Origin of the sequence: Nostoc sp. (assembly GCF_036916735.1) — a bacterium.
In the GTDB taxonomy this organism is placed as follows: domain Bacteria; phylum Cyanobacteriota; class Cyanobacteriia; order Cyanobacteriales; family Nostocaceae; genus Nostoc.
On the sequence record NZ_JBALFV010000120.1, the window covers coordinates 1 to 56,088 of the forward strand.

General features: G+C 41.4%; 54 protein-coding genes and 1 pseudogene. 29 read left to right on the forward strand and 26 right to left on the reverse strand.

The features are described from left to right. Window positions 1-333: hypothetical protein (locus V7L20_RS29130; protein ID WP_334747418.1), on the forward strand; the 333-nt coding region annotated here is incomplete at its 5' end. Between the two features lie 594 nt (window positions 334-927). Here V7L20_RS29130 and V7L20_RS29135 read toward each other — a convergent pair. Further along, complete coding sequence (locus V7L20_RS29135; protein WP_334747419.1) at window positions 928-2,274, reverse strand: NAD(P)/FAD-dependent oxidoreductase; 1,347 nt, start codon at window positions 2,272-2,274, stop codon at window positions 928-930. Window positions 2,275-3,078: 804 nt separating this feature from the next. On the opposite strand from V7L20_RS29135, the gene cysE reads away from it, so the two are divergent. From cysE to V7L20_RS29170, 7 genes are all read left to right on the forward strand, one after another. Continuing rightward, window positions 3,079-3,819: a serine O-acetyltransferase gene (gene cysE, locus V7L20_RS29140; protein WP_334747420.1), complete on the forward strand. Its 741-nt coding sequence runs from the start codon at window positions 3,079-3,081 to the stop codon at window positions 3,817-3,819. Window positions 3,820-3,864: 45 nt separating this feature from the next. Beyond that, on the forward strand, window positions 3,865-4,110 hold the full coding sequence (locus V7L20_RS29145; protein WP_334747421.1) for an Asr1405/Asl0597 family protein: 246 nt from the start codon (window positions 3,865-3,867) through the stop codon (window positions 4,108-4,110). Window positions 4,111-4,382: 272 nt separating this feature from the next. Continuing rightward, window positions 4,383-4,580 (forward strand): DUF2949 domain-containing protein, encoded by a 198-nt coding sequence (locus tag V7L20_RS29150; RefSeq protein ID WP_334747422.1) that lies wholly within the window; start codon window positions 4,383-4,385, stop codon window positions 4,578-4,580. 371 nt (window positions 4,581-4,951) lie between these two features. Then, window positions 4,952-6,085, forward strand: coding sequence for a homocitrate synthase (gene nifV, locus V7L20_RS29155; protein WP_334747423.1), 1,134 nt, complete (start codon window positions 4,952-4,954; stop codon window positions 6,083-6,085). Continuing rightward, on the forward strand, window positions 6,072-6,359 hold the full coding sequence (locus tag V7L20_RS29160; RefSeq protein ID WP_094327372.1) for a nitrogen fixation protein NifZ: 288 nt from the start codon (window positions 6,072-6,074) through the stop codon (window positions 6,357-6,359). The genes nifV and V7L20_RS29160 overlap by 14 nt, the downstream gene beginning before the upstream one ends. Further along, on the forward strand, window positions 6,334-6,537 hold the full coding sequence (gene nifT / locus V7L20_RS29165; RefSeq protein ID WP_069070440.1) for a putative nitrogen fixation protein NifT: 204 nt from the start codon (window positions 6,334-6,336) through the stop codon (window positions 6,535-6,537). Before V7L20_RS29160 ends, nifT begins: the two co-directional genes overlap by 26 nt. A gap of 109 nt (window positions 6,538-6,646) precedes the next feature. After that, window positions 6,647-7,195: a (2Fe-2S) ferredoxin domain-containing protein gene (locus tag V7L20_RS29170; protein ID WP_334747424.1), complete on the forward strand. Its 549-nt coding sequence runs from the start codon at window positions 6,647-6,649 to the stop codon at window positions 7,193-7,195. An 85-nt stretch (window positions 7,196-7,280) separates the two neighbouring features. Here the strand turns inward: V7L20_RS29170 and V7L20_RS29175 are convergent, their stop codons facing one another. After that, window positions 7,281-7,955, reverse strand: coding sequence for an O-methyltransferase (locus V7L20_RS29175; protein ID WP_334747425.1), 675 nt, complete (start codon window positions 7,953-7,955; stop codon window positions 7,281-7,283). Between the two features lie 334 nt (window positions 7,956-8,289). Between V7L20_RS29175 and V7L20_RS29180 the strand changes: the two genes are divergently transcribed. After that, complete coding sequence (locus V7L20_RS29180) at window positions 8,290-9,174, forward strand: NAD(P)-dependent oxidoreductase (RefSeq protein WP_334747426.1); 885 nt, start codon at window positions 8,290-8,292, stop codon at window positions 9,172-9,174. A gap of 503 nt (window positions 9,175-9,677) precedes the next feature. On the opposite strand, the gene V7L20_RS29185 is transcribed toward V7L20_RS29180, so the two are convergent. Then, complete coding sequence (locus V7L20_RS29185; RefSeq protein WP_334747465.1) at window positions 9,678-11,060, reverse strand: 1-acyl-sn-glycerol-3-phosphate acyltransferase; 1,383 nt, start codon at window positions 11,058-11,060, stop codon at window positions 9,678-9,680. A 637-nt stretch (window positions 11,061-11,697) separates the two neighbouring features. Between V7L20_RS29185 and V7L20_RS29190 the strand changes: the two genes are divergently transcribed. Both V7L20_RS29190 and V7L20_RS29195 read left to right on the forward strand, forming a co-directional pair. Then, window positions 11,698-13,512: a proline--tRNA ligase gene (locus V7L20_RS29190; protein WP_334747427.1), complete on the forward strand. Its 1,815-nt coding sequence runs from the start codon at window positions 11,698-11,700 to the stop codon at window positions 13,510-13,512. 314 nt (window positions 13,513-13,826) lie between these two features. After that, window positions 13,827-14,456, forward strand: a complete 630-nt coding sequence (locus V7L20_RS29195; protein WP_334747428.1) for a GerMN domain-containing protein — start codon at window positions 13,827-13,829, stop codon at window positions 14,454-14,456. 96 nt (window positions 14,457-14,552) lie between these two features. Here the strand turns inward: V7L20_RS29195 and V7L20_RS29200 are convergent, their stop codons facing one another. The 3 genes from V7L20_RS29200 to efp form a co-directional block, all read right to left on the reverse strand. Next, window positions 14,553-14,900: an ArsR/SmtB family transcription factor gene (locus V7L20_RS29200; RefSeq protein WP_334747429.1), complete on the reverse strand. Its 348-nt coding sequence runs from the start codon at window positions 14,898-14,900 to the stop codon at window positions 14,553-14,555. 75 nt (window positions 14,901-14,975) lie between these two features. After that, complete coding sequence (gene accB, locus V7L20_RS29205) at window positions 14,976-15,533, reverse strand: acetyl-CoA carboxylase biotin carboxyl carrier protein (RefSeq protein WP_334747430.1); 558 nt, start codon at window positions 15,531-15,533, stop codon at window positions 14,976-14,978. Between the two features lie 108 nt (window positions 15,534-15,641). Continuing rightward, entirely contained in the window at window positions 15,642-16,199 is a 558-nt protein-coding gene (gene efp / locus V7L20_RS29210) for an elongation factor P (RefSeq protein ID WP_109012189.1), read from the reverse strand. Between the two features lie 248 nt (window positions 16,200-16,447). Between efp and V7L20_RS29215 the strand changes: the two genes are divergently transcribed. Next, window positions 16,448-17,554 (forward strand): peptidylprolyl isomerase, encoded by a 1,107-nt coding sequence (locus tag V7L20_RS29215; RefSeq protein ID WP_334747431.1) that lies wholly within the window; start codon window positions 16,448-16,450, stop codon window positions 17,552-17,554. Window positions 17,555-17,657: 103 nt separating this feature from the next. Here V7L20_RS29215 and V7L20_RS29220 read toward each other — a convergent pair whose 3' ends face one another. Further along, on the reverse strand, window positions 17,658-18,245 hold the full coding sequence (locus V7L20_RS29220) for a Uma2 family endonuclease (protein ID WP_334747432.1): 588 nt from the start codon (window positions 18,243-18,245) through the stop codon (window positions 17,658-17,660). Between the two features lie 89 nt (window positions 18,246-18,334). On the opposite strand from V7L20_RS29220, the gene thiL reads away from it, so the two are divergent. Beyond that, window positions 18,335-19,402, forward strand: a complete 1,068-nt coding sequence (gene thiL / locus V7L20_RS29225; RefSeq protein WP_334747433.1) for a thiamine-phosphate kinase — start codon at window positions 18,335-18,337, stop codon at window positions 19,400-19,402. 62 nt (window positions 19,403-19,464) lie between these two features. Here the strand turns inward: thiL and V7L20_RS29230 are convergent, their stop codons facing one another. Together V7L20_RS29230 and nadD are read right to left on the reverse strand one after the other, a co-directional pair. After that, window positions 19,465-20,478: a type I glyceraldehyde-3-phosphate dehydrogenase gene (locus tag V7L20_RS29230; protein WP_334747434.1), complete on the reverse strand. Its 1,014-nt coding sequence runs from the start codon at window positions 20,476-20,478 to the stop codon at window positions 19,465-19,467. 116 nt (window positions 20,479-20,594) lie between these two features. After that, entirely contained in the window at window positions 20,595-21,221 is a 627-nt protein-coding gene (gene nadD, locus V7L20_RS29235; protein ID WP_334747435.1) for a nicotinate (nicotinamide) nucleotide adenylyltransferase, read from the reverse strand. A 402-nt stretch (window positions 21,222-21,623) separates the two neighbouring features. Between nadD and murC the strand changes: the two genes are divergently transcribed. From murC to V7L20_RS29255, 4 genes are all read left to right on the forward strand, one after another. Next, a complete protein-coding gene (gene murC, locus V7L20_RS29240) occupies window positions 21,624-23,087 on the forward strand; it encodes a UDP-N-acetylmuramate--L-alanine ligase (protein ID WP_334747436.1) in 1,464 nt (487 codons plus the stop codon). 121 nt (window positions 23,088-23,208) lie between these two features. Then, on the forward strand, window positions 23,209-24,234 hold the full coding sequence (gene murB / locus V7L20_RS29245; protein ID WP_334747437.1) for a UDP-N-acetylmuramate dehydrogenase: 1,026 nt from the start codon (window positions 23,209-23,211) through the stop codon (window positions 24,232-24,234). A 233-nt stretch (window positions 24,235-24,467) separates the two neighbouring features. Beyond that, window positions 24,468-24,815: a YbaB/EbfC family nucleoid-associated protein gene (locus tag V7L20_RS29250; RefSeq protein WP_100900466.1), complete on the forward strand. Its 348-nt coding sequence runs from the start codon at window positions 24,468-24,470 to the stop codon at window positions 24,813-24,815. 55 nt (window positions 24,816-24,870) lie between these two features. After that, window positions 24,871-25,341 (forward strand): low molecular weight protein-tyrosine-phosphatase, encoded by a 471-nt coding sequence (locus tag V7L20_RS29255; RefSeq protein WP_334747438.1) that lies wholly within the window; start codon window positions 24,871-24,873, stop codon window positions 25,339-25,341. A gap of 192 nt (window positions 25,342-25,533) precedes the next feature. Here V7L20_RS29255 and V7L20_RS29260 read toward each other — a convergent pair whose 3' ends face one another. After that, entirely contained in the window at window positions 25,534-26,217 is a 684-nt protein-coding gene (locus tag V7L20_RS29260; RefSeq protein WP_334747439.1) for a response regulator transcription factor, read from the reverse strand. Between the two features lie 815 nt (window positions 26,218-27,032). On the opposite strand from V7L20_RS29260, the gene smpB reads away from it, so the two are divergent. Beyond that, a complete protein-coding gene (gene smpB / locus V7L20_RS29265) occupies window positions 27,033-27,500 on the forward strand; it encodes an SsrA-binding protein SmpB (RefSeq protein ID WP_109012199.1) in 468 nt (155 codons plus the stop codon). Between the two features lie 399 nt (window positions 27,501-27,899). Beyond that, entirely contained in the window at window positions 27,900-28,007 is a 108-nt protein-coding gene (locus tag V7L20_RS29270) for a hypothetical protein (protein ID WP_334747440.1), read from the forward strand. A gap of 152 nt (window positions 28,008-28,159) precedes the next feature. Here the strand turns inward: V7L20_RS29270 and V7L20_RS29275 are convergent, their stop codons facing one another. Further along, a complete protein-coding gene (locus tag V7L20_RS29275; protein WP_334747441.1) occupies window positions 28,160-29,578 on the reverse strand; it encodes an IctB family putative bicarbonate transporter in 1,419 nt (472 codons plus the stop codon). A 269-nt stretch (window positions 29,579-29,847) separates the two neighbouring features. Next, on the reverse strand, window positions 29,848-31,401 hold the full coding sequence (locus V7L20_RS29280) for a GAF domain-containing sensor histidine kinase (RefSeq protein ID WP_334747442.1): 1,554 nt from the start codon (window positions 31,399-31,401) through the stop codon (window positions 29,848-29,850). 550 nt (window positions 31,402-31,951) lie between these two features. Between V7L20_RS29280 and V7L20_RS29285 the strand changes: the two genes are divergently transcribed. Together V7L20_RS29285 and crtB are read left to right on the forward strand one after the other, a co-directional pair. Next, window positions 31,952-33,127 (forward strand): DegT/DnrJ/EryC1/StrS family aminotransferase, encoded by a 1,176-nt coding sequence (locus V7L20_RS29285; protein ID WP_334747443.1) that lies wholly within the window; start codon window positions 31,952-31,954, stop codon window positions 33,125-33,127. Between the two features lie 131 nt (window positions 33,128-33,258). After that, entirely contained in the window at window positions 33,259-34,149 is an 891-nt protein-coding gene (gene crtB / locus V7L20_RS29290; RefSeq protein WP_334747444.1) for a cyanoexosortase B, read from the forward strand. Between the two features lie 416 nt (window positions 34,150-34,565). Here the strand turns inward: crtB and V7L20_RS29295 are convergent, their stop codons facing one another. Then, window positions 34,566-35,180, reverse strand: a complete 615-nt coding sequence (locus tag V7L20_RS29295; protein WP_334747445.1) for a tetratricopeptide repeat protein — start codon at window positions 35,178-35,180, stop codon at window positions 34,566-34,568. 121 nt (window positions 35,181-35,301) lie between these two features. Here V7L20_RS29295 and V7L20_RS29300 point away from each other — a divergent pair, with 121 nt between their 5' ends. The 3 genes from V7L20_RS29300 (at window position 35,302) to V7L20_RS29310 (ending at window position 37,609) form a co-directional block, all read left to right on the forward strand. Continuing rightward, a complete protein-coding gene (locus V7L20_RS29300) occupies window positions 35,302-35,781 on the forward strand; it encodes an MEKHLA domain-containing protein (protein WP_334747446.1) in 480 nt (159 codons plus the stop codon). A gap of 212 nt (window positions 35,782-35,993) precedes the next feature. Continuing rightward, complete coding sequence (locus tag V7L20_RS29305) at window positions 35,994-36,710, forward strand: rhomboid family intramembrane serine protease (RefSeq protein ID WP_334747447.1); 717 nt, start codon at window positions 35,994-35,996, stop codon at window positions 36,708-36,710. A 227-nt stretch (window positions 36,711-36,937) separates the two neighbouring features. Then, the gene (locus V7L20_RS29310) at window positions 36,938-37,609 is read left to right on the forward strand and encodes a rhomboid family intramembrane serine protease (RefSeq protein ID WP_334747448.1); all 672 of its coding nucleotides are present in this window, start codon (window positions 36,938-36,940) and stop codon (window positions 37,607-37,609) included. A 158-nt stretch (window positions 37,610-37,767) separates the two neighbouring features. Here the strand turns inward: V7L20_RS29310 and V7L20_RS29315 are convergent, their stop codons facing one another. The 3 genes from V7L20_RS29315 to V7L20_RS29325 all read right to left on the reverse strand — a co-directional run bounded on the left by V7L20_RS29315 (window position 37,768) and on the right by V7L20_RS29325 (window position 42,356). Next, window positions 37,768-39,942 (reverse strand): GumC family protein, encoded by a 2,175-nt coding sequence (locus V7L20_RS29315; protein ID WP_334747449.1) that lies wholly within the window; start codon window positions 39,940-39,942, stop codon window positions 37,768-37,770. 124 nt (window positions 39,943-40,066) lie between these two features. Beyond that, window positions 40,067-41,395 carry a polysaccharide biosynthesis/export family protein gene (locus V7L20_RS29320; protein WP_442943655.1) on the reverse strand — a complete coding sequence of 443 codons (1,329 nt, stop codon included), beginning with the start codon at window positions 41,393-41,395 and terminating at the stop codon, window positions 40,067-40,069. Between the two features lie 238 nt (window positions 41,396-41,633). Beyond that, a complete protein-coding gene (locus V7L20_RS29325; RefSeq protein WP_334747451.1) occupies window positions 41,634-42,356 on the reverse strand; it encodes a cyanoexosortase B system-associated protein in 723 nt (240 codons plus the stop codon). A 174-nt stretch (window positions 42,357-42,530) separates the two neighbouring features. Here V7L20_RS29325 and V7L20_RS29330 point away from each other — a divergent pair. The 4 genes and pseudogenes from V7L20_RS29330 to V7L20_RS29345 all read left to right on the forward strand — a co-directional run. Then, a pseudogene (locus V7L20_RS29330) lies at window positions 42,531-42,659 on the forward strand (ISNCY-like element ISAtsp9 family transposase); the annotation flags it as partial. A 312-nt stretch (window positions 42,660-42,971) separates the two neighbouring features. Further along, window positions 42,972-44,042, forward strand: coding sequence for an LOG family protein (locus V7L20_RS29335; RefSeq protein WP_334747452.1), 1,071 nt, complete (start codon window positions 42,972-42,974; stop codon window positions 44,040-44,042). A gap of 447 nt (window positions 44,043-44,489) precedes the next feature. Continuing rightward, the gene (locus tag V7L20_RS29340; protein ID WP_334747453.1) at window positions 44,490-45,812 is read left to right on the forward strand and encodes a D-alanyl-D-alanine carboxypeptidase; all 1,323 of its coding nucleotides are present in this window, start codon (window positions 44,490-44,492) and stop codon (window positions 45,810-45,812) included. 267 nt (window positions 45,813-46,079) lie between these two features. Continuing rightward, entirely contained in the window at window positions 46,080-47,297 is a 1,218-nt protein-coding gene (locus V7L20_RS29345; protein ID WP_334747454.1) for an HhoA/HhoB/HtrA family serine endopeptidase, read from the forward strand. A gap of 149 nt (window positions 47,298-47,446) precedes the next feature. On the opposite strand, the gene V7L20_RS29350 is transcribed toward V7L20_RS29345, so the two are convergent. From V7L20_RS29350 to V7L20_RS29385, 8 genes are all read right to left on the reverse strand, one after another. After that, the gene (locus V7L20_RS29350) at window positions 47,447-47,623 is read right to left on the reverse strand and encodes a hypothetical protein (RefSeq protein WP_334747455.1); all 177 of its coding nucleotides are present in this window, start codon (window positions 47,621-47,623) and stop codon (window positions 47,447-47,449) included. 279 nt (window positions 47,624-47,902) lie between these two features. Next, on the reverse strand, window positions 47,903-48,805 hold the full coding sequence (locus V7L20_RS29355) for an MBL fold metallo-hydrolase (RefSeq protein WP_334747456.1): 903 nt from the start codon (window positions 48,803-48,805) through the stop codon (window positions 47,903-47,905). An 11-nt stretch (window positions 48,806-48,816) separates the two neighbouring features. Continuing rightward, window positions 48,817-49,200 (reverse strand): aspartate 1-decarboxylase, encoded by a 384-nt coding sequence (gene panD, locus V7L20_RS29360; RefSeq protein WP_334747457.1) that lies wholly within the window; start codon window positions 49,198-49,200, stop codon window positions 48,817-48,819. Between the two features lie 161 nt (window positions 49,201-49,361). Then, entirely contained in the window at window positions 49,362-49,874 is a 513-nt protein-coding gene (locus tag V7L20_RS29365; RefSeq protein ID WP_100901064.1) for an inorganic diphosphatase, read from the reverse strand. Window positions 49,875-49,976: 102 nt separating this feature from the next. Beyond that, window positions 49,977-50,210, reverse strand: coding sequence for a hypothetical protein (locus tag V7L20_RS29370; RefSeq protein WP_334747458.1), 234 nt, complete (start codon window positions 50,208-50,210; stop codon window positions 49,977-49,979). Between the two features lie 270 nt (window positions 50,211-50,480). After that, a complete protein-coding gene (locus V7L20_RS29375; protein ID WP_334747459.1) occupies window positions 50,481-50,669 on the reverse strand; it encodes a hypothetical protein in 189 nt (62 codons plus the stop codon). A 1,059-nt stretch (window positions 50,670-51,728) separates the two neighbouring features. After that, window positions 51,729-52,700 (reverse strand): DUF362 domain-containing protein, encoded by a 972-nt coding sequence (locus V7L20_RS29380; protein ID WP_334747460.1) that lies wholly within the window; start codon window positions 52,698-52,700, stop codon window positions 51,729-51,731. A gap of 133 nt (window positions 52,701-52,833) precedes the next feature. Next, complete coding sequence (locus V7L20_RS29385; protein WP_334747461.1) at window positions 52,834-54,255, reverse strand: aspartate ammonia-lyase; 1,422 nt, start codon at window positions 54,253-54,255, stop codon at window positions 52,834-52,836. A gap of 130 nt (window positions 54,256-54,385) precedes the next feature. Here V7L20_RS29385 and pgsA point away from each other — a divergent pair, with 130 nt between their 5' ends. After that, entirely contained in the window at window positions 54,386-54,904 is a 519-nt protein-coding gene (pgsA, locus tag V7L20_RS29390; RefSeq protein WP_334747462.1) for a CDP-diacylglycerol--glycerol-3-phosphate 3-phosphatidyltransferase, read from the forward strand. A gap of 71 nt (window positions 54,905-54,975) precedes the next feature. Here pgsA and V7L20_RS29395 read toward each other — a convergent pair whose 3' ends face one another. Both V7L20_RS29395 and V7L20_RS29400 read right to left on the reverse strand, forming a co-directional pair. Beyond that, the gene (locus V7L20_RS29395; protein ID WP_334747463.1) at window positions 54,976-55,620 is read right to left on the reverse strand and encodes a L,D-transpeptidase; all 645 of its coding nucleotides are present in this window, start codon (window positions 55,618-55,620) and stop codon (window positions 54,976-54,978) included. 174 nt (window positions 55,621-55,794) lie between these two features. Continuing rightward, window positions 55,795-56,088, reverse strand: a 294-nt coding sequence (locus V7L20_RS29400; RefSeq protein ID WP_334747464.1) for a hypothetical protein, incomplete at its 5' end; no start/stop codon positions are given.

Here is a 56,088-nt window from a genome sequence, read left to right on the forward strand (position 1 = left end):
AATCCACCTTTGAACTGCGTTAACGAGTATTTGAACCGGATGAATCCACCTTTGAACTGCGTTAACGAGTATTTGAACCGGATGAATCCACCTTTTATCTCCGTTAACGAGTATTTGAACCGGATGAATCCACCTTTTATCTCCGTTAACGAGTATTTGAACCGGATGAATCCACCTTTGAACTCCGTTAACGAGTATTTGAACTCCATTAATCACAGGACTTATGCACAGATAACGGAAAAACGTAGACACGAAGTGGCTTCCTGGAGGGTATCACAGAGTACACAGAGAAGCCAGTGCGCCCTTGCGGTTTCCCGACTTGTTCGCTTTTAGCGTTCCCGCAGGGTAGTAACTGGCGCGACACGGAGAAATCAGAGTTTGAGAGGTTTTTTGCGTAAGTCCTAAATGAGTCTCGAAAATCGAAATGTTCAGCCTTGGCGAAGGTCATTCGCGCACCAGCAAGCGTTTTGCTATCTCAGCTATATTTGATTTTGTTGATTTCTAGCCAGTTGCAGAGCGGGAACTGAACTCTGGTGAGCGCTGTATCAATTATGTAGAGCGTTTCTACAGCACTCACTCAACAACTGGCATAGCTGGGACACCAGAAGCAGGAAGTTTTACCTTATCCCTCGTACAACTTCTTCGCTGTCCCGTTGTGTTGATATCTCCATTTAAACTGCAACTTGAAGTTATGAACTGCCAAATTGCCAAAATAGCTTAGGGCGGTATCTTATCCCCATATTCTTTTCCTGGAACAGCTAATCTTCGCCCAAGATTTGCCACCACACTGCACTCATCACTCTCAGGACTTACGCAAAATCATGATAAAACGAACCGCAAAGGACGCAAAGAACACAAAGGAATAAGAGTTTTAGAGAGTTATTGCGTAAGTCCTGACTCTAATAGCTCCTTATGTGATGCATAAAGTTACAGAGGTGTCACAGAAGGTTGTTGCACGCTATTTTTAACAGTTTTCGTTTCTACAAAAGTTTCTCGACCTGTAATCAATCTAGAGCGACGATTACGAGTGATATAATTCCACGCCCACTGAAATACTACTAGTAATTTAGTGTCAAACTCGATTAAGAAGTAGATGTGAACTAATAGCCAAAATGCCCAAGCAAGGAAACCTGTGAGTTTGATGAAGCTTAAATCTACAACAGCTAAATTTTGCCCAATCATCGCCAAACTACCCACATCGTTGTAATGAAATTGTGGCAAAGTATGACCTTGAAGCCGTCGTCGAATTAGTTTACCTACATACTCTCCTTGTTGTTTAGCTACGGGTGCAACACCAGGTAAAACTTTACTATCTTGGTGGGAGAAGTTAGCTAAATCTCCAATTACGAAAATGTTGTCATAACCCTCGATAGACAAGTCAGGTTCTACAATTACACGCCCAGAGTAATCGCACTCTACACCTGTACTTTCTGCTAAGACTTTCCCCATTCCAGAACCTTGGACACCTGCTGCCCACAATATAGTTTTTGAGGTAATTTCTGTAAATTCATTGCCTTGCTTGAAAGTAACGATATCATCTTCAATATTTGTCACCCTGGTGTGAGTGTGGAGTTCGACACCCAACTTTTGTAAAGATACTGCTGCTGATTTCGATAACTCTGGCGCAATGTGTGGAAGGATGCGAGGGCCCCCTTGTAATAGTAAAATTTTCGTTTCTGAAGTGTTGATGCTGCGGAAATCTTCTTTGAGAGTTTTGTGTGCTAATTCCGCGATCGCACCTGCTAATTCTACACCGGTCGGGCCACCCCCCACAATCACAAAAGTCAAGAAAGCACGGCGAATTTCTGGATTAGTTTCTTTTTCTGCTGCTTCAAATGCGCCAAATATCCGGCGACGCATTTCTATCGCATCTTCCACACTTTTCAAACCAGGAGCAACTTTTTCCCAGTTCTCCTTACCAAAATAGGAATGGTTAGCACCTGTGGCGACAATTAATGTATCATAAGGTACTACTTCATCACCCAAAAAAACTTGTTGCGCTTTTGGATCAATATCATTTACTTCTCCCAACAACACCTTTGTGTTCTTGCTTTTCTTAAATACAGATCGCAATGGTGCGGAAATATCAGAAGGTGATAGCGTACCTGTGGCAACTTGATATAAAAGCGGCTGAAACAGGTGAAAGTTACGTTTATCAATGAGAGTAACATTTATATTCGCTGTATTCAGGGCCTTAGCTGCATACAGCCCACCAAAACCACCACCAACTATAACAACCTGATGTGGGGCATTATTCTCAAGTGAGACTGCCATAATCAAATTCCCTTGTGTTAAGAAATTGTAACTATTCTTAACAAAGATGTAACAGCATTATGATAAAGGTTGCTGTTTATTTAGAACAATTGAAAAAATAATAAAAGTATTCAAAGTTAGTTCTTATTACTCAGTTCCGGGTTGTCTTCAGCAAGGATTTGGCACACTTCGCCAATTTAGTAGGTACTTTTGTCTATTCTATAATTTACTGCACAAGGAAAACCCTTGTTGTTTTACTCAAGTGATTCAGTAATCAAATCGGATTCCGATAATTTGCACTCATTGAAATGCTTTCCTTCAACACATTTATATAATAAGATATTCACTATGAGCGATAACTATATTTTGAAACGTATATATACATACAGACAGGAAATCCTAAAAGAAAATAAAGAAACCTGTCTTTCGCCTATGGAGATAATAGGATACTAATAGTAGTAGCATATACAGAATATTAATTTGTAGCCTGATCAAACTCATATTTGAGTGCATCTGAGTACAGTTTAATATATTGCAAAATATCTTGACGAAATCTTAGCAAAGGCTTGCAGGTAAAGTTTCTTGTAGAGAGCATAGAAATTCTTAACCCATGCCCCAAAAATACTAGTACCCCTATCGTTAAACACTAGCACCCGTACCCCAAGATAAATTTTAAGTTTATCTTGGGGTACAGGTTTAGGCGTTTGAGTACAACCTTAATCAATCCAATAAATCCAATCAGCATTGGGTTTTCTATCGAGTTAGAAGTCACCTGATATAAGCATAAAAATAGCAAATGGCTTTTCTACCAGATAGACATTACCGATGCAACAGTCTTTAGACAGTATTAGCAATCGCCAGACTACCAAAACGCAGGATTCTGCCCATACATCCATGCTGAAAAATTTCCTCTCTGGCGTTTTTTTTGAGCCATTATTGAGTGATTTTCGCATTATTTTTGAGCGCGACCCAGCAGCACGTAATTGGCTAGAAGTAGTGTTTTGCTACCCTGGATTGCACGCCTTATGTTTGCATCGTCTTGCTCACTGGTTACATTGTCGAGGTGTGGGTTTTATCCCTCGCTTAATTTCTCATTTGGGGCGATTTTTAACAGGAATTGAAATTCACCCAGGCGCAGAAATTGGTCAGGGTGTGTTTATCGACCACGGAATGGGTGTTGTGATTGGCGAAACTGTGATCGTGGGCGACTATACACTGATTTACCAAGGCGTCACCCTTGGCGGAACTGGTAAAGAAACTGGTAAGCGTCATCCCACAGTGGGTAAAAATGCAGTGATCGGGGCGGGTGCGAAAGTTTTGGGTAATCTGCAAATTGGCGATCGCGTCCGTATTGGTGCAGGTTCCATTGTCTTACGGAATATCCCCAACGATTGTACAGTTGTCGGAGTTCCCGGTCGAATTATTTCCCGGAACGAAAGCGCCAACCTTTCTCCTTTAGAACATGGAAAGCTACCCGATGTGGAAGCAACCGTGATTCGTTCTTTGCTCTCGCGCATAGAGCAACTCGAAAAACAACTGCAAACTTTAGGCGTTAAAAGTCATTAGTCATTAGCAAAGGACAACTGACAAAGGACAAAGGACAAAGGACAAATGACAAATCATACTTTAGGCGATCAAGTTTTACAGATTCCTTTGAGCGATCGCTGGCGAATCTATCACCGTTTGCAAGAGTTAAAAATTAACAGTTCTTGTCCCCCCGATGGTTCTTTACGAGTGCAAGTGAACAATTTGCTCGAAGTAATTCTAATTCGCAGTACAATTATGCAATTTCTTGCTTCTCGTCACGAATTATTAGACTGGCTTGAGCGTTGCTGGGATTACAGTGATGAGTCCTGAGTACAAATGAAAAGTTTTTCATACCCCACTCCTTACTCGCGTCTTTGTTATAGATGCACAAAGCTCGAATAGCTTTAGAAGTTGAAGCTACTGTACGCTAACAGAATTTGTTGCAGACTGAGAGAGATTAAGCGAGTTTTAGATTTTATCCAGTCTTATAAATCTGAAATTTTCCTGACATTTAGCGACAATTACAAAGGTGAAATGAGCAAACAAGACTGGAAATTTATGAATTTTAATTTTTTCCAAATTAAGAAATTGAAAGTTCAATTATGGCGACTCCTAACAGAGATATAAAACTTTTGAATTTTTTGCACAACGAACTTGAACTTTCAAATGCCGATATTGCTGTAGCTCTGCGACACCGTGAATTAGAAAACGGACCAATACCGATGCTTCTCTGGCAGTATGGTTTAGTTGATTTGGAACAGCTAGAAAAGATTTTTGACTGGCTAGCAGAACAAAGTTAGCTCTTTTGAACCTTTTACCTTTGAGTACCATTACCTGCCGAAATTACACTCCAATGCTCTAAAAAATCTGAGGTCACGAAGATGATTACATCCTTAATTGCTGGATTCTGTGTTTTACTTTGTTCAGGGTTTGCTAATAGCTATATCAGTTCATTGCTAATCGAAGAAATGCCAAATGACATCGGTAAAAACAATTAGTAAATTATACATGTTTTTAGTTCCCTCCCATACAGATGTGATGCTGATCATCGGTAAATAATAAAGGATCATGTATCCTACATTATGAATTGTGATATTTTTAGCATTTACCATCGCTGGGAATTGTAGAGATAAAGGTTATTAAGAATACTTCCAAGAGAGGGATATTTGCAATGAATCAAATCATAATTAATGACACTACATTGCGCGATGGCGAACAAGCAGCAGGTGTTGCTTTTACCCTAGAAGAAAAAGTTGCGATCGCTAAATTTCTTGATGACATTGGTATTCCCGAATTAGAAGTGGGTATACCGGCAATGGGTGATGAAGAAACGCGGGCGATCGCCGCAATCTCTCACTTAGGTTTACAAGCAAAACTCTTGGGCTGGAACCGTGCTGTTATCTCAGATATTAAGGCTTCCATCGCCTGTGGTTTGAACAGGGTACATATTGCTATTCCCGTCTCTGGTATCCAAATTGCCACTAAGTTTCATGGTCAGTGGCGAGTAAGTTTACAAAAACTCAAAGACTCAATTAACTTCGCCCTCGATCAAGGTCTTTGGGTAGCAGTCGGCGGCGAAGATTCTTCCAGGGCTGATGATAATTTCCTGTTAGATGTAGCACTTTATGCCCAAGAATGGGGTGCATCCCGGTTCCGCTTCTGCGACACTGTAGGAGTTCTCGACCCCTTCACCACCTATACCAAAGTCCAAAGGCTGGTTTCAGCGTTGACGATTCCCCTAGAAATCCACACGCATAATGATTTTGGTCTGGCAACTGCCAACGCCCTTGCAGGTATTAAAGCCGGAGCCTCATCCGTGAGTACCACAGTTAACGGATTGGGTGAAAGGGCGGGAAATGCCGCATTAGAAGAAGTTGTCATGGCGATCAAACGCATCTACGGCGTTGATTTGGGCATTGACACTCCCAGTTTGCTGGAACTGTCTCAACTAGTTGCAGCCGCATCTGGTGCAGATTTACCACCCTGGAAAGCGATCGTTGGCGAAAATACTTTTGCTCACGAATCTGGCATCCATGCTCACGGGGTATTGCAAAATCCCACTACCTACGAACCATTTGCACCCGAAGAGGTGGGTTGGGAACGGCGTTTAGTAGTAGGAAAACATTCTGGACGGCATTTGGTTTCAAACTTGCTAGAGCAGCATGGAATTTTCTTGAACTCCCAAGAAACCCAATCTGTTTTAGACGCAGTGCGCCATCAATCGGTACAGAAAAAACGCAGTTTGACGACAGAAGAATTATTGAATTTGGTCAGAGAACAGAGGTACTCTCATGCAACGCGATGAATTAGAACTAAACTTGCCACCTGCTTTTGAAATTGGTGAAAAAGTCAGAGTTCGGAAACTACTCAAAAACGATGGTACTTTTCCTGGTAAGGAAGTCGGCCAAGTTTTAGTAAACAAAGGAGATATCGGCTACATAGCGAGTATAGGCACATATTTGCAGACTTCCTATATCTATGCTGTGCATTTCTTAGAAACAGGGTTCGTCGTCGGCTGTATGAAAAAAGAACTAGAATCTGTTGAGGAATCTCATGAAAGTAATGCTACGCATGAATGACGCCGGTACTTTAGTAGTTTACGTTGCTAAAAAAGACCTTGAAGAAGAAGTCGTCAAACAAACCGATGGAAATGATGGTAAGATTCTCACCCTAGCAAATGGTTGGGAATTAGAATTTCGTGAATTGCCAGACACAGCAAATTTACCTCAAACAGTAGAAGCTAAACGCCTCGCGTAAAAATAGTTAGGAGTTAAGAGTTAAGAGTTATGAGCTATAAATTTTAACTCCTAACTCCTCACTCCTAACTCCTCACTTCTAACTCCTCACTTCTAACTTTTTATCAATCATGGGTAACAAGTATTTGACATTATCAGAATTGAACCTTGAAGGACAGTTACTAGGTTTTGTTGGTGGTGAACCAGGAAAATATAAATATTTGCAATTAGCTGTTCCATCTGGAAATGTGGAAATTAAACTGCCTAAAGAGTTACGCCGTTTACTAAGTTCATCTTTAGTTCCCGGTCAGCAAATTCGCGTTTGTGGTCATAGTAAGGTAGACTCGCGCACAAGTAAAATAAAAATTAAAGCCTATCGTGTGACACCAATTGATGCGTGTCCAAAGCAAGATTTACCACCTCAACCGAAAGCGAGGATTATGGTATGTCAAAAGGGCGGTTGCCTCAAACGTGGTGGTAAAGGTTTATTATCAGAATTAGAAAAAACTTTGTGCGATCGCGGTTTGTTAGACAAAGTTAACATTGAACATACTAGTTGCCAAAAATGCTGTGGCAGCGCTCCCAACTGTGTTTTACAGCTTGGTAACAAAAAATACAAGAATATTCATCCTGAAGCGATCGCATCTTTGCTAGAAAGTCATTTAACTTCAGAGCAATAAACTTCTCTAGGTATTCTTAAAATAATAGATAAATTTGTAGGGGTAAAAATTTTACCTCTATTTTTGTTGGTATAGTAAGACAAAGCTAATTTTCACGCATGACAAGAGCGATCGCAAAGCCATCATACCCTTTGTTACCTACAGTCTGGATTGCCGTAGCACTTACACGCGCTTGGGCACTGAGCAATTCGTTAAAACGACGCACTCCCTGAACGTTAGGATCATCGCTGTTCACCTCAATCACAGCTCCGTTACGAACAACGTTATCGGCAATAATTAGGCTACCTTGGCGGGAAAGCTTTAACGCCCACGCAAAATATTCTGGGTTGCTTGGCTTGTCTGCGTCAATAAAAATCAGATCAAATGGATTGTATTCCTCGTTAGCTAATTGCGGCAGTGTATCTATTGCCCGGCCGACACGCACCTCGACAAGATGAGCTAGTCCAGCCCGGGCAATATTATCGCGGGCAACTTCGGCGTGCTGGGGATTTGACTCTAGGGTGATCAAATGACCGTCAGCAGGCAATGCTCTAGCTAACCAAATTGTACTATAGCCGCCTAAAGTGCCAATCTCCAGAATAGTCCGTGCTTTATGGATTAAAGCTAATAGCATAAGCAGTTTACCTTGGTTTGGCGAAACATTATGTGGTGGTAAACCAGCAGCATCACTAGCCTGAAGAGCAGCATCTAACACAGGATCAGAAGGTACAAGCAAATCAGTGATGTAACGATCAACTTCTGTCCATAGTTCTTGAGTCATAACTCCTCTTTTGGTAACAGTAACACCAGCACTTTTTATACGATCTAAATATTAATTAAGAAAATCACTTTGCTTTAGCAGAGAATAACAGTGTGGTTCCTTCAGCTAAAAGTTTATCAACAAGTTTCCAACCTTCTGCGTAGAAAAGCTAGGACAAATCAAAATACATCTGCTTTTTGAATCATCAGGTAACTTGCTTCCTAAGAATGATTTATGATAAATTCCTATTTAGATAATCACGGTAATTCTATCAATTTACCGTAATTATTTCATGACTCAATCACCAAAGTCAGCGTATTAGCCAAAAGCTGAATTACAGATAATCAAGCTTTCCATGCAAATTCAAACAGTTGGTATTTTAAGCCCGGGTGACATGGGACAGGCGATCGCATCTGTTCTCAATCAAAATGGATTGAAGACCATTGCTGCCCTGGACGATCGCAGTCCTAGAACTCGGCAATTAGCCGCCGCAGGCAACATCCAAGATGTAGGTTCTCTCAGACAACTAGTAATTGAATCTGATGTAGTGCTATCAGTTCTAGTCCCCGCCGCCGCAACAGAAGCAGCGAATCTTGTAGCTGAGGTAATAGGCAATGTAAAGAAACAGATTCTGTACGTTGATTGTAATGCAGTTGCACCCCAAAAAGTAAAACGTGTTGCCCAAATCATCGAATCAGTGGGAGTCACATTCGTAGATGCCTCAATTATTGGCCCACCTCCCAGAGTTCCTGGTCGTACCCGCATCTATGCTTCAGGAAAACAGGCCGTTGAATTTCAACAACTGCAAAATTATGGGTTGGATATACGAGTAATTGGCGATGAAATTGGTCAAGCTTCTGGATTGAAGATGTCTTACGCCGCCTTGACAAAAGGACTGACAGCGATTGGTACAGAATTACTGATTGCCGCCCATCGCTTGGGCTTGGATGAGCAACTATGGGAAGAAGTATCTAGCAGCCAACCGCAACTTGCTGCTATACTCACCCGTTCCATTCCATCCATGACACCAAAAGCACATCGTTGGATAGGGGAAATGGAAGAGATTGCCGAAACCTTTCAGGAGGTAGGTCTGACTGAGCGCATTTTTTCCGGAGCAGCTGATGTTTACCGCTTGGTGAAGGATACATCTTTGGGTAAAGAAACACCAGAAGAGTCTAACAGCGATCGCCCCTTAAGAGAAATTATTAATGCTCTTTCTGACGAAATTGCATCAAAGTAAAGCTTATAACTTGACTCAGGTTTAACAAGATGAGTGAAATTCGTGCTTTTGCTGTTGACCCTAATAAATCTGATTCAGCGATTTTTTTGTAACTTATGGACAAAATTAAATTAATTATTTTTAATCGTGATGATGTTCTAATAATTCTCTTCTAGATTGTTATTAACCAACAAAAGTTTTGTTGTAGTTGATTAATTTTTATTAATCCTCTATTGTCACCAAGGAGTAAGGGTTACAAAATGCTATTTTTAGCACTACACATCTGTTTTGTTCTATACATGTTAATTATCTAATAAAAAAATGTCATTGCTAGAAAGTAAAGGCATTGAAATTGACTTATCATCAATCTATTTTAGAAAGTAATATCCAATTCGGATGACACTTGAGTATTTACATAGCACCTTGCTAGTTAAGAGAGTTAGGAAGCAGGGGTCAAAATCAATAAGCCTCCTGACGACTGACAGCTTTATTATGGTTACTATCAAAAAATGCAACCCTTTTAATCAAATTAAACTTTCTAATGCGTGTTGTAAATCATTCGTCACTTCAGCAACAGCTTGTCTAGCACCCAAACGATTTTCCTTATAGGTTGGGTAACGCTCAGAAATAGATATGGGTTCACCCACAGTAATTTTGACTTTTTGCTTACCCAATTGTGGACGATGTACACCTTTATCGCCTTTAATTTTAGCAATCATTTGCCATAAAATTAATGTCGTCTCAGCAAACCTTTCTACTGTGGGATTTTCTCGAATATAATTACCAGAAACTGCTACAAAACTTTCTACTAACCGCATGTGCCACATCCGTGCATTCGCTTCTTCAGCAACGCGATCGCCTAAAGCTCTTTCAACAACAGATACTCCTTTTACATCCTTAAAATCTTCTCTAAATATATAATTCCACCCAGCTTGTTCTACCCGCCGACATCGGTCACTTAAAGTACCTTTTGACTGCAAATCAAAATACTGTTCTGATATTAGTAACGCTGCATTCAATAAAGCTTGCAAACGAACTGCTAATGCCTCATTTCTATCTTCAACTTCTCCTACTACTGTTTTGATATCTGCCAGCTTTAGATGATAAAAGCGCGTATAAAATTTTTCCATCAATGAAACTAAATGTTCTGCCAAAGTCAACAACTGGGGATAAAGCGACTCTATAGAAGCCTTTTCTGCTGCATTCACAGGTAAACCACTAGCCGCTTCCAATTCACTTAAAAGATTAGCGATCGCATCCCAAGGAGCATCAACGTAACTATATTTAATCCCAACTGGTACAATTAGAACCTGTTGGTCGCGTCTAGCTTTGTGCAAATCTTCAGCACACCAAAAGCCTAATTGGGCTATACCAGGTTCTAAGGGGCTAATATTCTCCGATAAACCATTGGTAGCACCTTCAGGCGCAGCCGCCATTGGAAATTTCCCATTGGCAAACAAGTCACGCGCCGAACGTAATCCCGTCCAGTCAGCCTTACCTCGCTGAATCGGAGTCCCACCTAAATGAGAAGCAATCCAGCCAACATGAGAACCTGCCCATAGAGGAATGCCGCGATCGTAGATAAAATGAGCGTGAATTGGAAGTTGTAGCGCTGTGTCTTGCGATCGTGCTACCTTTGGCACGAGTTGAGACAGCAAGTAAGTCAAACACAATGGATCGTCTGTTTTAGGATGGCGAAATGCCAGCATAAAACGGATCTTATCCTCCTGAAACTGGCGATAGAGATCCACTAAAACCTCTACGTTGTCCCCTTCAATTTGAGTAATAGCTGTTTGCCAGTTTATCCAACTGGGTAGCAACAGATGGACAATTCGTAAAACTAAGGGGTTAAATGCTGGAGGAATAAATTTTAAGGGTGGCTGTGCTTGATAAATTACATCTGCCAAAGTAGTTTCTCCTGAAGATGCCACGATTTATAATCGCCTGGTGGGGTTATTTCTTTTAAGCTATCTTAACGGCTATAAAATGCCCTGACAATTGAAGTCACAGCTATACAGACAAACATGATGCAAAAATCCTCTCTATTTCTTTTCTCTGTGTATTCTCTGCATCTGAAGTGGTTTGTTTATTTAGATAATTTATTTTTTGGAAATCCTTTAGTCGATGCAATGCCATTGTCAGTCGATACAATGCCGTTGTTAGTTAATGCAATGCCATTGTTAATCGATGCAATGCCATTATTAGTCAATGCAATGTCATTGTCAGTCGATACAATGCCATTGCAGGTCAAGAGACTTGTGTATATACCGTAGTTTTAAAAAGTGCAAGCCAGAATCAAAGTCGCTCAATTTATCGCAAAGCCACTCCGTTTGTCAAAGGACTCATAACCTAGACCTAGATTAAATAGTTGCAAAGATTTTATCATGCCACATCTTAACGGCTGTAAGATGCCGACACCACGCAAGTTCAAGTACTAGGATACCTTCTTAGTCCGCCCAGGCAGACTTTGAATTTGTGTGGCGGCGATTTCTAATCGCCAGGTGGTTTATAAACAAATTAGAGATTCTGGAAAGGGAATAAACGATGCGACTTTCACAAATGTTATTTGTTACACTGCGGGATGATCCAGCTGATGCTGAGATTCCTAGTCATAAATTATTACTCCGTGCAGGCTACATTCGTCGCATCGGTAGCGGTATTTATGCTTATCTCCCTCTGATGTGGCGGGTATTACAAAAAGTTTCCCAGATTGTGCGGGAAGAAATGAATGCTACAGGCGCACAAGAATGTCTCCTACCACAATTACAACCAGCTGATTTATGGAAGGAATCGGGACGCTGGGACACTTACACCAAAGCTGAGGGAATTATGTTTTCCCTAATTGACCGCCGTGAGCAACAATTAGGATTAGGCCCAACTCATGAGGAAGTAATCACAGTGATCGCTCGTGATATGATTCGCTCTTATCGCCAGTTACCACTACATCTCTACCAAATTCAAACCAAATTCCGCGATGAAATTCGCCCTCGCTTTGGTTTGATGCGCGGACGGGAATTTATCATGAAGGACGGCTACTCGTTCCATGCTGATGAAGCCAGCCTCAAAGAAACTTACCAGAATATGTATAAAGCGTACAGCAATATGCTGCGACGTTCTGGTTTAGCTTTTCGGGCAGTGGAAGCCGATTCTGGTGCAATTGGTGGTTCTGGTTCCACAGAATTTATGGTTTTGGCAGAAGCTGGTGAAGACGAAGTTCTCTACACTGAGGATGGTAAATACGCTGCTAACGTAGAAAAGGCTGTTTCTTTACCAATTGACGCTGAAATTTCAAGGTTTACAAACTACGAGAAACGCGATACACCTGGAACGGAGACGATTGAAAAAGTTTGTCAACTCCTCAACTGTTCTCCCACTCAATTGGTGAAAAATGTCCTTTATCAGACAGTTTATGATAATGGTATAACGGTGTTAGTTTTGATGAGCATCCGAGGCGATCAGGAAGTTAATGAAGTCAAGTTGCAAAATGAATTGACCAAATTAGCTCCTGAGTATGGTGCTAAAACTATTATTAGTTTGAATGTACCAAATGTAGAAGCGCAGCAAGCATGGACAACTAAATCTCTACCTTTAGGCTACATTGCGCCAGACATCGCAGATGAGTATATTACTGCTAATAAACAGATCCATCCTAAGTTTTTGCGCTTAGTAGATCAAACAGCCGTTGATTTAAAAAACTTTGTTACAGGCGCGAATGAAGCTGGCTATCACGTAGTTGGTGCTAATTGGAATAAGCAATTTAAGTTACCAAGCGGTATAGTAGATATACGAAAGGCAAGACCAGGCGATCGCGCCATCCATAACCCAGAACAAACTCTCTTCAACACCCGTGGAATTGAAGCAGGTCACATCTTCCAATTAGGCACAAAATACTCCCAAGCGATGGGAGCAACTTATACCAATGAACAGGGTGAAGAAAAGCCGCTACTTATGGGTTGTTTTGGCGTGGGTGTGTCACGATTAGCACAAGCTGCTGTAGAGCAATCTTATGATAAAGATGGGATTATTTGGCCAGTTGCGATCGCACCCTACCACGCGATCATCACAATTCCCAACATAAACGATCCTCAACAAATCGAAATCGCCCAAAAACTTTACACAGAACTCAATTCTAGGGGAATTGAAACTTTACTAGATGACCGCGACGAACGCGCTGGAGTGAAATTTAAAGATGCTGACTTGATAGGCATACCTTATAGAATTGTAACCGGACGAGCGATCGCCAATGGCAAAGTCGAAGTTGTAGAAAGAGCAACCCGCAAATCTCAAGAAATTGTCATTGAGGAGGTTACAACTACACTTCATCAGTGGATTACTGCCGCCATTCAGGTAAAAAATTAAACATAAACGTTTACGCAGAGGAATAAATACTTTACTTTGCGTTCCTCTGCGTTTTACTCAGCGTTTCTTTGCGTTGTAAATTTAATCTTTACTCATCTTCAAAAAGAATGAGATTTACATAATTTGGCAGGTGACGGATTAGAAATATAAATTCTAAAATTGAATTACGTACTTGCAGAATTAAAAATAATCGCCTTTTGAGGCGTAAAGTCTTCTCCAGGTAGCAGGAAACTCTTCAGTTATAAGTATCGTCCTTAACCAGGCTGCTCCTCACATAACTACCAAATCAGCCCTCAGTCAGGAAGGTTTTGAACATGAAAGACCAACAAGGATCTAATCGTATTTCTTCTGGCGCAATTGCAGCCGTCTCAGCAGTGGTTGTAGCGGTGGGTGGCGGTGTGGCTTGGTTTACTACACACTCCAGCAATACTCCCACACCACCAAACCCCTCTGGGCGCATCCAACAGCCAACACAGCCATCAACTAAGCAGCCAGCTAATAAGCAGCCAGCTAATGAGCAAAGCCCTAACGTTTATTGGCTAAAACCAACAGAAAAAAATGTTACTTTAGTCCCCCAGCCTGTTAGAGTCGCTTCTATACGCCCCAACCAGCCATTAGAAGCAGCTTTCCAAAGTTTGTTAGCAGGTCCAGGACAAGGGACGACAGATTCCACAACCATCCCCAAAGGAACCAAACTTTTGGGGCTGAAGGCGGAAAATGATGAGGTTCATGTTAATTTATCTGAAGATTTTACCAGTGGTGGTGGAAGCACATCAATGATGGGTCGCGTAGGACAGGTTGTTTACACTGCGACAACTTTAAATCCCAAAGCCAAAGTGTACATTGACGTGAACGGCAAACCATTGGATATTTTAGGCGGTGAGGGTCTAGAGTTACAACAGCCACTAACTCGTGAAAGTTTTCAAAAAAATTATCAGCTTTAAAAAAGTTAAGAGTAGAGACGCTATTAATAGCGTCTGTGCGGGAGTGAGGAGTTTTAACTCATAACTCATAACTCATAACTCATAACTTTCTTATAATTACCGTTTGCTATTTAACACACGAAAGTTACGGGCTTGCTGTTCTAACCTTGTAGCAAGGCGATCGCAAACCCGATTACACAAATCAAAAATCATTTCATCTTCCACCCGGTAATAGGCGCAAGTTCCTTCACTGCGGCGGCTAAGGACACCTGCTTGCCACATTACCTTCAGGTGTTTTGATACATTTGCCTGAGAAGTCTGTGTTGCCTCTACCAACTCTTGCACACATTTTTCTTCATCCCGTAATAAGTGGAGCAGCCGCAGGCGCATCGGCTCACTTAACAGACTGAAGTATTCAGCTACTTGTTGCACCACTTCTGGCGATAAAGGCAACGTTTGTTTCATCAGGATTAACCCGCAAGGACTGAAGTTTTAACAATGACTCATTTAGGATGATTCATTTCATATATAGATTAATACTTAATCGGGGTTAATTCGCATCAAAGGTTGACCATATTCTACTGGGTCACCATTTTGGAGAAGAATTTCCATTACTTGTCCAGAGACTTCGGCTTCTATTTCATTCATCAGCTTCATAGCCTCAATGATACAGACAGTTTGACCCTTGCGGACGCGATCACCCACTTCTACAAATGCCACTTCCCCCGGTGCAGGAGCGCGATAAAACGTTCCCACCATTGGGGAAGGCACTTCTACTAATCTCTGGTCAATGATTGAGGGTGGATTTACTGACAACTGCAATGGTGTGTTAATACCAGTATTCTCAAACACACGAGATGTGGACATCTCCGTTACCTGACTCGTGTTCATCTGGTTTCCTCCAGATGAACCCGATGTCAAGCCCGAACCCACCACACCGCCGAAGGTCGCTTGACCTACCGACAACATCTGATTGCTGGCGCTCACAGCCTTACGGACTGTTAGTTCAAAATCATTGCTTTTGAGCGTCACTTCTGCAATATCTGTTTGGGCGATAGTTGCCAGTAGTTGGCGGATTTCATTAAAGTCCAATGGCACAGTTTTTATTACCTCGACCTATCCGTAAATGAGCATCTTAAGTGTGGCAGGGATTAAATCCCTATGTCGGGATTTCCATCGGGACTTGCGTCTCCGTAGAGATGAAAGTTATTCCCTGCTGATATACTTATCTTCCTGAGTATCAACTTTGATGCGTTCTCCTTGAGAAATAAACAAAGGAACCATCACAACTGCACCAGTTTCTAGAGTTGCTGGTTTTGAACCACCAGTAGCAGTGTCACCTTTTAAACCTGGATCTGTTTGTACAATTTCCAGAACCACAGACTTAGGCAATTCTACTCCCAGCACTTGGTCGCCCCACTTAATAACTTCAGCTTCCATACCTTCCTTGAGGTATTTGACGCGATCGCCAATTTGTTCGCGGGTCAATCTGCCTTCTTCGTAGGTTTCCATATCCATAAAGACGAACTCATCGCCCTCTTTATAGGTATGCTGCATCGTGCTTTTTTCTAACGTGGCTTGCGGAACTGTTTCCCCGGCTCGGAACGTTTTTTCCATGACGCTGCCACTCTGGACATTTTTTAACTTAGTTCGTACAAAAGCGGAACCTTTGCCTGGCTTGACGTGCAGGAATTCTAGCACTCGCCATACAGACCCATCTAATACAATTGAAACACCGGGTCGAAAGTCGTTACTGGAGATCATGAAACTTTCAAATTTTGGAAGACAATCGGCATTTATTGTACCCTTCTAGAGTCGTCATTGGGCATTTGTCATTAGTCAATAGTCATTTGTCACTTGTACTGAGCGTAGTCGACTTGTACTGAGCGCAGTCGAAGTAAGGGCGTAGTCGAAGTATTAGTCAATAGTCATTTATCCTCTGCCCTTAACGTGGGAAGATTATTGATGGGTTACGTCCAGTCAACAATTTAATGCTGCATTTGAGTTATCCCATGCTTAACTTATTAAAATCCTGGCTGAAGAACAGCCTAATGGCAATACTGCTGGTAACAATATTTTTAGGCATAACTACAGCTGGGTGGACTCCCTCCAGTAGCGCCGCACTGCCAGCCGGCAATGCAATTACCGATGGCAAGGCTTTGTTGCGGTATGCACTCCCGATAGATAACAAACCTGTACGGCAACTACAAGCTAGTCTAGAGGACATCTCTGCCCAACTCCGGGCTAATCGGCGGTGGGGTGCTATTTCCCAAGACATCAGCAAAGCATCCCGCATTCTCGATAAACCCTCCCAAATCTTAACAAGCGTTCCCGAAGAACGCCAACCCCAAGCCGAAGCTTGGATTACTGAGTTAAAATCTGGGGTGGGTAAATTGGAAGAATTAGCGAACAGCAAAGATAAAGAACAAATTCTCCAACAGAGAGGCAAACTTCTGAATCTTGTTACTCAGATAGAAGAGTCAATGGTGAAACAATTCCCCTTTGAAGTGCCTGCTCAATACAGTAACCTGCCACAACTTAAAGGTCGTGCCACTGTAGAAATCAAAACCAACAAAGGCGATTTGACCCTTGTAGTAGATGGTTATAGCGCCCCTGTCACTGCTGGTAACTTTGTAGATTTGGTGCAGAGAGGTTTTTATAATGGCTTAGAATTTACGCGTTCTGAAGAATCTTACTTTCTGCAAACTGGAGACCCAGTAGGTAAGGATGTGGGTTTCATTGATCCAAACACGGGTAAATATCGTGCTATTCCCTTAGAAGTCTTAGTTCAAGGTGATAAAGCACCTACCTATGGCATTACTCTAGAAGAAGCTGGTCGTTACATTGATATGCCAGTTCTACCTTTCTCTGCTTTTGGGGCAGTGGTAATGGCTCGTCCTGAAAGTGAAGTCAATGGTGGTTCATCACAATTTTTCTTCTTTCTCTTTGAACCAGAACTCACCCCCGCCGGACGCAACCTATTGGATGGTCGTTATGCCGTTTTTGGCTATCTCACCGAAGGGAAAGAAGTTTTGGATAAACTCAAGGCTGGTGACAAAATTGAATCGGCAACCGTGGTTCAGGGAATAGAAAATCTGGTTGAGCCGCAAGCAGCATAAAAACAGAGCAGGGGAAGCAGGGGAAGCAGGGGGAGCAGGGGAAGATGAGGGAGAATAATTACTAACTCCTAACTCCTAACTCCTAACTCCTGTACAGACGCGATTAATCGCGTCTCCCCTGACTCAAATTCCCGACAGTGAACACTTGATCAACTGCGATGGCTAATTCTGGAAAAGTCCGTGATCCAATTTGCTGGTTCGCAGTAAAAACTGTTTCCTCATACAATCCATCTTCCAGTAGTAACACTGAAATTTTTGCTGACAGTGGGTCTACAATCCAATATTCAGGAACTTCTAAGGCCGCATATTCGGAGCGCTTATGGCGATAGTCCCGTTTCACCGACTCAGGACTAACCACCTCTACAATTAGTAACGGCGGGGACTCAAATACTGCTGAAGCATTCAATAATTCTCTAGCTTGCTCCAGTGTCACTACACACAAATCAGTCAACCTAGATTTATTTCTACCCGTTCTCACCCCACTTTCCCGAAAACACAACCAAGGAGAGTTACAACGTTTGATTTCTGCATCTATTAATTGCTCAAGAAATTTGGCAATCAGGAAATGTTCAATAGTAGGTGGATTCATTAGCTCTAGTTTGCCATCCACCAGTTCATAATGGAAATCGCTACCATCATCATAGGTTAAATACTCTTCAAATGTAATGCTGGTTACTGGTGTTGTTACCATTCCAACTGACTCCTAGACAATACTCTTATCTTAAACAGTAAAACAAATCATCAGTTTTCTTAGTAATTTTGCAACACGGAAAACCGATTGTGAATAATGAATTATCTTCTCTACAAGTCAAAGACATTGGTGAACAAGGTCTTTTAGAAAGATTACGGCGCTTCTGTCCTCCAGAAATTATCGGCGATGACGCAGCAGTTCTGGTGACTGCACCAAAGCAATCTTTAGTAGTAACAACAGATGTACTGGTTGATGGCGTACATTTTAGCAATGTCACCACTTCCCCAGAAGATGCTGGTTGGCGAGCTGCTGCTGCAAATTTATCAGATTTAGCAGCAATGGGTGCTTCTCCATTGGGAATCACTGTCGGGTTAGGACTCCCCGGTGAAGTTAGGGTGAGTTGGGTAGAGCGCTTGTACCAGGGAATGACAGAATGTCTGCAAAAATACAATACCCCAATTGTCGGGGGTGATATTGTGCGATCGCCTGTGACTACTTTGGCAATTACTGCTTTTGGTCAAGTTTTCCCTGATCGAATTATCCGCCGTTCTGCTGCTATTGTGGGAGATGCGATCGTTGTTACAGGCGTTCATGGAGCCTCAAGAGCTGGCTTAGAACTGCTCTTGCATCTTGAATTAGGACAAGACCTCAACGACGTGGAAAAGACCGATCTAATCCGCGCACACCAACGTCCACAACCACGATTAGATGTCTTACCAATCCTCGAGAAAATTTTAAATTCCCAATCTAAAATCGTTCGACTGAGCGAAGTCGAAGTCCAAAATCTAAAATCTAAAATTCCTGTCGCTGGTATGGATAGCAGCGATGGTTTGGCAGATGCGATTATTCAAATCTGCCGCGCCAGTGGTGTAGGCGCTATCTTAGAATACAGACAAATTCCCGTACCAAAAACTTTTAACCATTGGCTGACAGAAGACCAAGCGCTAGCTTATGCTCTATATGGTGGCGAAGACTTTGAATTAGTGCTGTGCTTACCACAAGAGTTAGCATCAGCCTTTGTGCAACATCTTGGTCAAGGTGCTGCGATCATAGGCAGCATTACATCTGGATCAACAGTACTATTGCACGACGAACAAAAAAAATTCCCTGACCAAGTTCTGAGTCTTAGCCAAGGATTTCAACATTTTGGTCAATAGTCTTTTGTCATTTGTCCAAAGTCCAATTGTGAAAAACTAATGACCAATGACTAATGACTAATTTATTGCCACTTCTCGGCTACTAATTCTGCCAAATCCAAAACTCGTTGGCTGTAACCCCACTCGTTGTCATACCACGCCATAACTTTTACTAGATCATTGCCCATAACCAAAGTCAAGCTAGCATCAACAATCGAAGAAGCATCAGTACCTTGATAATCGGAAGATACCAATTCTAATTGGCTATAGTCCAAAATGCCTTTGAGTGGCCCTTCGGCAGCATCTTTGAGAGCTTGGTTAACTTCTTCAGTAATAGTACGCTTCTCAACCTGAACTACGAAATCTACCATTGAGACGTTCGGGGTAGGTACGCGCAAGGCAACGCCATTGAGTTTGCCTTTGAGGTCTGGGATAACCAGCGCCACAGCTTTTGCTGCACCAGTAGAGGTGGGTACAATATTGATCGCTGCTGCCCTCGCCCGTCGCAAATCCCGGTGAGAAGCGTCTAACAAGCGTTGGTCACCTGTATAGCTATGGGTGGTGGTCATCGTGCCTTTGATGATGCCAAACTTATCGTTCAACACCTTGGCAATCGGTGCCAAGCAGTTGGTAGTACAGCTAGCGTTACTGATAATGTGGTGTTTGTTGTGGTCATAGTCGTGATGATTCACACCAACTACAAAAGTGCCATCCTCGTTTTTGCCAGGAGCAGTAATCAGAACTTTCTTGGCTCCAGCATTCACATGCTTGAGCGCTCCTTCTTTGCTAGTAAATACCCCAGTTGCTTCGATAATTAGGTCAATTCCCCACTCTTTCCAGGGCAAGTTTTCTGGGTTGCGATCGGATACGCACTTAATGGTTTTACCGTTAACGATGATAGAGTTATCATCGGCACTAATCTCAGCATCTTTGATCTTCCCTAGCATGGAGTCATACTTCAGCAGATGAGCATTGGTTCTAGGGTCTGAAGTGTCATTAATAGCGACAAGATCGATTTTACTATTCTCTCTACCCACCCAGCAGCGTGCAAAGTTACGTCCAATCCGCCCGAAACCGTTGATTGCAACTCTAATCACAGTGTCTTGCCCTCTGTATTTATGCTTATATGTTGATATCGTTGACCCCAATCATATCGCAAAGGGGGGGGGCACTCATAACAATAAAGTGTTAGATCAATAAAAAAACACATAATTTATTCAGATTTGTTCGAGTAGAGATTGTTGTTAGTGATATATGATCTGACCGATTCCGGCACTAAATAACGAATTAACTGGCGTTCGCGGCAAAATTTGCGAATTAGACTTGACGAAACTCCTACTAAAGGTATATCTAAGAGTTGCCAGCCAATGGTGTGTGACTGTTCTATAAGTTGTTGCTCCACTTGCTTGCAGATTAATTTACTTTGAGTTATAGTCTCACCACCTAGCAGTCTGGGTGCGATTAACCAATCACACATTTGTGCTAGTTCGTGTCCACGGTACCAACGGGGTAAGGTTTGGAAAGTATCCAAGCCTATGATCCAGTACCAGTGAGTATTTGGGTAAGAAGCAGATAAGTCCATCAGGGTGTTAATAGCATAAGAAGTCCCAGAGCGATTTGCCTCTACTAGTGAGACAGTAAACGCTGGGTTATCTTCTATGGCTAATTGCAGCATTCCCACACGATGCTCAAATAAAGCTGCTTGTTTGTGAGGAGGATTTAGGGATGGCACCCAAATTACCTTTTCAAGTGATACTTGATGCAAAGCTCTCTCGGCTATCAGCAGGTGTCCCCAATGAATTGGATCAAATGTGCCACCAAAAATTGCTAGTTGTTGCATCCAGTTATGCCTGGGTTTTATGCAATTGAAAAATAGTTTCATTACCAATGTACTATTGTAGGCAATTCATGCCTAGACTGAATGCAATTTAAAATCAGCTTCACTAACAATGTATGATGTAGCCAATTCCAGTAAGGTAGCCAAAAAGATGTATTTGACATTACAAGAATTTCTTTCCCGATGCAACCAAAATTTTCAGAATAATCTTAAAAACAGTTTAGAAATAGTAAAAACCTCCAACCAAGGTAAAATCATTCTGAACAAGCAAAACCAGAGCAGAAATATCATCTGGCCATTAAACATAAACATGATTTTGGGACAGTTACGGTAAAAATCAAATTCCTGTTATGATACGCGTGTCATTTGTGATTATGGTGTGGTGTGGTGTAAAAGGAGCAAGAAATGACTAATTCTGTAGATTTTAGTGGTAGACCATTTCATTTCATTGGCATTGGTGGTATAGGTATGTCTGCTCTGGCATACGTTCTCGCCAAGCGTCAATTTCCAGTATCAGGTTCGGATCTTCGTCCTAACCACATTACGCACAAGTTAGAATCTATCGGCGCTCATATTTTTGGTAGACAAGAGGCAAGCAATCTCGAATTCTTTCGCCCTCAGGTATTAGCGAATGCAGTAGTATTAAATTCACAAGAAGAATTACCTACTGCTACTAACTCAATACTGCCTCAAGTCATTTGTTCAACAGCAATTAACACGAATAATTTAGAATACAAAGCAGCGCTGGAATTAGGTTGCCCAATTTTACATCGTTCAGATGTACTAGCAGCTTTAATTGCCGATTACCACAGTATTGCAGTGGCAGGAACACACGGCAAAACTACAACCAGTAGCATGATTGGCTATATGCTTCTAGAAGCAGGTCTTGACCCAACGATTTTAGTAGGTGGCGAAGTCAATGCTTGGGAAGGTAATGCTCGATTGGGACAAAGCCAATATTTGGTAGCTGAAGCAGATGAATCTGATGGTTCCTTGGTAAAACACGCTCCAGAGATTGGCATCATAACCAATATTGAACTCGATCATCCAGACCATTACGAGACATTAGAAGAAGTAATTGACATCTTCCAGACATTTGCTAAGGGTTGTAAAACGTTAATAGGTAGCATTGATTGTGCTACAGTGCGCGATCGCTTGCAACCCACAATCAGCTACAGCTTATACTCACATACCGACGCTGATTACAGCGTTACTAATATTGATTATCGTGCTGATGGCACCACGGCTCTAGTTTGGGAAAGAGGCAAAGCTTTGGGCGTGTTGAAGTTACGCTTGCTAAGTCGGCACAATCTCAGTAATGCCTTAGCAGCAGTAGCTGTTGGTCGTTTCTTGGGCTTAGAATTTGGAGAAATTGCTAAAGGTATCGCCACCTTTAAAGGAGCAAGACGCCGCTTTGAATTCCGGGGTGAAGTCGATGATATTACTTTCATCGATGATTATGCTCATCATCCTAGTGAGATTCGCGCTACTCTTGCTGCAGCACGCTTACAGGCAAGACCAGGGCAAAGAGTGGTTGCCATCTTCCAACCCCATCGCTATAGCCGTACACTCACCTTTTTAGATGAATTTGCCGATTCCTTTACCCATGCTGATTTGGTTGTGCTGACTGATATTTATAGTGCAGGCGAACCCAATTTAGGACAAATTAGTGGTGAACATCTAGCGGCGGAAATTGCTAAACACCATTCTTTTCTAGTTTATCAACCAACTTTACCCTCTGTATGTGAGTTCTTGCTGCATACACTACGTCCAGGAGACTTGGCGCTATTTTTGGGGGCTGGGAACTTGAATCAGGTAATTCCTGAAATAATTACGACACTTTGCGAACCGGCTAAAGCCACATCCTAAGTGAAGACTTTGCGAAGTTTTATTTCTGAGCAAAGCGCCTGTCTAGCAACTGTTCCATCTGTGAACTTAAATACCGTATTTTTACGGTAAATGAATTTAAAAATTTTACCAAAAAGTAAAGATGACCATTTACCAGGCAGCTGGAAACGTCTGCACAGCTTCTGCTTTAAATACAAAGAAACATCAAACAACTAATTCGGTGGACAGTGAAGTAATTTACTTACCCAATACTGATTGTGTGATCAAGTCCCAGGCTTCTTTGTCAGCATTCACTTCCTATAGAGTTGGGGGAGCGGCTGATTTATACGTTGCCCCCCGAAACTTAGAAGCACTGCAAGCAAGTCTTAAATACGCAAAAGAACGTAATTTAAAGGTGACAACACTAGGAGCAGGTTCTAACTTGCTAGTAAGCGATGAGGGTATATCAGGCTTAGTCATTGCTACTCGTCATCTCCGCTTCAGCAACTTTGACCCCCAAACCGGTCAATTAACCGTTGCTGCTGGAGAATCAATTCCCAGTTTGGCATGGGCAGCAGCAGAATTAGGATGGCAAGGATTGGAGTGGGCTGTTGGCATCCCTGGAACAGCCGGAGGGGCAGTGGTGATGAATGCAGGGGCACATAATAACTGTATCGCAGATATGTTAGTTAGTGTCCAGGTACTTTCACCCGATGGCACATTGGAAACTCTTACCCGCGACCAGTTAGGTTATAGCTACCGAACTTCATTATTGCAAGGTGGCGAGTCTCCTTCGGAGAGGCGTTGCCAACGCATAGTCACCCAAGCTACCTTACAACTCGCGCCAGGTGCCGACCCAGCAAAAGTTGTGGCAATCACCAGAGAACACAAAAAGCATCGCTTAAACACCCAACCATACAACTTCCCCAGCTGTGGTAGTGTGTTCCGCAATCCTAAACCTTACAGCGCTGGCTGGTTAATTGAACAAACTGGGTTGAAAGGCTACCAAATTGGTGGAGCGCAAGTAGCCCAACTTCATGCTAATTTCATCGTTAACCGTGGTGGAGCAAAAGCTAGTGATATCTTCTGTCTCATTCGCCACATCCAACATCAAGTACAAGAACGTTGGTCTATTAATTTAGAACCAGAAGTCAAAATGCTCGGAGAGTTTCAAGGTGCTTGTGGATAGGGAATGGAGAGTCGGGAGTGGGGAATGGGGAATGGGGGAGATCAGGGAGATGAGGGGGATGAGGAAGAAGAATTAATAACCAATGTGCAATTCCCAATGCTTAATTCCCTACTCCCTACTCCCCACTCCCCACTCTCTAACGCATTAATTATTGGTAAAAAAAGAGGCAAATTACTTACCGCATCTATAATTGAATTTGATTTGTTATTCAACGCATACGCGTAAAACTAATTATGACAGGTAAAGGACAAGGATTCGGCTTTGGCTTAGGAAAAATGAAAGAATTGGCTGACGCTTTTAAGAAAGCGCAGCAAGTTCAAGAAGGCGCAAAGCGACTCCAAGAAGAATTGGAGCAAATGGAGATTCTAGGAGAATCTGGCGGTGGTTTGGTGAAGGTGATTGTCAGTGGTAACCAAGAACCCAAGCGGGTAGAAATTTCTCCAGATGCTTTAGGGGAAGGTGCAGAAGTACTTTCTGATCTGGTGACAGTGGCAATGAAAGAAGCCTACAACAAATCCACAGCAACAATGCGGGAACGTATGGAAGAATTGACCAGTGGATTAGAACTTCCTGGATTTTAGTCAAAAGTCATTGGTCAAATCACTTTTGACTATTGACAAAGGACAAAAAATATCTATGGTTTACAAGTTGCTATTTGTCTGCTTAGGTAACATCTGCCGATCGCCATCGGCAGAAAACATTATGAATCATTTAATTGAGCAGGCTGGCTTGAGCGATGGCATCGTCTGTGACTCTGCTGGTACATCTAGTTATCACGTTGGTAGCCCACCTGACAGGCGCATGAGTGCTGCGGCAGCTACAAAGTTGGGAATTAAACTGTCTGGTCGAGCACGCCAGTTTCAAAAGTCAGACTTTCAAGACTTTGATTTAATTTTAGCGATGGATCAAGAAAATTATGAGAACATCCTCACTCTGGATCAAACTAAGCAGTATCAGCATAAAGTGCGTTTGATGTGTGAGTTTTGCTCTCGACACACCCTGAAGGAAGTTCCAGATCCCTATTACGGTGGTCAAGAGGGATTTAATCGGGTTATTGATTTACTGATCGATGCTTGTGAAGGTCTGCTTACAAAAGTTAGGAGTTAGGAGTTAAAAATTAGCAGTTTTAACAGTTATCAGTTAGAAAATTGGATTTAAGTTCCTTACTAGATCAGTTCACTGTTCATTGTTTCAAAGCCTACGCTCTACTTTAGTAACTGATAACTGTTTACTGTTGACTGATTTAATTCCTCACTTCTGCACAGACGCGATTAATCGCGTCTGTACTCCTAACTTTTTTCATTCCACCAAACCATGCTTTATCGCAAAACGCACTAATTCCGCTCGGTTGCTGGTTGAGGTTTTTCTCAATAAACTGCTAACATACTTTTCTACTGTGCGAGGACTCAAGTGTAGCTGATGACCCATTTCGGCATTAGAAAGACCATGAGTCAATAACTCTAAGACTTCCTGTTCTCTATGAGTTAGGGATGAGTGTAAGTGGGATTTCTGAATTTGAGTAGACAAAGAATTATGGGTATCCACCGCTTTTGTCGAGGCGGAAAGACCCAAACTCTCTTTTTGAGAAAACCGATACTCCGATTGAATAATTTGCGATCGCTCCAAAAGATTGCGGATTGCTGCTGCTAACTCTTCCAGTTCAAATGGCTTGGGTAAGTATAAATCACACCCTGACTGGTAACCCAAAATTCTTTCCTGGGTCTTAGTTCGGGCTGTTAATAAAATTACAGGTAATAACCGAAACATTGGTTGTTGACGCACTCGGCGCACAAGTTCGTAGCCATTCATCTGTGGCATCACAATATCCGTGACAATTAAATCTGGATGATACTCATCCACCATAACCAAAGCCTCCTGACCGTCATTAGCCATAATCACCGAGTAGCCAGACAGTTCAAGATAGTCACTAACAGACAGGCGAGTGCCCAAATCATCATCCACTACAAGGATCATCAAGGGCATGGACAATACACCCCTAGCATTTTTTTATTCAGAAATTTGCTTTTACGCACTTCATCATTGAACACAGACAATAATCCCTCTTTTGTCACTCTGGGGAAATAAAAATTGAAGCTAAATAATGAAACCTAGATTTAGTGAGAAGATTAGCGATCACAAACTAATAGAAACAACCAAACAAAGTTCTATAGGCAAAATCTTGTCTGGGCAAGAGTTACAGATTATTCTCTGCCGAAAGTGACAAAAGAGGGATAATAGTGTTCTTATGTTTCATACCATGACAGGATTACCACCTAATAATGTATTTAGCGATGATTTATAAAGAAAATATTAAATCCTTAAAAAGGGTTAAAGAGTGTAACTCACCTTTGACTCGCTCTGTTTGGGAGGCATCGAGAGCTTTGTAGTTTGTAACAACTCATCAATAAATCGCAGTAAATAATAGCATAGTGTAAATTAATATTAACTTAATAAATAATTTACTAAAAGCTAAGTATGGATAAATATCTTTTATTTTTGCCCTTTGTAATTAATTTTTAGCTAATCACTAATGATTATTGGCATCATACCAATTTTTTGTAAAACTACACAAAATCAAACTAGGTAAGACTTTGGGCTTAAGCCTCAAGTCTTACTTAGCTCACAGATAATCGGTATCATATAACTTAAAGTTGCCAGAAAACTCTTAATTTTGAACTGATAAAAGCTAAATTAGTGATATACAGTTCAGAATTTATAACGGTTTTAAGATACAGCCTATAATTAACAAGCCAATCCAAATAATTTTTTAGGTACATTTCAAGCACACCAAGTTATCAATGAGCGACAAGAGCGACAGTTACAAAGTTATTAGCGACAACCGCCAAGCCCGTTATTTGTATGAAATTCTAGAAACTTACGAAGCTGGAATTGAGTTGACAGGAACCGAGGTTAAGTCGATTCGTGCAGGTAAAGTCAATCTCAAAGATGGCTATGCTTTGCTTCGCAATGGTGAAGCATGGTTGATCAATGTTCATATCTCGCCTTATAACGCCAGTGGACAATATTTTAATCATGAACCACGGCGTACACGCAAGCTGCTGTTGCATCGCAAAGAACTCCGCAAGCTAATTGGCACAGTAGAACAGCAGGGTTTAACTTTAATCCCTTTAAAAATGTATCTCAAACGCGGCTGGGTAAAAGTGAGTATAGCCCTTGGCAAAGGTAAAAAGCTCCACGATAAGCGAGAAGACCTGAAACGACGCCAAGACCAGCGTGACATTCAACGCGCAATGAAAAACTATTGAGCGTCAGAGTCGCATAGGGGACTGACAAATAAAAAAATAATCAATCACTTGGATGAGTAGGGGAGGCAGGGTGAGGTTTTATAGTTTAATTTAACCCACTTACTTATGTCCACAGCGTGAGTTATAAAAATTTCTAGTTTATAGCCGCAGATTGATTTTCTTAAAGTTTGGAATCGATAGAGTGGTGAGTAACTTCGGATGGCATAAGGAATTGTCAAAACTTATGAAAAGTAATTTCATTAGAGCTATTGTTGCTGGCATTCTTACCTTGAGTATGGGAATTTACCTTTAACTCTATCCGCACAAGCTCAAACGACAAGTGACCCCAAAGCCAATACTGGTTCAGGAACGACCACTTACAATAATGATCGCAACGATTTTGATTGGGGTTGGCTAGGATTGATTGGTCTAGCTGGTTTGGCTGGTTTAGGTGGTAAAAAGAGTGGGAATGAACCCACTACTTACCGCGACCCTAATGCTCCAAGTACCACTACCTACAGAGACTAGTACCGCAAGGCAGAAGGCAAAAGTCAAAAGTTAACACTGAGCAAAGTCGAAGTGTCAAAAGTCAAAAGGTTTTAATTTTGGCCTTTTTAACTATTCAAAATTTACTCAGTTGTCAGTTGTTCAGTAGAAAAACAACTGACAACTTAATCATATTAGTTTACTGTTGGTTCTAAGTTAGATGAATTTGTCTGATTTGGAGCTAAAAGTGTCCAATAGCTAGCAATTAAAGCCACTATGAGCCACCAGAGGGTATTAACTTCAGGACGATACCAAACAGTATCTACTGTGCCATGAGCTAGCATCCCCAACAAAATAGCGATTGCTCCAATTAACCAAAATCCCTCTACACTTCTCAATCGTCGCAGTCGTCGCACTTGTAAAAATGCTGTATTAAATGTGACAATTATTAGCCAGAGAAAGCAGGCTAAACCAACAAAGCCAGTTTCTAGAGTCACTTCAAACAAAATTGAATAGGCACTCAAAGCAGTGTAACGAGGGCGTTGATAAAGAGGATAAACTTGATTAAAAGAGTTGTGTCCAGGGCCAATGCCGAAAATCGGACGATCGCGAATCATCTCGAAAACAGCATCCCACACATTTCGGCGAAAATTATTACTGCTATCTTGACGGTCAGCAAAAATACTAAACACTCGTAGGCGCACTGGCTCTACAAATATCACTGCTAGCAACAATATGCTGATCAAACCTCCCAAGACAATCGGTAGCGACCAGGTACGCCAAAAACGAGGCATTTCCACGCTTTTCCAATAAACTAGCAATGCCATCACAGCCAAAATTGCCACCACTAGTCCAATCCAACCGCCACGACTAAAAGTGAGGATCAAGCAGGCAGTATTGACAATTAACATTGTTAATGCTAGAGCTTTTTTGATCCAGCTTTGCCATGCAAAAATTGCGACTAAGCTAAAAATTACTGCTGGTAAGAGGTATCCAGCCAATAAGTTGGGATTGCCTAAATAACTGTAGACTCTGGTAGTTTTAGAAAGGGGAGATTCTGGATCAACCCAAGTTGCCAGTGCTGTGGCTCCAAAAAACCATTGCCGCAACCCATATACACTGACAATTAAAGATACGTGCAGGTAAAGGACGATAATCCAAGAGCGGAGGCGAGGCGACCTCAGTATCCTGGCACAAAGGGCAAATAGCAGCAAATACAAGGTTAACGTTCCCAAGTCGTTAAGTGCCGCCTTTTTCACTGGTGACAATGCCGTTGCGATTGCGGCAACCCCCCAGTAGAGCAATACCAGCAGGTGAATAGGAGTGATTGAGGAGACATTTGCTGGTGTTGCTTCATCAGATAAAGTCAACAACAGCCAAAATGCTACACAAGCTCCTAGCAACAAGCCTACCAATGTACTCGAAGCAAAAGGTGCAAGCGCATATACTAAACTGAGTAAAGCAGTTGCTATTGCATCTCCCGACTGAATCAAGACGCTGGTTTGCCGCCAAGAGCTTAACAGTCCTACCAGAAAACGGTGTACGTAACTAGTAGCAAGGTATTCTTTGAGCGGTAAAGATGATAAAGTAAATCGTTGCCAGACTAAATTCATAAAAAACATTGCGATCAATTAGCCTGCCGACGCAGAACTTGGAATTGATCATAATGCCTATGGCTATAAAAAGGTAATAACGGAAATTGCAGTATAGTGATGATGCTCTTACTCATAGCGATCAGTCACTACCTGTAATCTAAAGCACTTCAGCTAATCCTAAGTGAAGATAGCCATTGATTAACCTTCACCTAGTTAGTACATAACAAACCATTAATTTATATTTCTTTATTACCTGTAACCTGTAACCTGTTTCCTACTAAATGTAATTAGACATCGCTAATTGTTTGTGAAGAAGTCGCCAGTTGCAGTGGCAAACAAAGCACATAACGATATCCTGATTCTGGTGAACCTTGAATCAAAATTTGTCCACTATGCAATTCTGCCAGTTGACAACTTAGCAACAGACCCAAACTTTCACGAGACATATGTCCATGTGATTTAGCTAAATTTATACCTGAACTAGCAGCAAAGAAATTTGAGTGATTCTCACTCAAGTTTTTGGAATTGTCTACTGCTACTGATGAAATATCTCCTTGCTCCTGGCTTTGTGCATGATTATTGTAAGTTACTACCTCACCTGTTAGCTCCAGCAGCGACAAAGAATTGAGACGGAAATAGGGATCAACTTCAGTAATACCGTCCCCTAGCCAAGGATGGGAAACCCAAATAGTAATGTTGAGCGTATCTTCCTTGTAAGAAACATGAATACGAACAATGCTACCTGTAGCCGAAAGTTGAATCACACTGAAAACCAGGTGATAGAGCATTTGCCGCACCTTGTCTTTATCTAAAGGCCAAATGCGATTGCGTCCTGGTTCTATAGAGAGGCGGATATCTTGTTCGCGGCGATTAGCCGCTTCTTCAAGGGTATTGATAGCTTGTTGACACAGCATTTCGATATCCACAGGAGCTATATTTAACACATTTGAATTTTCATCCATAGCTCCTAGTTCGGTAATTTCGTTTACTAAGGAAAGTAAGTACCTACCACTATGTTGAATAATTTCTAAATATTCTCTCTGCTTAGTCGTCAAAGGTCCATAAATTTCACGTCCTAAAACACTAGCCATACCAAGTACAGATGTTAAAGGCGTGCGTAACTCTTGAGTTAGCTGATCTAAAAGTTCTAGTTTCAGTTCTTTGGTAGAAACAGAGCCGCTATCTGTAGTGGCTGGGGTGATTTTAATTTCAGTATTCCGTTCGTCATTGATTGAAAATATTGGAGCGATCGCGGGAGTGTTTGATTCGAGTCTCCGTTGCAGGAGTCGGTTACGTTCAAATTCACTCATGCTCCAACGAGCTATGATTTGTAAAAACTCAATATCTCGGTTTGTAAAATTACGCGGCACTAAATCCATTACCGCTAACGCACCCAAACAATGCCCCTCAGCATCAATCAGTGGCGCTCCTAAGTAAGCACGAATACCATAATCCTGTACTAACTTGCTGCTAGCAAGTACTGGGTCTTTTAGGTTATGTGTATCATTAATTACAAATAGTTGAAAAGTTTCTACTACTTTAGTGCAAAAGGATTCCTGAGGTGACAGTTGGCGGCTTTGTGCCAAATTATTCATTAGCCCTAGCCTAGATAGGCCCACCGCCGATTTAAACCAGTGGCGTTCTTGATCCACAAATCCCAATATGGAAATTGGTGCTTCCAAAAAGTGGGCAGCAGTTTGTGTGGCTTCTTCAAAAACCGGAATTGTCTCTGGTTGCCGCAAACCTAAATCTGACAAAGCTTTGAGGCGTTGTTGTTCTCTTGATTCATCAGAGTCCCAACCATCCTTTAGGGCAAATAATTTATTTTCAGGCTCTATCATTGCCACTGCTACCTTAATAATTTCTCGATACTGTAATTGATATAGGCCCTATTTCTGGGTTATCAATTGCTATTTTAAGCATTCCCTAATTTTGGCTCTGACAAACAAATTTGGGGCAAAAATTTTTTATCCCTTATATTAAGTCGGCTACGCGGTATCCACAACTTGCTAGTTACTGGTACTGAATTTACTTTATTTAGCAATGGTGTAACCTTTATTGCTTGGGATTTTACAGGCAGACTGCGTTAGTTTTGGATTCAGGCAGGGTAAGCTAATGCTAAGGATACAATACCAAAGGACTGTAATTATTTATGTACAGAAGCAAAAATTATCAAGGTATTTTTAAAGTAAATCTACTTATAAAAATTAAATTTATGTAATATTTATGTTAATTTTTACTTAAGTAGTTAGCATTAATAGCTGACAATCCTAGATAGTTTATATAAGTCTCGATCCAATAGATTAAATCTATTACAATTTTATGCTGAAAATTGTGCAGGCTTGTTTATTTTTTCCATATAGGGAAATATTTTTTTGAGGACAATTGATAATGAATAAAATGACCATTAGAGTTCCTTTTGTAAACCTGAAATTTCAACACGAACCAATTCAAACGCAATTGCAACATGCAATCCAATCTGTATTGGAACAGGGAGATTTTATTTTAGGGCAAGCAGTCTCAGATTTTGAAGCAGCATTTGCAGCAGCGTCTGGGGCAGCTTATGGAGTTGGTGTTGCATCAGGAACAGATGCGATCGCTCTCGGATTGCAAGCGTGTAATATTGGTGCTGGTGATGAAGTAATTTTACCAGCAAACACTTTTATAGCAACCTTGATTGGGGTACAACGAACTGGCGCGAAGCCAATTTTAGTAGATTGCGATCGCCAAACTGCTTTAATTGACTTAAAAAAAGCAGCAAAGGCAATTACGCCTCATACCAGAGCAATTATCCCTGTGCATCTCTATGGTCAAATGGTATCACCAAGTGAACTATTGAACTTTGCCGATACCTACAAACTACTAATTTTTGAAGATGCGGCACAAGCACACCTCGCCGAAAGAGACGGATATCACGCCGGTTCAGTTGGAATAGCAGCAGCTTTTAGTTTCTATCCCAGCAAGAATTTGGGAGCATTTGGGGATGGAGGAATGCTGCTAACACGAGATTCAGATGTAGCCCAGAAGATGATGCGCTTGCGAAATTATGGTGCATCGCAAAAGTATTTTCATACTGAATCAGGTACAAATAGCCGCTTGGATACTTTACAAGCAGCAGTCTTGCACCAAAAATTACCATATTTGCCACAATGGAATAGCGAACGCTTGACTATTGGACAGCAGTATGATCGCGAACTAGCGCCCTTGGCAACTGCTGGTATTATCCCTATGGAAAACCAAAGTGATACAGGGCATGTGTATCATCTTTATGTCATTAGAGTTGATGATTCTTGCGCTATAGAACGCCAGCAACTCCAAGAAAAACTCACAGCAGTAGGTATTCAAACTGGCATTCACTACCCAATTCCTTGTCATTTCCAACCAGCATTCACCAACTTAGGCTATCAGCCTGGAGATTTTCCCCAAACAGAAAAACTGTCAAAAGAAATATTATCATTACCCATGTATCCTGGCTTGAGCAGTAGCCAAGTCAAAGAAGTTGTAGCTGCGATCGCTCATGCAGTTTCAACTTCTAAAACAGATAAACTCAAAGAGGGAGTAGGGTAATACGGGAATGAGGAATACTTGTACTTAGTACAGAGCAACTAAATTTATTCATGGGGTTCCCCATTCCCCACTCCCCATTCCCTATTCCCCATTCCCCTTGAACACTGAGAGTTTTTGAATTACTGAAAATCATGGTACTCCCGCAACAGATTAAAAACAGAAACGTCTCAGGCTTATTAAATCTAGCTATTTTAGGCGTTTTGCTGCTGCTTTATGCTCCCATATTGCTACATTGGTTAGATGGTTGGCTGAATAAAAATATTAGTACAGAACACGAATATTTCAGCCACGGGATTATTGGTTTACCATTTGCGGCTTATCTGGGCTGGATGAACCGGAAAAAGTGGAAACGTTTACCAGATACCATCCATCCTTTAGGGCCTGTTTTATTGTTATTCGGGGCAGTGTTTTATCTTAGCGGTGTTACGGAGTGGGTTAACCTTTCCTTGCCCGTTATACTAGCAGGATTATGCTTGTGGTTTAAGGGAATAGCGGGTTTGCGATTACAAGGATTTCCCTTGCTACTAGTATTTTTGGCAACCCCAACGGCAGTACCCTATCTTATTGCTCCTTATACCTTGCCTCTCCAAAGCTTCATCGCTGGTACAGCAGGCTTTATACTGAATCAATTTGGTATGAACGTAACCGTAGATGAGACAAATCTCTATGTGGGAGGACGGATTGTAGAAGTTGCTCCCTATTGTGCAGGGTTAAAAATGTTGTTTACTACTGTCTACGTCGGCTTGATGCTGCTTTATTGGACAGACACTTTGTCTTCACGCCGCACAGTTATAACGTTTTTATCTCTTGCTGCGATCGTTAGTACTTGTGCCAATATCATTCGTAATACTTTACTGACTTTCTTTCACGGCACAGGTCAAGAAGCGGCTTTTAAATGGCTGCATGAGGGTTGGGGTGGTGACCTCTACTCTGCTTGTATGTTGGTGTCATTAGTGCCTTTACTGAATTGGATTAATAGCTATTCAGTACCAGAAACTCAACAAGAAGGGGAAAGTCATTAGTTATTACTCAGCAATGCTACAACCTTAAATAACATCATCCATCTTATTTTGCGATCGCAGACTAAAATAACACCGTAATTTGTTATTGGGATCTGTATTACAAGGATTTTTTATTAATATCTGGCATTTAAAAACAGGACAAACAAAGAAAGATTGGGAATTGGGTATGACTCATGAATTTGGTTTAAGTAAAAGCAGCAGGGTGAGTATTATGCAAAAGCCTCTCATATAAAAGGCGGTTCGTTTCCTTATCTATATTTTCACTACTCATTTAGGATTACTATAGCATTGATAGAACAATTAAAAATTGGAAAGTATCAGAACCAATTAATAGCTCCAGCGACTTGTAAACAACGCCCGAATTGAGAACACATTATTTGCAAACAACTAATAGTTTATCTAATAAAAATCTCAATTCAACCTCGTAGCTTCTTATGTACCTGTGCTAAATACCACATATAATCATCAATTTTGTAATTATTAGCAGCTTTAACTATATATTCTTGAGCCAAATCAAGATTATTTTCGGCTTCGTAATATAATCCTAAGTAAAGATGACTGTAAAAATTTCCCTTTATCCCTTCTGATTGACCAACAGTTAAAACATCATCTGCTGTACAATCTCCCGCATACAAATCATATACGCGTTGCATAACACGCCGAGGGTCATTTTTTACAGTTAGTAAAGAATGATGCGCCTCTTCAATACCTAACGAACGAGCTATGCAGAGATATCGCCATACTGTTTCTTCTACATCTTGGGCATTCACTGTCAAATCTATTTCAAATTGTTCAGCGCCTTCAGCAAATCTTTCTGCATAATAATACGATAATCCACGTTGCCAGAGGTAGGGTTTAATACGGGCATCTAATTGCTCTGCTATGTCAAAATCTTGAATAGATTCATCAATCTTGGCTAGTTGAAAGTTAACCATGCCTCGACGAATGTAAGCATTAGAGTTTTTCGGCTGATTGCGAATGGTTTCATTCCAGCGCTGGAGTTGATTTTCCAAAGAATTTGAAAACAACATGAGTTTGTTTAGCTAATCTGCATTAAATAGAATGTTTTCAGGCTTGGGGAGAACTCGTCAATCCCTAAAATGAGTCAAGTTTTGTCATACTAAATCCTTGGTGTTATATTTCTATTTTTTTATGATCAGCGTGATTGAGTTTCCTTGGCAGCAAGAGGCAATTATTCTCCATAGTCAATATCTAATAAATAGTTTTCAGCATTGGATGAGAAATTCTTTGCTGGATGGCAATGGTTCACCGCTTGAAACAGCACAGGCGCTATTTGAGGCACCATTTGTCTTAGTTTCTCACGGTACAGAGTCAGACCCAATTTTTAACTATGGTAATCGTAAAGCGTTGGAACTATGGGAGCTTTCTTGGGAGGAATTTACTAAAATGCCTTCCCGAAGATCAGCTGAAGAAGTAGTGCAGGAAGAACGCGATCGCCTCTTAGCAGAAGCAACAACTAAAGGCTTTATCACCAACTATTGCGGTATCCGCACTTCTAGCAATGGTAAACGTTTTTACATAGAAGATACTATCCTATGGAACGTTTTAGATGAGCAAAATCAGTACTACGGTCAAGCTGCTTTCTTCTCTACGTGGAAATTTATTACATAACTACTGCATCACAGACTTTTTGGATTAATTGCTCTTGCTTGCAATTTTGCTAACCAATCTTAATAGCGCTATTCAAAGAGTGCAGTTTCCTTTGCCTAAGTCCTACTATAAATCTTAAATCTCAAAGTCAGATCCATCCACGAGGTAGAAGAAACTACTTAAATTATTCAGTATTGTGTAACTGATATCTTAAAATTCAGGAAAAAACGCCCGTGGTACCTATTAGAGATAATAATCCGACAAAAATCACGCCTTATGTAACTTATGGGCTGATTGCTGCTAATGTCCTCGCTTTTCTTTATGAAGCAAGTCTTCCCCCCCAAGCATTAAATGGATTTTTACACCTTGCAGCTGTAGTTCCACGAGAACTGACTTTAAGCTTTGGTGGTGTCTCTTTACATCAACCAGTGCCAGAGTGGGCAACTTTAATTACCTCACAATTTTTACACGGTGGTTTCTTGCACTTAGCAGGTAATATGTTGTTTCTCTGGATTTTTGGTAATAACGTTGAAGATAAATTAGGTCATGCTAAATATTTACTGTTCTATTTATCTTGTGGTGTTTTGGCATCCTTGACCCAGTGGTTCTTCGCTCAAGATTCTAGCATTCCTTCCTTGGGTGCAAGTGGCGCGATCGCAGGCGTTTTAGGAGCATACATTCTCCGCTTTCCCAACGCCGAAGTTCTTGGCATAGTGCCTTTAGGGTTTTTCTTCCCAACTTTCCGCGTTCCGGCATATTTCTTTTTAGGATTTTGGTTTCTCGAACAAGCCTTCTACGGGCTGGCTAGTCTGCAAACACGTACCAACATCGGTATGGAAAGCGGCGGTATTGCCTATTGGGCCCATGCAGGCGGATTTATCTTTGGCGCAATTCTCGGCCCACTGCTAGGTTTGTTTAACGATAAATCACAGGAAAAAGCTTGGTATTAGTAATTCTTCAAGATATCATTAGGGCTTTCAATCAGGCTAATTAATTAAATAGGTGAAATTGTTTAAGCTTCGCAACTGCTAGCCTTACAAGTTACAGCAGATTTCAAGTTGGTGAGGTACAAGGTACATAACGATTCATCTGTTACCCAGGTATAAAGCGTGTTTTACTCCTGAATTCTGAATTCTGCTGTATATTGCAATTAGCCAATAATTTAGGAAAAACATCTGTGTTTCCCCTCTATGACGAAAATCCGACGCGAATTACCCCGTATTTCACCTACGGGTTAATTGGCATGAATATTTTAGTTTTTCTTCACGAGGTGAGCCTGCCAAATGCACAATTGAATCAGTTTTTAAGTCAGTATGCAGTAATACCTCAACAGTTAACCACCAATTGGAGTGGAGAATGGATAACATTACTTACATCGCAATTTTTACACGGCGGTTGGTGGCACTTAATCTCGAATATGGTGTTTCTCTGGATTTTTGGCAATAATATTGAAGATCGATTGGGTCATGCCAAATATCTGATGTTTTATTTGGCATGTGGTGCTTTAGCTGCCTTGTGTCAATGGTTTATTGGCATGAATTCGGAAATTCCTTCCTTGGGAGCAAGTGGTGCAATTTCTGGTGTTTTAGGTGCTTATATTATCCGCTTTCCCCAAGCTAGAGTCATGACTTTAGTATTTTTGGGGTTTTTCATCACCACAATTAGAGTGCCAGCACTAATAATAATTGGACTTTTTATTGTGCAAAATGTAATTTCCGGTCTTGCTACCTTGCAAACAGCCGCTAACATGAGTGTGGAAACTGGTGGAGTTGCCTACTGGGCCCACATTGGTGGTTTTGCTTTTGGAATAATTCTCGCTCCCGTATTTGGATTGTTTAGGCAGGACTAAGTACAAAATTTCCTAAATCATTAACGAAACAATTGCTAGCTACCAGTCCTTTGCGTATCCTCTGCGTTACCTTCTCTGCAAGACGCTGACATTCCTAACGTGGCTACCGCTTCGCTAATGCGATACTCTGCGTTGAAATTTCCCTATTTGAAAAATTATTAGTTTTTGTTGGCACCTGCTGAAAGTTCTTCTGATTCTTCTGCCTCAGATGTAAATCTTGATGATTTTACGACTTGTTCAGGTAAAGAAACAATAATATCAGCGCCATTGATAATTACTCCCAACAACCCTAATTCCGATTCAACTAATTGATCAATAGCTTCACCTAACATATTCTCTTGTGTATAATGTGGTCGTGCCACAAGTACCATGCCATCGCTGTAGGGTTGGATTAACAAAGGGTCATTGGAGATACTGAGGGAACCAGTATCTAAAATAACCATGTCAAATCGTTCGCGCACGTCCTCCATCAGCCGCCGCATTTCACTAGATTCAAGAATAGCGGCGGATTGCCGCACAGGGCCAGGGCTAGGTATGATGTATAAATTCTCTACATTAGGAACTAAACGAATACATTCACTTAAATTAGCGTAATAACGCAAGGGTTCAATAGTGGCGTCGGGGTCAGGAATTATATTTAGGGATGTACAACGAGAAGGCGATCGCAAATCGGTTTCGATAATCAAGGTTCTTTTACCAGCACGAGCTGAAGCTATACCCAAGTTATATGCACTTGCCGTTTTACCCTCTAGGCTACTGGTGCTAGTAATCAACACCACCTTTAAGGCTTTACCACCAATCCGACGCAGATTACTACGGACTTTCTCATAAAATTCTAAATAAGGAGAATCAGCAGAAAGTACCACAGGCACTGCATCTTGAGGCAAATCATCAACTGGCATTAAAGGCAATTCTCCCAACAGTGCCACTTCCCGTTGCTTAAGGCTCTCGCGAATATCCTCCCTGGTTTTGAAAGTACCTTCCAGCGCTCCTAACAAGAATATCACTCCGCCACCAATCAACACACCTAATAAACCACCCACAGCAAGGGTAATAGGTACACTCTTAGGAGGTTTGATGTCCGCAACTGCTGTAGGGCGTCTGGCAATACTGAGGCTGCTGGTAGTTTCTGCCTCTGCGGTTTTAGCATCGGTTAGCTTTGCCTCCATTTGGTCATAGATGGCTTTTTTAAGTCCAACCTCTTGTTCTAAACGTGATCGCTCTAATTGCTTATTGGGTATCAAAGAATACTCTCGCCGTAGTCGCGCTTCTTGTTGGATTTCTTGAGCTAGTTGTTGTTGTAGTGTCTCGCGTTGGGTTTGCAAAGCCACCATTTGGTTTGCCAACTGCTGGCGGGCTGGATCTAAGCTACTTTGGGCGCGAATCCCAGCAACGCTACCCTGAAGCGGAGCCGCCGTTCCATCACCACCTAATACCTCCCTAGCTCGTTGTTGCAACAATTCCTCAGCAGCTTGTTTCTGACGCTGTAACTGAACCATCGTTGGGTGTTCTGGTCGCAAATCTTTTCTGAGTAGGGCGATTTGCGACTCACTTTGATAAATTTGCGATCGCAAGTTACCAATAATTGGATCGGCACTCAAAGCAGAAGAAATATAAGCCTGTCCGACTGTTAAGCCTAACTTATTTTGTAAACTATTAACTTGACCATTAACCCCAGAAATAGTTAATTGAATTTGCCGTTGGAGATTTTGGCTGGCAGTAATAGCGCTTAACAAGCTACCATTCTCCGCTGCTAAAATTGCCGTTCGCTCTATGCGATCGTACTGTTCCAATTTCTTTTCGGCAAATTGCAATTCCCGTTTAGCTTGTGGTAAGCGCTCATTAATCTTTTCAATAATTGCTTGTAATCGCCCAGTATTGATGTCACTACTCAACTTAATCATTGATTGCATCAATTCAGTCAAGACCTCTATGGCTCGTTTGGGATCATTATCTACATATTTCAGTTCAAAGGTACTCGTTTCTAATTCTCCAGTCTTGGGATTTTTTTTAGGTAAAGAAAGGACAATATTTGAACCGAGTTGTTTCGGTTTGATATCTACTTTCTCTGCCACAGTCGCAATTATCTGGTTTGATAATAAAACATCCTCATTTAGTTCTTTTCCTTGTTGTTGGATTTGACTACCAGTTGCAGAGAAAGAAACTGGTGGACCAGCATAGGTAAGTGCGGCAGATGCTATGTAGTTAGGAGATGGCTCTGGCTGCATAGCCACCACCGTTGACCCCACTACAACTAAACCAAAACTAGCTAGTCCAATCCACTTGTATTTTTCAAAAGCAATAAGATAGCGTTTAACAATTGGTGGAGTCATGGCAGGGGCAGATAGAATCAGTTATTAGTTATCAGTTATCAGTTATCAGCTTTATATTTGTCACCCTCATCTCCTCCTTTTTCACATCCGGTAACAATCAGTGAAGAGGTAAGAGTAATTAATTTTACCTGCCACCGAAGTCGTCAAAAAATCGGAGAAAGGACTGGACATTAAAGAAGGGTTGAGTAATGGTAGTTAAGAAATTAGTAATTTTACCGATGAGGTTCCGACCAACAACAAGAACATCATTATCTTGAAGGGCTACATTTTGAGACGCATCGCCTCCTAGAGCTTTTTTTGCATCAAGTTTCTGGGTAACAGCTTTACCTCGTTCAGGATCAAAACGAACCAGAGCGATATCTCGTAGATTAGCAGTGTCGAGATTTACTCCACCCAAAGCATCTACAAAGGTACTCCCGTTAGGTAGTGCTTGAATGGAAAGACCTCCTGCAGCATAGTTTAAAACGCGGACTCTAATCTGTGGTGTAGCTAAGGATGAACGTGCTACTAAATTGCGGTCATAATCGTCATTATTACCAACTTCACGACGGGGAATGAGTATTGCATCTCCGTCTTGTAAGCGTAAATTAGGAATTGAACCGCCATTTTGCAGTGTTGCATATAAATCAATAGTTTGTGAAATCACAGAACCATCAATTAACTTCCGGCGTACTTGCACTTGTCGCAGGTCTGCATTCAAAGTTGAACCACCAGATGCTAGCAAGACATCAGCAACGCGGGGTGTTGATGAATTAATTGGATAAATTCCTGGTCGAAATATTTCCCCGCTAACGGTAACTTGAACTGGTCGCGTCCCTAGTAAGGATACTACTACGATTGGATCGGGTAAAATGCTACTTAAACCTAAGCGAATTTTTTCTTGAGCTTCTTCTAAAGTTAAGCCTTGTAATGACACCGTTCCCACTTGTGGCACTACGATGTTGCCTTCTGGACTAATTGCAGCTTGAAAACTTAAGTCTTGACGCTGCGTTGCCAAGGCTAAAACTATTACTGGATCAACCACATAACGATTTAAACCCAAGCGAATTTTTTCTTGAGCTTCTTCCAAAGTCAAACCTTGTAAGGAAACTTTTCCTAGTAGCGGCACCACAATGTTACCTTCTGGGTTGATTAAAGCTTGAAAGCTCAAATCTGGAAAGCGCTGCACCGAAACGCTAATTCCATCTCCTATTCCTAAGCGGTACGGCCCAGGAGGACGCTGAAGCACAACGCCAATTGTATCTCCTGGCCCCAAGAGATAGCGGCTGAGTTGGGGGGAAATTTCGTTATTTGCACCTGGAGGTATAACCTCAGTACCTGGCACAGGCGAAGGGGGTTGCCTTGGTGATTGTCCTTGAAATGGAAAAGGCTGGGCAACAACAAATTGGATAGGTGTTGTTAAGAAAACTCCTACTTGAAGACTAACAAAACACAGGGCGCTGAATGCACGCATATGATAAAAACTTGGATCTATGAACATCGGTGCAGGAAAACTGAGATAAAAATTAGTCGCGCCGACTGGTAATTATACTCTGAAAATGTCCTAAATGTCTCTTTTATCTGCGAGTATTTTACCAAAAAAAAGTAGAAAAATTTTACCAATTTTAATTTATAACTTCATATTTTTAACCTGAACGTAATTGTAAAGATACAACTGAAAAATCTCTACATAAATGCATCTGTAACAGACTCTACAAAGGGTCTGCCATCAATTTAGCTTGCACTGTTTCTCCAATAGACTGTGCTAAAGGCCAAGATGTTTCTACCTGCCCCAAAGGTTCCATTGGAATCAGAATACTTACGCCTACCCAAGGAGTGCGTTGCTTACGCCACTGGGCCAATTGATCTGCGAAGAACCAGTGGAAAGGTGATGGATTTCCGCCATCTGGCATAGCGTACCATTGCAAGACAGCGAATGTCTGCTGTGGTGTGACGGCGCGAAAGAACCTAGCTTTTACTTTTGTTTCAACTTTAGATGTCAACTTTGCAAGGGGTTTGACAGTAAATTCAGCAGAACGATATTGAGCTATATCCCACTTTCCCCAGCGCGATCTTCCCCAGCCGTTAACGTCTGTCCACTCTACCTCTGGCTGATCCATAGGTCCATTTTGCGGCAGCAAAAGCAAGATTGCCTGGGATTCGGAACCTTCTTTTTTTAGTACCTGCAAAGACCATTCATGCTCGCCAATTTGCTGTTCTGCTTGTTCAATAGTTTGCCAACCAGGAAGGGGTAACCCAGCATGGCGGATCTGTTTTAACTTCTTGAGGGTGGTAACAGGTGGCGGCTGTTTCCATTGCCAGTGTCCTGTTAGATATCCGGGAACCCCTCCTATTGCCAACAACAGTAGCAATAACAAAAGTACTGCGACCTGACTCAATTGGTTTTCCTTAAAAAACTTGGAGAAGTAAATCATCAATAAAATTTATGATACTTAGGCAAAATTTTACTTCATAAAATCACACTATGAGTTCAGTAATATTTATTAGTAGAGAAAAGCAGGTGAAGCAGGGGAAGCAGGGGAAACATGATTAACGACTAATGATTAGCAATTCTGGTTAGCAGAATAATTGTCCTTATGTCCAATTAAATTCACTGCCCACAATGTTCGAACAAAACTTTTAGGAACAGAACAACCCAGTATTTTCATACAGTGGTGACACCAGTAATTGTTTGTCCTGGCAATCCCTTGGTTATTTCCTTGCTCCCAGAATTTGTTGACATTAAAGAAATATGAAAAATACCAATTTACGCCTTATGTGAATTAAAAAGTCTCAAGCAATATCAAAGGTTTCAGCCTTATTAAAATTGTCAACTCTAGTCTTCTGAACGAGATTACGTTGTTTCAGGCTTCAACTCACATAAGCCGTAATTTATCCACCAGTATTTAGCAGCACGCAAGACTTTCTTTGATGACTTACGGATCTTAATTCTGTATCTTTATGCTGACTGTACATCAGAAGGGTATATCCCGCTTGCTAGAGTGTGAGTAGTTCACGTAAAATATAGTGCCATTGTTGCAGCAGTTCTCATGACCTCATCTGCGTCGTTTGACACATTAGAGTCTTTACAGGCGGATATCGCTGAATTGATTACTCGCTTACCGACATTAAAAAATCGGCAATTTATTCAGCAAGCACTTGCGACTATTGTTCGTCTAGCTGATACCGAAATAGAGCGTCTCGATTGGAAAATCTTGTCGGCTGCATTAGCAGATATGGAGCGCGGTTTCCAGCTTTTCTATGATTACCGACACGTTCGCAAAATCACCGTCTTCGGTTCTGCTCGTCTAGCGTCAGATACACCAGAGTACCAAATGGCCGTTGAGTTTGCTCGCGCTGTTTCTCAATTAGGATTTATGGTGATGACCGGCGGTGGCGGTGGAATCATGCAGGCGGGTCACGAAGGGGCTGGGCGAGAAAATTCCTTTGGATTAAACATTCAGTTACCCTTTGAACAGGAAGCGAACCCTTTTATAGAAGGTGATCCCAAGCTAGTTAACTTCAAATATTTCTTTACCCGCAAGCTGTTTCTCCTTAAAGAAAGTGATGCTGTAGCCTTGTTTCCAGGAGGCTTCGGCACTCAAGATGAAGCTTTTGAATGCATGACATTAAGCCAGAATGGTAAATTTGGCCCTGTACCTCTAGTTTTAATTGATCGCCCTGGTGGTGATTACTGGCGGTCTTGGAGCAAATATGTTAATAAACAACTAGTCCAAAATGGTCTTGTCAGTCCTGAAGACCCTAGTCTTTACACGGTGACAGATAACGTGGATGTGGCTTGTGATGCCATTACGCGTTTTTACCAGGTTTATCACTCCTCTCGATATGTAGGTGGAAAGTTAGTCATCCGTCTGAAGACAGATATATCAGAAGCTCAGGTAGAGCAACTCAATGCTAATTTTAACGACATTATTATTCAAGGACGGATTGAAAAAAGTCAGGCATTACCTCAAGAAGCACAAGATGAAACTGTTGAACTACCCCGACTCATTTTGTACTTCAATCAACGCGACTTGGGGCGCTTGTATCAGATGATTGCCACAATTAACCAGATGGGTACTCCTTCACCAGAGGATGCAGCGCATCCAGAAAGAAAGTAAGTATTAACTAATTCGTCATTTATAATTCGTAATTAGTAATTATATTTTCGGACTCATTCGTGCTGTGCTAATGTAATTTTTGGATTTGAGTCCTGTATTAAATTCTAGAATTGCTGCTTTATAATTAGTTGGGGTAAAAATCCTTAACTAATTCAATTAAAAATTACAAATTATTTTGATAAGATGCGATTACTTCATAACTGTCTATAAAGTTTTCTTATAACTAATTCATATCATTGCCTTAGCTAGAGATTTTTTATTCTCATGCAGCTATCTTCATGAGGATAGGCATTTTGGGATTGTTAAAGGAGCCGCGAAAACAATATGATTCACCCTACTTACAGATAAAAGAAACAGCAGTTATTATGACTCAATACTGATTCTTGTAAAAAAGCTTGTATATTAGCACAGTAAACACTGTGTCACATCTTAACAGAGGAATAAAAGATGCTGGAATTACTGGGTTCAGGTTTGGTGTCGCTGTGGCTAGAGATGGCCGGGGTACAAATAAAACCTCTAGATGCCTTAGATGCTTTGACTTGGCAAAGTAGCCCTGGCTTGGTTCTTGCGCCTGATCCTAATCCAACTGGGGCTACTACAGTGCAGGAATATCTGAAACAGCTAATAACATCGAAACTGATAGCGCAAAATCTGGCCCAGAGTCAGGGAATTTGGATGCAGTCGGGGCCGATGCTGATGGCAAATCACCAAGGTACAACACCTCTGCCAGCTGCCTCTTTAACCAAAATTGCTACTTCACTAGTTGCTTTGAAAACTTGGGGACCAGACTACCAATTTGATACTTTAGTCAGTGCTAGTGGACCAGTGGTAAATGGGGTTGTACAGGGCGATTTGGTGATTACTGGTGGTGGCGATCCGATGTTTGTTTGGGAAGAAGCGATCGCTCTTGGTAATACTCTCAATAAAATGGGCATCAAACAGGTAAAGGGAAATTTGATCATTAATGGCAGGTTTGCCATGAATTTCCAACGTCAGCCGATGCTGGCGGGTCTGATGCTCAAGCAAACATTAAATCGCGCGACTTGGGGCCGCCCCGCTATTTATACACACTCAATTATGCCCAAGGGAACGCCCAAGCCTCAAGTTGTCATTGCTGGTGCGGTGAAAGTTGAAGCACAACCAAACCCTCGACAGATTTTGTTACTACGTCATCGCTCATTGCCTTTGAAGCAACTGCTCAAAGAAATGAATGTTTACAGTAACAACGATATGGCAGAGATGCTGGCAGAGTCAGTGGGAGGAGCAGCTGTAGTGCAGTCAACTGCTGCTAATCTTGCCAGAGTGCCACAAGTAGAAATTCAGTTAATCAATGGTTCTGGATTGGGGCCGGAAAATCGCATTTCCCCGAGGGCTGTTTGTGCCATGCTGATGGCTATTCAACGTGAGGCATCTGTCCATCAACTAAATCTAGCTGACTTGTTTCCCATGTCTGGATTTGATCATCGGGGGACACTACACACCAGACACATTCCCCTTGCTACTGTGATCAAAACTGGCACTCTCCGAGATGTTAGCGCTTTAGCTGGAGTGATGCCCACACGCGATCGCGGTTTGGTTTGGTTTGCTATTATCAACCGAGGAACAAATGTCTGGGGTTTGCGGACTGGACAAGACCAACTGTTGCAAAGTGTTGTAAAACAATTACAACTACCTCTAACCGTTCCTGTTGCCCTCACTCCCCACTCAGCCATCAACTCTTTACCCCAGCTAGGTGCAGACAGTCGAAATGAAATTTTATTTAAAAGTTAGTCAATCTATAATTTACGGTTAAAACAGAAAGTAAGCCTGTCTTATTTGGAATCCAAAAGTTTTATTAATGGGTAAAAACCGAACTTGTAAAGGGTGAATGTCCATAATAGCTTTTGGGTTAAATTTTCCATTAAGTTGATTACAGGTAGTTCGCAAAATGCTCTAACCCCATTTTTGAGGAGAGCAGGCGAAACCTAAAGTAAAAATAACTGTAAATAGATTTGTCACGACTAAGCAACAATTAAGCTTATAAATCAGGTTGTGATTATGCAATTTCTCAAATTACCCAGGTCTTTACGCCAACTCAGTACTCATGTTTTAGCAATCGCGCTAGGAGTTCTGCTAACCGTTAGCACATTGCAAGTGTTGCCTTCCCAAGCCGAACCAGCACCCCCATTAACTGTTGAGACTCCACAACTGATTGCCCAACGGCAATCACCAGCCACTGGTGCGATCAGTAGCAGTAGCTTTGTGACAGCAGCAGTAAATCGTGTTGGTTCAGCAGTTGTTCGCATTGATACTGAGCGCACAATTACTCGTCGGGTTGATCCATTTATGGAAGACCCCTTTTTCCGTCGGTTTTTTGGTGACGGTTTCTCTCAACAGATGCCTCCTGAGCAGCAGTTACGGGGTTTAGGCTCAGGTTTCATTATTGACAAGAGCGGGTTAGTTATGACTAATGCTCATGTGGTCGATAAGGCTGATAAAGTAACAGTCCGACTCAAAGATGGCCGCACCTTTGAAGGGAAAGTTCAAGGTATTGATGAAGTTACAGATTTGGCAGTAGTCAAGATTAATACTGGTAGCGATTTACCAGTCGCGCCCTTGGGTTCTTCTAATGGTGTACAAGTAGGAGACTGGGCGATCGCAGTTGGTAATCCTTTGGGATTTGATAACACTGTTACCTTGGGAATTGTCAGTACCCTCAAACGTTCCAGCGCCCAAGTCGGAATTAATGACAAACGTTTAGATTTTATTCAGACAGACGCTGCTATTAACCCTGGTAACTCTGGCGGACCACTATTGAATGGGCAAGGTGAAGTAATTGGCATTAACACAGCTATTCGTCCTGACGCGATGGGTATTGGGTTTGCCATTCCTATTGATAAAGCTAAAGCGATCGCAGGACAATTGCAACGTGATGGCAAAGTTGCTCACCCCTATTTGGGCGTGCAAATGCTAACTTTGACACCCGAACTTGCCAAGCAAAATAACACCGATCCCAACTCTCCTATTCAGATACCAGAAATTAATGGTGTTTTTGTAATGCGAGTTGTCCCCAATTCTCCAGCAGCATCTGCGGGTATCCGACGCGGGGATGTAATTCTTCAAGTTGATGGTAAAGCTATTACTAGTGCTGAACAATTGCAAAACGTTGTGGAAGACAGTCGTCTTGGTCAAGTATTACAGGTGAAAGTGCAACGAGGTAATCAGACACAGCAGCTTTCAGTCCGTACAGCCGAGTTGCAAAATGCTTCTTCTTAGAGGTGCATATAGCCGATTTGAAGCTGTTACGCAAATAAAATTGGATATTTACTCGTGTACCCCTCTGGAGAAGCAAGCTAGCAAGAGCGTCTCCTTCAGGAAAGGGTTGTCATTAGTCATTTGTCACTTGTACTGCCCTTCGACTACGCTCAGGAACCGCGACTTGTGCCGACTTGTACCGAGCGACTTGTACGCTCGCTTGTCCTGAGCTTGTCCTCTTGGTAGTCGAAGGGCGTAGTCGTAAAGCCTGCGGCATAGCTACGCTTAGGGCGCAGCCAAGAAGAGAAGGGCAAAGCCGAGGGGCGTAGTTGTAAAGCCTGCGGCATAGCTACGCTTAGGGCGCAGCCTCTGGTAGAGTTGGGCGTAGTCGAAGTAAACCAAGGTAAGCCGAAGTATTAGTCATTTGTGTTTCAAAGGACAATATTAACGATTGCAATGTACAATTTAGACGCGCATCAGCTCAAGAGTATGGAATAGTAGGGGTACAGCAATGCTGTGCCCTGAATAGGTTTTATATAAAAACGAGATCCGCTTAGTTATATAACGGCACAGTTAAGGGACTTCATCATGCATCTGTCCCGACGATGTCTAGCAAAACAATAGCTTCACTTACCAACAACTAAAACTAGACCTTCATAGGCTAGTATTGTTTGAGGAAAAGCAGATTTAACATAAACTTCAACCTGGTTAAGAAAATCATCATGGTCATCTGGATGATGATGAGAGATGGCTAGCTGTTTAACGCCAGCATTCAGAGCCGCATTCACCGCAGCTTGCCAAAGCAAATCAGCAGAGTCATGGTTATGAGATGTAGGCGCAGTATAAGTGCCATTGGCAATCAGTAAGTCAACGCCTTGAATGAACTGTAAAATCCGCTCTCGCTCCACTTGATCAGCATTCTGGTGCAAATCCGTGATGTAAGCAACACTATACTCTTTCCAAGTGACTCGATAGCCAACTGACCGCTGAGTTTGATTAATTAATGCATTTGTAATGGTGACATCATCTAGCTTCACATTACTGTCTGGAGTGAGATTGTAAAACTGCAATTCCGACTGCATTACCTGTAAAGGGTAAGGAAAGTGTGGCTGGAGCATCTGATCGTAGAGACATTGTTTGATTGAGGCTCCATTTGATGCAGCTGTGCCGTAAATATGGAGGCAATTTTCCCCAATAAATGCTGGAACAAAAAAGGGAAAGCCTTGAATTCTGTTTGATTGGCAGTTGGTAAAAAATAAATGGGCTTCTAGTGGCTGTTGCTGTTCTTGCAAAGTTTTACCCAGTATGCGTAAGCCGGTACCGCCATCAAAAATCAAGTGTTTCCCAGCTACATGCATTTCTACACAAGCGGTATTACCACCATAACGACTGGTATTGCTACTTGGAGTCGGAATCAAACCTCTTACACCCCAGAATTGCACTATAAATTCACTTGCTGGGCTACTTGGCAAGGTAGATGACTTTTCAGGTATGTAGCTCTGGGAATCCGACAACTCAAAATTTGACATTTTCCTTGAAATTAGACCTTACTGAACAGATCATCGTAGTGCCGAACTTCTAACAGCCTGTTTTTTTCGTCCACAATGACTACCGTAGGAGAGTAACTTTTTAACTCTTCTGGAGTGAACTGCCCGTAAGTCATTATAATCAAGCGATCGCCAATAATGCCTAGACGTGCCGCACCCCCATTTAGCTCAATTACTCCTGAATAGGCTGGAGCCGGGATCGCATAAGTAATAAAGCGCTGGCCATTGGCATTATTAACTACTTGCACCTGCTCATAGGGTAAAATGCCAGCTTTTTCTAAAAGCATTTCATCAATGCTGATACTACCCACATAGTTAATATTTGCCCCTGTGAGGGTGCAGTTATGAATTTTTGCCAGAAGGAGAGTGCGCTGCATTTGGGTTTGGGTTGGTAGCAGTTTTTACAATCCGTAACAAAGGAAAATTATTAAAGTGAAGAGTTAGAAGTCAGGAGTGAGAAGTCAGGAGTGAGAAATAAAAATTCATAACTCTTAACTCTTAACTCCTAACTCTTAACTCCTAACTCTTAACTTCTCTATTATCCTCTATAAGCTTTGACGGATTTTTCTACTAAAGCTGCAACTTTGTCCACATCTTGCCAACCGAGAATTTCAGTTACCTTTTTTTCCAAATTTTTATAACTACGGAAAAATTCGGCAATTTCATCTAAGCGGTGTGGGGCTAAGTCATTCAGGGATTTGACCTGAGTGTAGCGTGGATCTTTGTCAGGAACACAAAGGATTTTCTCATCGCGATCGCCACCGTCAATCATCTCCAAAAAGCCAATGGGTCGTGCCGCAATCACACAGCCTGGAAAGGTTGGTTCGTCAATTATGACCATACCATCTAGGGGATCGCCATCATCAGCCAAAGTATTAGGTACAAAGCCGTAGTCATAAGGATATTGTACCGAGGAATAAAGTACTCGGTCTAGAGCAAAAGCTTCTAGTTCCTTATCGTATTCGTATTTATTTTTACTTTTGCCAGTAATTTCAATCAGAACGTTGATTAAACCAGGTTTCGGTTGGGCAGGAATACGAGATAAGTCCACAAAAAACTCCTCTGATAACAATGAATCATGGGGCACTCAGTCAGCTTCGCTCCCCGTGTAGAATTTTAGGGCAATATGGATCTCTTCCCAAGAAATTGGGCATTAGGCATAGGGCACTTGTACTGAGCTTGTCCTCTTGGTAGTCGTAAAGCCTGCGGCATAGCTACGCTTATGGCGCAGCCTCTTCAAGAGTTGGGCGTAGTCGAAGGGCGAAGTTGAAGTAGCCGAGGTAAGCCGAAGTATTCGGTATTGGGCGATTGGCAAGAGGACAAGGACAATTCGAGACAAGTCTTTCTCCTTGTCCCCTTGTCTCTCCTGCTCGCCCTGCTCCCTCATTTCTGCCACTCCTATTGAAATGGAAAAAGCGTTGCGAAGTAACTTCGCAACGCTTTTTCCAAGAGGGTATTATTCTTTCCCATCCTTAATTGCTGTTGGAGGGATTTATTTTTGCCCGTAGTCTGTCAAGACAACTGAAATCTGGAGTCACCAATATAGATTTCAGTTTATTCCTGATGAACTACATCCAAATCTAGAGACATTGTCTCAAAATCAGTTTTCTCGTTTTTTGTAGTTTTTCTGGTGGTGAAATGCTACTGGAAAGCTTTATCAATCTTGACTTCCTTTAAAATTTTGAACCAGGGGCTGCTGGTTATTTTGAACATCATTTGAAGAATAGTGGGCGATGACAAATACGGGTAGGGTAAGAGTTAACAGAGCGATCGCAGTTCCCACAATGTCTGCCAAACGTTGGGAATATGTGTCGGTAGAATTGGCAGACTGGCTATTTAAATTCATACAAAATTGAAGGTCTTCGTCACAATGTATAGGTTTACTCTCTAATTGAGAGTCTTAATGGTATGTTAGCTATTTTTAAACTGTAGAATGTGTAGAATCCTACAATCTAAACCATTTCTCTAACTGTCATAATAGCCTTTTTATACATGGAATTCTTAATACAAAGTTACAAGGAAACAAATCATGTTTTATTTTGCAATTAATATTTTTAAATGTTTCCCTGTATGGTGTAATAGTTCGCATACGCAAAGCCAACTTTGACAGCATCATAAATTACATTTTTTCGCTGCTTAAAGACCAATTAGCAAAACATATTTGTTCAATACTTCATCATTATAACATTTTAAAACGCCTTTGATAAGGTCATTTTACTGGAATTGCGAATTTGTGATACAGGACACAAAACAGCAAAAGCACTGATAAATATTCAGTGCTTTTGATTGTTATACAGTAGTTATACATAAAAAATTTGATGCAAGACAATAAATGAATATGAATAATTTTAACAAACAAGAATAGTTACTGAATAAATACAGATGCATCAACTCCGTGTGCAGCATGGATTCAGTAATACTACTAAACAAATATTTTATAATTTAGTTTTTAAAAAATTATAACAATAGAGCAATTTTGTCAATCTATATATAGGTAGATTAAAAAATAATTTCTAAGGTTGAGTATAAGTGTAAGAGTTATCACCAACTTTTGCTTATATTTGAACAAAATACCCAATTTCAATTTCCAGATTCTAAATACATATAAGTTTTTGGATAATAAATTAATCAACTAAAAAAAACCGCCACTAACTATCATAGGGCGGTTTGGTTAAGCAATCGGAGGGTAATTACAAATTACTCTACTAATAAATCAAATTGCTGTAACGAAGTTTGCATTCAATTGGGGAGTAAGGATTGGGGATTGGGGATTAAGTATAGATTTATTCTCCCCTTGTCTCCCTCATCTCCCTAGTACAGAGGGCGCAAAAATAAACATAGTATTTCAAATTGCACAAAAGCTTGGAATATAATCCTTTTGACTTTTGACTTCCGCCTTGCGGTACTACTGCTTTCCATAAATACTCATTGGTTCCTTGATAAATCGCGTGTAAAGATGCTTAAACGTAGATTTAATTACGCGTGGCATACCAAAATCGATAGGCATCAATTTGTCTGGTAGCCGCCAATCTTCTATTTTTAATAAGTCAGGATTTAAATAGGGAAACTCTATGGCAGGTAGTTCTGGACAAACTCCTAGCCTTTGAGAAGCTGCAACTGTAGGCACTTGTTCAGGAGGAACATTGAGAATTTCTATCATTGCCCGATCTAGGGTAAATATATCTGATGCGGCTGCTAAAATTCCTAATTGGCGAGGTTCACCATTACTAGGGCCATTTCCTTCATGACCGATGATGCCATCTAATATGGTTAAGTTAGGGTTAATTGCCCTGGCAGTTTCTACTAACATTTCACCAAATCTATCCGCGTCTTTTCCAGCTTCCATGTGCCACCAAGCTTTCATTTTGCCGGGGACGCAACCAAATAAGTTTTTTACTCCCAGTGTTAATGTTAACTGCATGTGTGATTTCACTTTGGGTAGGTTAATCACTACATCTGCTTCCATTGCTTCTTTTGACAGCCGCAGATGGTTAAAATTGTCACTAATGGTTTGGTAACGCTGACCATGAAAATCGATGATCGGAAGATTGAGTTCTTCTAAAATAGGTAGATAGCCATTTGCTACTGCTACACCTTTAGCACTGCCAAAAGCAGGACTATCACCCAAAAATGGCTTACCACCAACTTCAATTACCATCTGGGCAACTTCGTAAACTAGTTCGGGACGGGTGATACACTCTTTCCCAGGACGCGATCCTGTAAGTAGATTGGGTTTTAGTAAAACGCGATCGCCTTTTTTCACAAACGCTGCTATTCCTCCAAAAGGTTCCAGGAGAATGACTAAGGATTCCCGTAAGGCTTCTCGTTCGTAGGATGTAGCCCGAATTAGACTAACAGATGGTTTTTGAGTCTGCATAGATTGGGGAATGGGGGATGGGGAATGGGGAATAGGTAAGAAGCAAGAGAGCAGGGATCTGGGGAGAAAGAAGTAATAGTAATTTTAATTCTCCCCCTTGCCCGATTCCCAATTCCCAATTCCCCATAACCTATTATTCTGTTTTGAGTGGCAAGATACCACTCATTTGTTCTAGATTTAACACTGTAGCTAAGTCTGTTTCACTCATCAACCCGCGTTCTAGGACAATCTGCCGTAGGGATTTACCGCTTTCTAAAGATTCTTTGGCTACTGCTGCGGCATTTAAATAACCGATGTGGGTATTTAGTGCGGTTACTAAAGCTAAACTACCTTCAGCATAAGCTAAACAACGTTCTTGATTAGCAGTAATTCCCTGGATGCAACGTTCGGTGAGTGCAGCGATGGTATTACCCAGAATTTCGATGCTGTGAATCAAGTTATAAGCAATCAGTGGCATCATCACATTTAATTCTAATTGTCCGGCTTGTGCGGCTAAAGCGATCGCACTGTCGTAACCCATAACCTGAAAGCACACCATTGATGTCATCTCTGCCATCACTGGGTTATATTTCCCTGGCATAATTGAGGAACCAGGTTGGACTGGTGGCAGTTGAATTTCTTTCAAACCAGTTTTTGGCCCCGAATCCATCAGCCGTAAATCATGAGATATTTTAACTAAATCCTGCGCTAAGTTGCGTAAAGTACCGGAAACATTTACAAATGCTGCCATACTTTGCATCGCTGCCATAAGATGCGGTGCAGGTTCCAAAGGAGTATCAATTAATTCTGATAGAACTTCTACCACACGGGCACGATACAAAGGATGAGTATTTAACCCCGTTCCGGCTGCACTACCTCCCAAACCCAGCACCATCAAATCGCCAGAGGCGGTGTAAATCCGGTTTTGATGTTCTGTAAGAATTTGGGCCCAAGCCCGAAAATTATCACCCAAGCGCACAGGTACTGCGTCTTGTAAGTGAGTTCTGCCAGATTTGACAATATCTTGAAATTCTACAGCTTTGTTTTCTAAAGATGCGATCGCACCATCTATTGCTGGGTGTAATGTCTGGGATAATGCCAATAATCCACCAATGCGAATTGCCGTCGGAATCACATCATTGGTAGACTGCCCATAATTAACATGATCGTTGGGATTAACACGTTTATAATTACCCTTTTCTTCACCAAGAATTTCTAAGGCGCGATTTGCTAAAACTTCGTTGACATTCATGTGGTGAGATGTTCCAGCACCCGCCTGATAAACATCCACAACAAATTGATCGCGGAATTTACCAGTCAAGATTTCATCAGTTGCTTGGATAATCGCCTGACTAATATCTTGGGGTATACAATTCAGTTCCCCATTTACAATTGCCGTAGCTTTTTTAATTAATAAGCAAGCATTTACGTAAGTAGCTAAAGGTTTTATACCGCTAATAGGGAAGTTTTCGATAGCCCGAAGCGTTTGAATGCCGTAATAAACGCTACTAGCAATTTGGCGATCGCCCATTGAATCGCGTTCGATGCGGAATTGGGAATCTGTCTGTTCAGTCATAGTATTGTTTTAGGAGAGCTACAGAAAACAGATTTTCCCACGCAGGCACACTCAGATACACTAATCTGCATATATTTTGCATATTTGCTTGGCTGCTTGTTGCTTTACACTTGTTAATTTTTAATTTTTCATGACTCTACCTAACTGGATTACTTTCTCTCGTCTTCTGGGTGTACCATTTCTGCTTTATGGCTTGTACAATCCCACACCACAAGCTAGATGGATATGTTTAGCGATTTTTATCGTTGCGGCGTTAACTGATTGGTTAGACGGCTATTTAGCACGGGAACTCAACCAAATTAGTGAATTGGGTAAGTTTCTTGATCCCTTAGTAGATAAATTTCTGGTACTAGCGCCGTTGATGGTTTTTATTGAACTAGGAAAAGTTCCGGCTTGGGGAGTGTTTTTGATTTTAGCGCGAGAATTAGCGATCGCTGGTTGGCGGGTAAATCAAAAGACGATTACGGGGGCAAATATTTGGGGTAAACTCAAAACTGTTAGTCAAATAGTTGCGATCGCACTTTTGATTGCACCTTTAGGTGAAGTTTGGCAAACTGCCTCTCTGATTGCTTTTTGGATTTCTGTGGCTCTGACTTTCATTTCTGGGGGTATTTATCTTTTGCCGCAAAAAGTTAGTATTAGTGAATGACAAAATGAAATTATAAATGAACAACAGTGATAACAAATAAATTATAGTTGTTCATTTGCATTTATGTGTCTTTAAGGAACCACAATTACAGGAGTTCCTATTGTCACTATTTTAAACAGTTTCCGCACATCTTCGTTATACATCCGAACACAACCATGAGAAATTGCTTTTCCTACAGAGTTTCTTTGATAAGTGCCATGAAACCCAATTTCGTCTTTGCCATCAGTCCAAAATCCGATCCAACGTTCTCCTAATGGATTCTGAAAACCTGCGGGAACAACTTGTGTGTAACTAACAAATGGATTTTCCCAAATTGGGTTTTCAACCATATTAAGCACTTTAAATTTGCCTGTAGGCGTTTCCCACTTTGGTTTACCAATAGCTACTGGATAGCTGGTTAGTAAAATCTTACCCTGATAAATATAAAGTCTTCGTTGCTTAAGAACAAGTAGTAAATGGACATTTTGCTCAAAAGTGTTAGAAGGGGTTGGCTGCACTGGAAGCTTGAGCCTGATCTGTAAACGCATCATTCGCTCAGAAGTGCTAGGAAAATTTGATTGCGCTGGAGGAGAGTTCAATTGACTAATTGTTGTCTTCTCTCTTATTTCTTGCTCAACCGTAGTTTTGGCAATAGCACGTAATTGAAGTAAGAAAAGCAAAGCAATTGGGATCAATCCTAACTTGAGAGTACTACGGTAATATACACTATTGCTCATAATCTGCTGCATTAACTGTAGAAGTTATAAGTTGATTACAAAATATTTAATTTTCAGTTTGCTTTTATTTATTAAAAGTAATTCAGAAATCAAATTCCAATTAGCTTGAAGTCTGAATTCTGAATTTTTACTCAACTATTTTGTCAGATTTGCCTAATCAAAGAAGTTTTAGTTTTATCCTCGTCCTCGAACGGGACCTTTTGGTGTTGTACTTCTTGGAGTATTTCGATTAGCTGGCCTTGTGGTACTTCTTGGAGTATTTCGATTAGTTGGGGTTGTGGTATTTGGAGTATTTCGATTAGTTGGGTTTATGGTATTTGGAGTATTTTGATTAGTTGGGGTTGTGGTATCTGGAGTATTTTGATTAGTTGGCGTTGTGGTATCTGGAGTATTTTGATTAGTTGGCGTTGTGGTATCTGGAGTATTTTGATTAGTTGGAGTTGTGGTATCTGGAGTATTTTGATTAGT

Coding starts and splice junctions, on each gene's coding strand:
- V7L20_RS29135 (WP_334747419.1), bottom strand. CDS start 2,274: ATGGCAGTCTCACTTGAGAATAATGCCCCACATCAGGTTGTTATAGTT.
- cysE (WP_334747420.1), top strand. CDS start 3,079: ATGCAACAGTCTTTAGACAGTATTAGCAATCGCCAGACTACCAAAACG.
- V7L20_RS29145 (WP_334747421.1), top strand. CDS start 3,865: ATGACAAATCATACTTTAGGCGATCAAGTTTTACAGATTCCTTTGAGC.
- V7L20_RS29150 (WP_334747422.1), top strand. CDS start 4,383: ATGGCGACTCCTAACAGAGATATAAAACTTTTGAATTTTTTGCACAAC.
- nifV (WP_334747423.1), top strand. CDS start 4,952: ATGAATCAAATCATAATTAATGACACTACATTGCGCGATGGCGAACAA.
- V7L20_RS29160 (WP_094327372.1), top strand. CDS start 6,072: ATGCAACGCGATGAATTAGAACTAAACTTGCCACCTGCTTTTGAAATT.
- nifT (WP_069070440.1), top strand. CDS start 6,334: ATGAAAGTAATGCTACGCATGAATGACGCCGGTACTTTAGTAGTTTAC.
- V7L20_RS29170 (WP_334747424.1), top strand. CDS start 6,647: ATGGGTAACAAGTATTTGACATTATCAGAATTGAACCTTGAAGGACAG.
- V7L20_RS29175 (WP_334747425.1), bottom strand. CDS start 7,955: ATGACTCAAGAACTATGGACAGAAGTTGATCGTTACATCACTGATTTG.
- V7L20_RS29180 (WP_334747426.1), top strand. CDS start 8,290: ATGCAAATTCAAACAGTTGGTATTTTAAGCCCGGGTGACATGGGACAG.
- V7L20_RS29190 (WP_334747427.1), top strand. CDS start 11,698: ATGCGACTTTCACAAATGTTATTTGTTACACTGCGGGATGATCCAGCT.
- V7L20_RS29195 (WP_334747428.1), top strand. CDS start 13,827: ATGAAAGACCAACAAGGATCTAATCGTATTTCTTCTGGCGCAATTGCA.
- V7L20_RS29200 (WP_334747429.1), bottom strand. CDS start 14,900: ATGAAACAAACGTTGCCTTTATCGCCAGAAGTGGTGCAACAAGTAGCT.
- efp (WP_109012189.1), bottom strand. CDS start 16,199: ATGATCTCCAGTAACGACTTTCGACCCGGTGTTTCAATTGTATTAGAT.
- V7L20_RS29215 (WP_334747431.1), top strand. CDS start 16,448: ATGCTTAACTTATTAAAATCCTGGCTGAAGAACAGCCTAATGGCAATA.
- V7L20_RS29220 (WP_334747432.1), bottom strand. CDS start 18,245: ATGGTAACAACACCAGTAACCAGCATTACATTTGAAGAGTATTTAACC.
- nadD (WP_334747435.1), bottom strand. CDS start 21,221: ATGCAACAACTAGCAATTTTTGGTGGCACATTTGATCCAATTCATTGG.
- murC (WP_334747436.1), top strand. CDS start 21,624: ATGACTAATTCTGTAGATTTTAGTGGTAGACCATTTCATTTCATTGGC.
- murB (WP_334747437.1), top strand. CDS start 23,209: ATGACCATTTACCAGGCAGCTGGAAACGTCTGCACAGCTTCTGCTTTA.
- V7L20_RS29250 (WP_100900466.1), top strand. CDS start 24,468: ATGACAGGTAAAGGACAAGGATTCGGCTTTGGCTTAGGAAAAATGAAA.
- V7L20_RS29255 (WP_334747438.1), top strand. CDS start 24,871: ATGGTTTACAAGTTGCTATTTGTCTGCTTAGGTAACATCTGCCGATCG.
- V7L20_RS29260 (WP_334747439.1), bottom strand. CDS start 26,217: ATGCCCTTGATGATCCTTGTAGTGGATGATGATTTGGGCACTCGCCTG.
- smpB (WP_109012199.1), top strand. CDS start 27,033: ATGAGCGACAAGAGCGACAGTTACAAAGTTATTAGCGACAACCGCCAA.
- V7L20_RS29275 (WP_334747441.1), bottom strand. CDS start 29,578: ATGAATTTAGTCTGGCAACGATTTACTTTATCATCTTTACCGCTCAAA.
- V7L20_RS29280 (WP_334747442.1), bottom strand. CDS start 31,401: ATGATAGAGCCTGAAAATAAATTATTTGCCCTAAAGGATGGTTGGGAC.
- V7L20_RS29285 (WP_334747443.1), top strand. CDS start 31,952: ATGAATAAAATGACCATTAGAGTTCCTTTTGTAAACCTGAAATTTCAA.
- crtB (WP_334747444.1), top strand. CDS start 33,259: ATGGTACTCCCGCAACAGATTAAAAACAGAAACGTCTCAGGCTTATTA.
- V7L20_RS29295 (WP_334747445.1), bottom strand. CDS start 35,180: ATGTTGTTTTCAAATTCTTTGGAAAATCAACTCCAGCGCTGGAATGAA.
- V7L20_RS29300 (WP_334747446.1), top strand. CDS start 35,302: ATGATCAGCGTGATTGAGTTTCCTTGGCAGCAAGAGGCAATTATTCTC.
- V7L20_RS29315 (WP_334747449.1), bottom strand. CDS start 39,942: ATGACTCCACCAATTGTTAAACGCTATCTTATTGCTTTTGAAAAATAC.
- V7L20_RS29320 (WP_442943655.1), bottom strand. CDS start 41,395: ATGCGTGCATTCAGCGCCCTGTGTTTTGTTAGTCTTCAAGTAGGAGTT.
- V7L20_RS29325 (WP_334747451.1), bottom strand. CDS start 42,356: ATGATTTACTTCTCCAAGTTTTTTAAGGAAAACCAATTGAGTCAGGTC.
- V7L20_RS29335 (WP_334747452.1), top strand. CDS start 42,972: ATGACCTCATCTGCGTCGTTTGACACATTAGAGTCTTTACAGGCGGAT.
- V7L20_RS29340 (WP_334747453.1), top strand. CDS start 44,490: ATGCTGGAATTACTGGGTTCAGGTTTGGTGTCGCTGTGGCTAGAGATG.
- V7L20_RS29345 (WP_334747454.1), top strand. CDS start 46,080: ATGCAATTTCTCAAATTACCCAGGTCTTTACGCCAACTCAGTACTCAT.
- V7L20_RS29350 (WP_334747455.1), bottom strand. CDS start 47,623: ATGCCGCAGGCTTTACAACTACGCCCCTCGGCTTTGCCCTTCTCTTCT.
- V7L20_RS29355 (WP_334747456.1), bottom strand. CDS start 48,805: ATGTCAAATTTTGAGTTGTCGGATTCCCAGAGCTACATACCTGAAAAG.
- panD (WP_334747457.1), bottom strand. CDS start 49,200: ATGCAGCGCACTCTCCTTCTGGCAAAAATTCATAACTGCACCCTCACA.
- V7L20_RS29370 (WP_334747458.1), bottom strand. CDS start 50,210: ATGAGGGAGCAGGGCGAGCAGGAGAGACAAGGGGACAAGGAGAAAGAC.
- V7L20_RS29375 (WP_334747459.1), bottom strand. CDS start 50,669: ATGAATTTAAATAGCCAGTCTGCCAATTCTACCGACACATATTCCCAA.
- V7L20_RS29380 (WP_334747460.1), bottom strand. CDS start 52,700: ATGCAGACTCAAAAACCATCTGTTAGTCTAATTCGGGCTACATCCTAC.
- V7L20_RS29385 (WP_334747461.1), bottom strand. CDS start 54,255: ATGACTGAACAGACAGATTCCCAATTCCGCATCGAACGCGATTCAATG.
- pgsA (WP_334747462.1), top strand. CDS start 54,386: ATGACTCTACCTAACTGGATTACTTTCTCTCGTCTTCTGGGTGTACCA.
- V7L20_RS29395 (WP_334747463.1), bottom strand. CDS start 55,620: ATGAGCAATAGTGTATATTACCGTAGTACTCTCAAGTTAGGATTGATC.